We start from the raw sequence: 53,524 nt of genomic DNA, 5'->3' as shown, positions 1-53,524 counted from the left end.
TGTTGCTGCGCGAGGTGCATCACAGGGTCAAAAACAATCTCCAGCTCATCGCCTCTGTGATGAACATGGAAATCCGCAAGGCTGAGGGCGATGAGGCGCGCACCACGCTGCGGCGTATCCTCGACCGGGTTCTTGGCCTCGCAACCGTGCATTCCAGCCTCTACCAAACCTCCCGGCTCTCCATCGTGCATGCTGATCTGCTCCTCAACGCGATCCTGCGCCAAACCCTGTCTACTGCGCTTCCAAAGGAGGCCGGGGTGAGCCCGAAGATGGATATCGAAGGTTTGACGCTGGCTCCCGATCAGGCCGTGCCGGTGGCCCTTCTGACCACGGAAGCGGTGACCAATGCCACCAAGCATATGGGCCACCCCGACGGGCCCGGTACGGCGTGGCTGAAAATCACGCTTGAGGAGCTGGAGCCCGAGCACACGCCCGCCACCGGCGATGAAGATGAAGAGCCATCTGCTCGTGCACGGCTCACGGTTGTCAATTCTGTCGGCGAGCCGCTCAGCAGGGATTACACACCGCCCTCCAGCAACGGGCTCGGAAACCAGCTGATCCGCGCCTTCGCGGCGCAACTTGGCGGCAAGCTTTCGATTGACCCGGGCGAAGAGACCTTTGAGCTGTCGGTGACCTTCCCGATAGACGATCAGCCCGAGGGCACTCCGGTTGCCCCCGTCGCGCCGGGCGAGCGCACCGTTCCACCCAGCTCCGGGCTGGCTGAAGGCCCCAAAGGCGGCACGATATGACGCTGGCGGGCGATCACACGCCCGCACGGCAGGAGGAGCGCCGCACGCAGATGCTCGTCACCGCGCGTGAGGCCTATCCTGCCTTTGAGCGGGCCGTGCTGGCGGCGAGAGAGCGGATCAATCTCAGCTTCCGTATTTTCGATCTGCGCACGCCGCTTCATAGCGAAGAGGGCCGCGCTGTTGGCTCCAGCTGGGCCGACCTCTTGGCCCATGTGCTGCGGCGCGGGGTCAACATTCGCCTCGTGGTGACCGACTTCGATCCGGTTGGCGCGCCTGACCTCCACCGGGGCTCATGGCGGACCATGCGGCAATGCGCCGGTCTGCGAGAGATCGCGGGCGAAGATGGCACCGGCACGCTGGAGGCAATCGCCGCCCGTCATCCGGCGCGAATCGGCAAGGTGCCGGGCGCCGCGCTCTGGCCGATTGCGGCGTGGAAATTGCGGCAGGCGGTGCAAATGCTCAACGGCTTGCCGGGCGGTGAGCGTCGACGCTTTATCACCGAGGCGCCACGGCTGCGCCCCCATCTGAAGGAAGAGGGTGATACGGGCGATGTCATCCGCGCAAACTGGTGGCACGGCTTTCGCATGACGCCCGCAACCCATCACCAGAAGCTCGCGGTCATTGATGGCGAAGTTCTCTACATCGGCGGGCTCGATCTGGATGAGCGGCGCTGGGATACGCCCAAGCATGACCGCCCTGCGCGAAAGACCTGGCATGATATCCAGATGCTGCTCCACGATGCGCAGATCGCCGGTGTCGCTGAGCGTCATCTTGACAACTTTATCTCTCAAACAGCAGGCGAGGGGCCTGATCCCGAAGGGCAACATGCCGGCGGGCAACTCACCTCCGGCAACCTGCGTTTTCTGACAACCATGTCGACGCCCTCCCGCCTCGCGCCCTTCCGGTTCTCTCCCAAAAAGCTCTCCTCTGGCCTCTACGATGCGCATGTCGCCCGCGCTGAAGAGGCCAGAAATCTGATCTATCTCGAAACCCAGTTCTTTCGCGACCGCAAGCTGGCACGCCACCTTGCGCACCGCGCGCGGGAGAACCCGGATCTGAAGCTATTGCTCGTCCTGCCCGCAGCACCGGAAGAGGTTGCCTTTACAAGTGGCGGCACCGACGCCCGCTATGGCGAGTTTCTGCAATCCCGTTGCCTGCGCATCCTGCGCAAGGGCTTCGGCAAACGGTTTTTCGCTCTTTCCCCGGCGCAACGCCGCAAACCGGGCTCCGAGGCGGAAGAAGCCGGTAAAGAGGCTGTTGGCACAGCCGATGGGGCTGGGCGGGAGAACGGCGGTTTGGGGCGGGTCGCCCTGCGCGGTGCGCCGATGATCTATGTGCATGCGAAACTGTCGGTGTTTGACGATACGGCGAGCATTGTATCTTCCGCCAACCTCAATGGCCGTAGCCTGCGCTGGGATACGGAAGCGGGGCTGGAGTTTTCCGGCAGGGATGAGGTCAGCATGATCCGCGAGCGTGTCTTGGCTCATTGGTATCCAGAGGCTGACGGCGCGCACAGGGCAGAGATGCTCGATCCGGCGCGCGCCTTTGAGGCCTGGGTCAGCGCGGCGAAGCGCGATGCCGCGCGGCAGCCTGAAGACCGGGAAGGCTACCTGCTGCCGCATGATCTCCGCCCGGCCCTGCGCTTTGGACGCGCGGTGCCCGGCGTTCCCGAAGAAATGGTGTAAGGGCGGGCGGCTTACTCGTTCGCCGCTACCTTCTGCGCCGCCTCTTCATCAAGCGCCTGTCGCCGCTCTGCGGCCTCCCGCATTTCATCATCGGGTTTCATCAGGTCGGCGACCAGCAGGAGCCAGAGCAGAACCGGGATTGCCACAAACCCACCAAGTGGCCCCCAGATCCACAGGAAGAAGACCAGAGACAGGAAGATGAGCAGAGGGTTCATCTTTAGCGTCCGCCCCACCAGAGATGGGGTGACAAACTGCCCTTCGGTGACGTTCATGCAGAGGTAAACCCCCATCGGCACGACGGACATGATCCCGTCAAAGGCGACGATGCCACCAAGCAGAAGAACCGTCGCAAAAATCGCCGGGCCGAGGTAGGGCACAAAGTTTACCGCAAAGGCCGCCAGCCCCCAGAGGATAGGCGAGGCCATGCCCAGCATCACCATGGCCGCCGTGACGGCAAGGCCCAAGCAGGCGTTGATCAGCGTAATCGTGATGAAGTAACGCGATACCATGTGCTCTGCCGCAACCAGCGATGCTTTGTAGCGCTCTTGCGCTTCACGGTTGCGACCGCCAAGTGCCTTCGCGGCCCATGCGTAGATGCTGTCTCGCGTGAACAGGAAGAAGAACAGAACGCCGGTGAAGATCATCACCTGCGCGGCGATGGTGGGCGCAAGGGCAATTGCATCCATGGCCGAGGGGAGGGCGACCGAGCCTTCGCCTTCTCCGTTGTCCCCATTTTCGCCCTCAGGGTTGATCGCGTCCTTCACGTCCTCCGTCATCTCGTTGAGGCCGCGCAAGGCATCCTGAAACTGACGCAGGGTTTCCTGCAACTCGCTCCAGACCATTGGCAGCTTGTCGAGGGCCCGCCAGAGGACGGGTTCGAGCAACAGCGCCAGCATGGTGAGGGAAACAAGAGCGAAGGCCAGCACGGTGCCGGCAGCAGCGGCGCGTGGAAGGCCCAAACTCAAGAACACTCCGATCGCCGGAGAAAGGATGACCCCGGTGATGAGCGCCAGCACCGTAGGGGCCAGAAAATAGGCGCCGGCCTTCAGCGAGGCGGTCGTAAGGATCGCGGCGATGATGAACAGGGGGACGGATATCGAGCGGCTGGCGAGCACTTGGGGCATCTCCTCGGGGGCAAGGGCAGGAGGCGTGGGGGGGTGTTGGGGTGGAAACAAAAATCCCCCGAGACCGGTCGATCCGGCCCCGGGGGGCACTCGTCATTCAGCAGAAGCGCCCCCTAGCAGGAGGCGCTTCCATTGTGTTCAGGTCAACCGTCTTCGTACTCGGGGAAGCTTTTCAGCTGTTCCTCGGAGGTGTTGACGTAGGCGCGCAGATCATCGCCATCCGACTGCTTCTGCAGCGAAATGCCTTTGAAGCTGATCGCAACGGGCTTCTCGCCAATGCCGAGGAAACCGCCCACGTCGATCACCGCATCGGTGACGACACCATCGGACGAAATCAGGATCTCGGAGATCTCGCCAACGCGGTTGTCGTTCGGGTCGTAAACAGCCAGACCAGTCAACTCATCGGAAGACATTTCAGTGACCATCACTTCAGCGTAACCGTCACGGGTGAAGCCGGTCATGTCGCCGCTTTCGGAAGCATCAGCCATTTCGGCTTCGGCTTCGTTACCGGCAGCTTTCATAGTGTCGCCTGCCTCAGCCATTTCGGCTTCGGCTTCTTCGCCAGCAGCTTCCAAGGTTTCGCCTGCCTCAGCCATTTCGGCTTCGGCTTCTTCGCCAGCGGCTTCCATGGTGTCGCCCGCTTCAGCCATTTCGGCTTCAGCTTCCTCACCGGTCTGCTCCATGGCAGTTTCGGCTTCGGCCAGCTCTTCGGTCATGCCAGTGTCGGCGGCGTTGTCGCCAGCATCGGTCATTTCGACCTCTTCACCGGGGGTCTCTTCGAGCGGTTCAGCCACGGTGCCGTCTTCGGCGGCAGCTTGGTCCGTCTCAGCGGGTTCGCTAAACTCGAAGGCAGGTGCTTGATCAAGCGCTTCACGGCTGGACGACACGGTCACGAAATAGTCGCCCGGCGAGTCGCTGTCGGCCACAAGGTCGAGCGAGTCCATGGTCAGAGCCACGGGCTTTTCGCCGATGCCGAGGAAGCCGCCCACGTCAACGATGACGCCTTCGACTTCGCCGCTGCGGGCGAGGATCACGTCGCTGACTTCGCCGATGTCTTCCCACTCGGCCTCAGCTTCAGCAACACCTTCTTCGCCGTATTCCATCTCATCGGACATTGCGTAGACGCGCTTGCCGATAAAGTCGCTTGCCATCACGTCCTGCTGGTCTGCGGACTGGATGAAGCCACCGTCGGCCATCACTTCGGCGCCGGCTTCGGGCGCGGTTGTGTCTTCCGACGCCGTGGCGTCCTGCGCGAAGGCAGGCATGCACAGCGACGCGGTCAGCGCGGTTGTTGCAAGAATGCGTTTCATTTTAGTCTCTCCGGATTTCTGGTTTCAGAAATTGCGGCATTGCGCCGCTTGTGGAGAGAGAACCGGGGAATGTGATGTTTGTTCCTGAGATTTATGTTCTGCGGTGAAGGAACTAAATTGCATGTGGCGCGTTAGAGGCGCCTGTTTGGAATTGAACTATTCGGCGGTTATTCGCTGAGAGCCAATATTGGGGGCTGAAATAAAAAAGGGGCGCCAGCCGGGCGCCCCTTCTTTGTTGTCGTGTGCTGTGCGGTTACGGTGTGCGTCCGCGCATCGCCCGGGCAACCATGGCCACCACGAAGAGGATGAGGAACACGAAGAACAGCACCTGCGCGATACCAGCGCTGGCGCTGGCGATCCCGCCAAAGCCAAACAGTGCTGCGACGAGTGCGATAACGAGGAAGGTAAGAGCCCAACCAAGCATTTTTCTTTCCTTTCATTTCATCAATATTGCCGAAAGATCATTTCCGGCTCTTGCATCGACAACAGCGGTAGAGAGTGTCTGGTTCCGGAAATTGTTTTCACATCTTTCTCGGAACCATTCGTCCTTCGGTCGGTTGAATTGTCGAATGACACATCGGAAATACGAAGGAGACGTCACATGGCACAGGCCAAGACGACTGAAAACAGCAGCGCAACCAAAGCCGAAGACGAAGTGTCGGCGCAGATTGCGGCACTGAAATCCGACATCGCAAGCCTCACCAGCGCGGTGGCTGACCTCGGCCGCGCCAAGGGTTCGGAGTTTCAGGCCTACGCCAAGGGCAAAGCAAATGACGCACGGGCGAAGGCGCAGGAGGGTGCGGATTACATGAAGCACAATGCCGAATTCGCCTATGGCAAGGCCAATGACTTCGTGGTGGAGCGCCCTGCCACGGCGATCGGCATCGCGGCTGCCGTCGGATTCCTTGTGGGTCACATCTCGGCCCGTAAATAACATGCTGGCGCGTATTCAAATGAGCCTGGCGCATGCTGTGCGCCGGCTGGCTTTCTCGGCGGGCGCGAGCCTTTGCTTTCTGGTCGGCGCCGCCTTCCTGACCGTTGCAGGCTGGATTTATCTGGCCGAAACGACTTCGACGCAGACCGCCGCCCTCATCGTAGGCGCGGTCTGGTTCGCGGTTGGCTTCATTTTGCTTGGCTTGTCCCGCGTTAAGCCTGTGCATGCCGTGGCCCCCCCGCCTGCCGCCGCTGCTCCGGGTCCGCTCGGGTTGGCCGAGGCCTTCCTGTTTGGCTTGCAGGCCGGGCGGGGCACGTCGAAGGGCGGGTAAGCCATGGCGACGGACTGCGAACATTGCCCGCTGCGCAAGAAGCCCATCTTCAAACAGCTGTCTGCGCGTGAGCTTCGGTTCATGTCCGATTTCAAATCGGGCGAGCTCACGGTTGAGCCGGGCACACCCATCCTCATGGAAGGCTCCAACAGCCCCCAGCTCTATACCGCCCTGCGTGGCAAGGGTCTGCGCTACAAACTGTTGGAAAACGGTGATCGGCAGGTGGTGAACTTTGTCTTCCCCGGTGACTTCCTCGGGCTGCAAGCCGCCATCATGGGTGAAATGGGCCATTCGGTTGAGGCGACCACGGCGATGACGCTTTGCGTGTTTGACCGCAATGCGCTGTGGGACTTTTTCCGCTCGCACCCCGAGCGCGCCTTTGATGTCACCTGGATCGCCGCAGAAGAAGAGCACTTTTTGGGCGAGGCCCTGCTCAGTGTGGGCCAGCGCAATGCCGTAGAAGCGATTGCCTGGGCCTTGGTGAAGCTGCACCAGCGCGGCGAGGCCCTTGGCATCACCCGCAATGGAGAGATGGCACTGCTCTATCGCCAGCAGGATCTGGCGGATGCGCTTGGCCTGTCGCTCGTGCACACCAACAAGAGCCTTGCCAAGTTGAGAGACAGGCAGCTTGCCACCTGGCGCAATGGTCGGCTTGCCTTGCACGATCTGGACAAGCTCCGCGAGATGGCGGGGATGGAAAAAGAAGAAACGCGCGTTCGCCCGCTGATGTAGGCGGTGTTAGCGCCCGGCGGCGAGCGCTGCCGAAATCGCTTCGCTCAGAACAGCGCGCTCGCCGATGTGATTGGACAGAACCAAGATCAGCCGGGCGTTAAGCGCCGCGCTTGCGTCTTCCGACAGACCTTCATGAGCTTGCAGCAACTCGGCGTAAAAGCCGTCTGGATCGGGGATGTTGGGCTCTGTGTTCAGCATCGAGTCACTCCATTGCCAAGGCGCGGTGAAGGGCAAGCGACACCGCCGCTGGGTCGGGCGAGGCCCAGCGGGCGGCGACGTGTTGGTCTGGCCGGATGAGGTACACGGCCTCTTTGGCCCTTCCAAGGTAACGCTCTGCCAAGCAGCCCGTTGGGTCATCTTCCCGGCTGATGGAAAGGCGCGCCACCTGCGCGGGCAGGTCGCCGGGCAAGTCCGGGCCGGTGCCGTTTATCGCGAGCAGCGTGAAGCCGCCGCCCAGTTGAGGCAGTAGAAACCCGTCGCGGAGGGGCGCATCGGGGCAGGGCGCGCCGGGGCGTGTGCGCTCGGGGCCGCCCGGCAGGGCATCTGGGCTGTTGAGCGGGCCATCGTCATAGGTGCAGGGCAACGAGAGGCGGCCCGAGTTAACCAGCGGACGGGCAAAAGCGTGGTGCTCCGCAAGGTCTAGCACGGCGTTGCGGAACATGTGGCTAACCGGTGATTTCGGCGTGATGAAATCGGTGGAGCGGGTGGAGTTGAGGATGTTTTCATCCGCGCCATACCGGCGTTCGGCGCAGTAGCTGTCGAGCAGGGCTTCGGGTGCTTCACCGCGCAGCACCATGCCCAGCTTCCAGCCGAGGTTATCAACGTCTTGCATGCCGGAATTGGCACCACGCGCACCGAAGGGGCTGACTTGGTGCGCGGAGTCCCCTGCAAAGAGCACGCGACCGTGGCGAAACTTCTGCATCCGGCGGCACTGGAAGGTGTAGATCGACGTCCAGACGATATCATAGGCCACATCCGGGCTGAGCATGGCGTCGAGGCGGCGGCGCACGTTCTCTTCTTTCAACTCTTCCTTGCGGTCCACATCCCAGCCGATCTGGAAGTCCACGCGCCATTCGCCATCGGGCTGTTTGTGCAGCAGGGTGGAAGCACCCGCCCCGTGCGAAGGCTCGAAGGAAAACCAGCGCTCGGTGGGGAAGGGGGCCTGCATGGTGATGTCGGCAATGAGGAAACTGTCCTGAAACACCCGGCCCTCAAAGTCGAGCCCCATCATCTTGCGGGTTGGTGAGCCCGCTCCATCGCAGGCGACCACATAGTCGGCCTCGATCTGATAGGGGCCTTCGGGGGTGGCGATATCCAGCGTGACGTGGCTGTCATGAGGGGTGATCCCCTCCAGCCGGTTTCTGCCCCGCAGGTCGATCTGCGCACCGTCAGCGTTGGCCTCACGCACTCGCTCCACGAGGAAGCGCTCGAAGTAGGGTTGCTGAAGGTTGATGAAGGCCGGAAACTTGTGGCCTTCCTCGGGCAGGAGGTTGAACTCAAACACCTTTCGGTCTTCGTGGAACACCTTGCCGAGATTCCAGACCACGCCTTTTTCCAGCGCCTTCTCCCCCAGCCCGTAACGATCTGCGATTTCAAGCGACCGTTTGGAAAAGCAAATGGCGCGGGAGCCTTGGCCAACGCCCTCGTGATCATCAAGCAGCACCACCGGCAAGCCCTGAAGCCCGAGGTCCAGCGCCGTTGCCACGCCGATCGGTCCGCCGCCAATGACGACCACCGGATGGCGTACCGGTGCGGGGGCATCCTGATCGGCGGAGCGCGCGTAGGGATAAAGCTTGAAGGCAAGCTGGTAGCGATCTTGGATCATCGGGTTTCCTCCCCTCGGGCCGTCAGCCTTGCAGCGCGGCCCACATTTCCTTGTCGCGCTCGGCGGTCCAGATGCGCGGCGTGTCGATGCCTTGGGCCTCGTCAAAGGCGCGGGCGACGTTGAAGGGCAGGCAGTGTTCGTAGATCGCGTAATCCGCAAACTTGGGGTCGCAGGCGGCGCGGATAGCGTCCCACGCCTCCTTCAAGGTGCCGCCGCGCGCGGCGACCTTGGCCGCCGGAGCGTAGGTGGAGGCGACGAAATCGCGGGTGTTCTCGATGGCGGCGTTGACCATCTTGGAGCCGATGAGCGCGTCGCCCCGGCCCGGTGCGATGGCGTCAAGGTCGAAGGCCTTGATGGCGTCCAGTGTCTTGCCCCAGTCGGCGAAGTGGCCGTCGCCGCAGTAGCAGGCGGAGTGATATTCAACGATGTCGCCGGTGAACATGACGTTCTGGTCGGGCACGTGGATGACGATATCTCCCGCCGTGTGGGCGCGGCCAAGCTGCATGAGGTCGACGCGGCGGTTGCCGAGGAAAACGCTCATCTTGCCGGTGAAGGTCGTGGTGGGCCATGTCAGGCCGGGGATGCTCTCGTGCCCTTCAAAGAGGCGTGGGAAGCGGTCGAACTCGCTATCCCAATCCTCCTGCCCGCGCTCTGCCACCATGGCGCGGGCGGTATCGGACATGATGATCTGCTCGGCCCCGAAGGCAGATGCGCCCAGCACGCGAACGGCGTGGTAATGGGTGAGCACCACGTGGCTGATCGGCTTGTCGGTGACGCTTCGGACGCAGTCGATCACCTTGTTCGCCAGCCGGGGTGTGGCCTGCGCCTCGACGATCATCACGCTGTCATCGCCAATGATGACGCCCGAGTTCGGGTCTCCCTCGGCGGTGAAGGCATAGAGGCCCTCGCCAACTTCGGTGAAGCTGATCTTCTTTTCGGTCATGTCTCCGGCAGAGGCGAAGGCTTTTGCCATGGTGCGTTTCCTTTGTCGTCTTGCCGGAGATTTCGTGCCTCCGGCGGGGATATTTTCAGCAAGAAAATGAGGTGGTTGGGCGATGGACCGTTGCGGCGAGATGTGCTTTGCTCGGGTCATGAAACGAGTGCATTACGGGTATTGGGTGGCGCTGGCCGTCACGGTGGCCATGGCGGCGGTGCTGCTGTGGTGGGGGCGCGAGCCGATTTGCAAATGCGGCTATGTGAAGTTTTGGCATGGCGCGGTGGTCTCGAGCGAGAATTCGCAGCATATCACCGACTGGTACACGCCGAGCCATATCATCCACGGACTGCTGTTTTACGGGTTGCTCTGGCTGGTGGCGTGGAAGTTGCCGTTGGGCTGGCGCTTTGCGATTGCCACGGCGATCGAGGCGGGCTGGGAGCTTTTGGAGAACACCGACAAGGTGATCGAGCATTACCGCAGCGTGACGATCTCGCTCGATTACTACGGCGACTCGGTGCTGAACTCGGTTAGCGACATTGCGGCTATGTGGCTGGGCTTCCTGCTGGCCCGCAAGCTGCCGGTTTGGGCCAGCGTTTTGCTGGCGCTGGCGTTTGAGGCCTTCACCACATGGATGATCCGCGACGGGCTGGCGCTGAACGTGCTCATGCTGCTCTACCCGTTCGAAGCGGTGAAGGCCTGGCAGGGGGCGGGTTAGGGCCACTTGACGGCCCCGAGGATTTTGCCGGTGCAGGTGCCAAACCCGATGCGATAGCCGTCGCCCTCGGCATGGCCTTCCAGCGTGAGCGTGTCGCCGTCTTCGATGAAGGTGCGGGTTTCGCCCGTGTCCAGCGTCAAAGGCTCCTTGCCGCCCCATGTGACTTCCAGAAGCGAGCCGTAGCTGGATTTGTCAGCCCCGGAGATGGTGCCGGAGCCGAGCAGGTCACCCGCCGTCATGGCGCAGCCAGAGGTACTGTGATGCGCCAGTTGCTGGGCGGCGGAGTAGTACATCTCGTTGTAGTTGGTGTTGGAGAAGGTTGTGGCCGATGCCGCGCCTTCAGGTTGGATCGCCGCCGAAAGCTTGATGTCGAAAAGGCCGGGACGCGGCTCTTCGAGGTAGGGCAGAAGGGGCCTTTCGCGCTCCGGGGTGGAACAGCGGAAAGGCTCCAGCGCGGCGGTTGTCACGATCCAGGGGCTGATCGAGGTGGCGAAGGCCTTGGCCTGAAACGGGCCGAGGGGTTGATATTCCCATGCCTGCACATCGCGGGCGGACCAGTCGTTGAGCAACACGTAGCCGAAGATCATCTGCTCCGCCTCCGCCACGCTCACAGGCTGGCCCATCTCGGAGGAGGTGCCCACGATGGCGCCCATTTCCAGCTCGATGTCGAGCCGCTTGCAGGGGCCGAAGCTTGGCATCTCGGCGTCCGGCGCTTTGGTCTGGCCGTTGGGCCGGTGGATCGGCGTGCCGGAGACGACCACGGTGGAGGCGCGGCCGTTGTAGCCGATGGGGATATGCAACCAATTGGGCGGCAATGCATTTTCTGCTCCGCGGAACATGGTGCCAACGTTGGTGGCGTGCTGCTTGCCGGCGTAGAAATCGGTGTATTCCGAAACGAGGAAAGGCATGTGCAGCTCGGCCTCCTCCATCGGCACGAGCAGGGGCTGCACCACGCTGGCCTTGGGGGAGCCATCTGCCAGCAGCTCGGTGAGGGTGCTGCGCAGCTCGCCCCAGGCCTGCGGGCCAAGTTCCATCACCTCGTTCCAGAAGGGCACGTCGAACACGGGCACATCGGCCAGCGTAACCAGGCCAGCCTCCTCGGCAGCGGCCATGTCGAGGATCATGTCGCCTATGGCCACGCCGCAGCGCGGGTCTTCCTCACCGGTGGAGAAAACGCCGTAGGGCAGGTTGTTGAGGGGGAAGGGGTGGCCTTCGGCGTTGGCCGAAGCGACCCAGGATTTGATCAGGGGCATTGCGTTTCCTTGCTGCATGGTGAGTTGGCACCCACCCTACGTCATTTCTTTCCGGGGGTTCCGTCGAACTTCTTTTCCAGCGTTTCCCAGCAGTCGATGTAGTTGTCCTGCAGCGGTGCCTCATTGGCAGCGAAGCTTGTGAGGTGCTGGGGGAAGCGGGTTTCGAACATGAAGCTCATAGTGTTGTCGAGCTTGTGCGGTTTCAGCTCGGCGTTGGAGGCACCCTCGAAGGCGTCACGGTCCGGCCCGTGGGGGAGCATCATGTTGTGCAGGCTCATCCCGCCGGGGACGAAGCCCTGTGGTTTGGCATCATACTGGCCGTAGATGTTGCCCATCAGTTCGGACATGATGTTTTTGTGATACCACGGCGGGCGGAAGGTATTTTCGGCCACCATCCAGCGCTCGCGAAAGAGGACGAAGTCGATATTCGCGGTGCCGGGCACGCCCGAGGGGGCTGTGAGGACGGTGAAGATTGACGGGTCGGGGTGATCGAAGAGGATCGCGCCGACGGGGCAGTAGGTGCTGAGGTCGTATTTGTAAGGCGCGTAGTTGCCGTGCCATGCGACAACGTCGAGCGGGCTTTGGGCGATTTTTGTTTCATGAAACTGGCCGCACCATTTGATGGTGAGGGTGGAGGGCACTTCACGGTCTTCATACGCCGCGACGGGGGCCTTGAAATCGCGCGGGTTGGCGAGGCAGTTGGCGCCGATGGGGCCGCGGCCGGGCAGCTCGAACTTCTGTCCGTAATTCTCGCAAACGAAGCCGCGCGCGGGGCCTTCGAGCACTTCGACACGGTAGACGAGGCCGCGTGGGATGATTGCGATCTCTTGCGGTGCAAGGTCGATGATGCCGAGCTCGGTGGCGAAACGTAGTTTGCCCTCTTGCGGAACGACCAGCAACTCACTGTCGGCGCTGTAGAAATACGCATCTTCCATGGAGGCGGTGACGAGGTAGATGTGGCTCGCCATGCCGACCTGGGTGTTCACGTCGCCTGCCGTGGTCATCGTGCGCATGCCGGTCAGCCAGGTAAGGGGCTGGTCGGAATGAGGCACCGGATCCCAACGGTACTGGCCGAGGGAGGTGACATTGTCGACCACGTTGGGGGCGGAGACCCAGTAGGGCAGGTCGATCCGCTCGTAGCGGTGGGAGTGCTTCACCGAGGGCCTGATCCGGTAAGTCCATGTGCGCTCGGGCGGATCTGCGGTGAAGGCGGTGCCGGAGAGCTGCTCGCCGTAGAGGCCGTAGTTACACTTTTGCGGGCTGTTCATGCCTTGGGGAAGCGCGCCGGGGAGGGCCTCGGTTTCGAAGTCATTGGCGAAACCGGGCATGTAGCCGGGGGTGGTGCCGATGTGGCTCGGGGCCTGGGTGAGGCCTGCGGGCTTCGATTGATCGTTCATGGCGCGTCCTCCTGTGGGGGTGTGATAATAGTTGAAAATGTAACTAACAAGGGGCATCACAGGAGAATGAGCTTTGATCTGACAGACTTCCTCCCCTATCTGCTGAACCAGGCCGCCGAGGCTGCGAGCCTTGATTTTCAACGGGAATACAAGGCCCGCTACGGGATGCTGCGCACCGAATGGCGGGTGCTCTTTCACCTCGGACGCTATGGCGACATGAGCGCGCGCGACATCGTGGAGCGGGCGATGATTCACAAGACGAAGGTGAGTCGCGCCGTGGCGGCGCTGGAAGAGCGGCGGTTTTTGACCCGGCGTGAGGTGGAAGAGGATCGGCGGCGGGAGGTGCTCTCGTTGACGGCTCAGGGGCGCGAGGCGTTTACGGAGTTGACCAGCTTGGCGGAGGCGCATGATGCGGCGCTGCTGGAAGGGGTCTCGGCGGAGGATGCGGCGGTGGTCCGGCGGGTGCTGCGGCAGGTTGCCGGGCTGTAGGGCAGGAGTTGGTTCGCTCTACTGTTGGCGGCTGTGCGCCTTCGCGTATTTGGAAAGCTTTTCAGCCACTTCCGGCGCGGGCGGGGCGGAGCGGCGGGTTTCCATATCGATATGCAGCAGGAGCTGGGTGCAGGAGGCAGAGAGCGTTTCGCCTACATACATCTCGTGGTGCATGCGCAGCTTCTTGCCCTCGGCCATGAGGATCGTTGTGCGCACCTCGCAGGCCGCGCCAGCATGCACCTCGGCCAGATATTTAATGTGATTGTCGACGGTAAACCAGCTTGCCCCCTGCGAACCGGGGCTGTCGGGGCCCATGCCGATGGCCACGAGGATCGTATCGCCCGCGTCTGACCAGAGCTGGCCATAGCGGCTTTCGTTCATGTGGCCGTTGTAATCCGTCCAGTCCACAGGGATCGTCCGGCGCAGCGTTACCAGAGGCTCGGGGCCGGGAGGCGGCGGCGGGGGCGTTAGCGATTTATCGTGGGTGTTCAGCACCTTGCCTGCCGCGCTGCCCTGTTGCTTGAGGGCGCGGAGAAGGGCGACAAGGTTGTTGTCACGCTGGGTGGTGAGCTCTGCGGTGGTGAGGTGGCCTGATTGCGCATCGGATTGCGTGGCGATCTTTTGCACCAGCGCGTCATCGAGGTCTGGCACGTCGGTCAGATGGCTCCAGGGCCATTTCAGCGCCGGGCCGAATTGGGCGAGGAATTGGGCAAAGCCGCCGTCACCGCCAGCGAGGCGGTAGGTTTCGAACAGGCCCATCTGTGCCCAACGCGGGCCGAAACCCATGCGGATGGCTTCGTCGATCTGCTCGGTGGTGGCCACGCCGTCTTTGACCAGCCAGAGCGCCTCGCGCCAGACAGATTCCAGCAGGCGGTCTGCGATGTGGCCGTCGATTTCTGATGCAATCTCAAGTGGATACATGCCGATTCTGTGGAGCGTTGCGGCGGCTTTGGCGGTGTTTTGGCCGACGAGTTCGACCAGTGGGAGCAGATAGACCGGGTTGAAGGGATGGGCCACGATAATGCGCCCCTTCCCACCATTCAGGGCGGTGGGGGTGAAGCCGGAGGTGGAGGAGGCGCAGACCGCATTTTGCGGTGCGTTCTTTAGCGCTTCGGCCCAGATTTCATGTTTGAGATCAAGGCGTTCCGGCGCGCTCTCTTGCACCCAATCCGCGCCTTCGACGGCCTTCGCAAGCGGTGCCATCACAAGGCTGCCCTCGGGCGGCAGGGCGACCTCGCTGAGCATTGGCAGGCTGCGGCGGGCGGCTTCGAGCGTGGCGGTCAGCCGGGCCTCGGCTCCGGGGGCCGGGTCGTGGACGGCCACGTCCCAGCCTGCCAGCAAAAACCGTGCCGCCCATCCGGCACCGATAGCACCGGCGCCGAGGATTGCGGCCTTCAGCGGCATCGCACCCGCTCGACCATGTAGCCCTCATCCCACCAGAACAGGTGGTCGTCCGCAGAGAGCATGAGCAGCACATCGCGCTCGTAACTTTCACCCTCGCCCATGCAACTCATCGTCACCGACCAGGCGGAGCCGGAAGGATGCGGCTCGGCCACAACGATATCGCAGCCATTCTCGTAACCGGCAAACTCTGTGTCGGCGAGATAGATCGGCGCCTCGGGCACTTCGCCTTGCGTATTGGCGCACCAGGCCGGATCGGCAGCCCAGAACCCGGCCCAGGGCGGAATTTCTGCCGCGGCGGGCGTGGCGAGACAGGCAAGGGCGATGCAAAGGCGCTTCATGGGTAATATCTCCGAAACAGTTTAAATTGGGTTTAAATGGGTGGTCGCTTCACCAGACCGAGACTATCGCGCATCTCTTGCGCCGTCATCACCCGCGCACCGAGGCTTTCAACAATGGTCACGGCGCGCTCCACCAGCTGGGCGTTGGTGGCGAGTTCTCCACGGGAAATCATGAGGTTATCTTCCAGCCCTACACGGGCATGGCCGCCTGCAAGCACCGCAGCGGCCACATAGGGCATTTGATCGCGGCCCAGCGAGAAGGCCGAAAACGTCCACCCATTGGGGATGCCCGCGAGCATGGCGTTGAGGGTGGCCAGATCATTCGGGGCGCCCCAAGGCACGCCCATGCAGAGTTGCACCAGCGCGGGGGAGGCTATGACGCCCTCGTCGACCAACTGGCGGGCGAGCCAGAGGTGGCCAGTGTCGAAGGCCTCAATCTCGGGTTTCACGCCGAAGGCCATCATGGCGCGGGCCATGGTGCGGAGCATGCCGGGCGTGTTGGCCATGACATAATCGTTCTCGGCGAAGTTCATGGTGCCGCAATCCAGCGTGCAGATCTCGGGCAGGCAATCGGCCACATGGGCGACGCGCTCTTCGGCGGAGAGGACGACGGATTGTTGTGAAATCGGAAGGGGTTGCGAGGGCGGGCCAAAGAAAAGGTCTCCCCCGAAACCGCAGGTGAGGTTGATCACAAGGTCGGGTTCGAGGTCGCGGATGCGCTCCACGGTTTCGCGGAAGAGGGCGAGATCGTGGGAGGGCGCGCCGGTTTCGGGGTCGCGCACGTGGACGTGGACGCAGGCGGCCCCGGCGAGCGCCGCATTGCGGGCCGCCTCCGCAATTTGCTTTGGCGAGCGGGGGACGTGGGGGGAGCGGTCTTGCGTGCCACCCGCGCCGGTGAGGGCGCAGGTGATGAAGACCTCGCGGGACATGGTGAGCGGCATCGGCTGGTCCTCCCTTGGAGGAAGGTTAGGGCCGATGCCGCCGTGGCGCAATCACTTCAGGCAGGCGGCGTAAGTTGCTGCGATCTCTTGCAGAAGCGTGCTGTAGTGGTCCGGGCCGGGGGCAATGTCGCGGCCGAGCGGATCGAGCCCATGGGCGGTGAGGGCGGTGCCCTCGGTGAGGGTGGCGACGGTGGCGGAAGAGGTATCTGGCTCGGTGATGAGGCAGGTTATGCCCTCTTCGGCGGCGAGGCGAACCTCTTCCATCGCGCGGGGGCCGGCTGCATTGCCGTCGACGCCCGAGAGGGCGTGGGCGGGTGCGAGGTGAAAGCGGCTTTCGAAGTAGGCGAAGGCGCGGTGGGTGGCGAGGTATTCGCGGCCCTCATAGGGGGCGAGGGTGGCGGCTATCTCGGTGGTTTGCGCGGCGAGCTGCTCAGCGGCGCGGGTGGCGTTGGCGCTGTAAGCCTCTGCGTTTTCAGGGTCTTTCTCGGAGAGGGCCTTGGCGATCAGCGGCAGCCATGCTTGCGCATTGACCGGGTCGAGCCAGACGTGCGGGTCTTCGGGGCCGTGATCGTGCCCGTCATGCGCGCCTTCGGCGTGGTCTTCGTGGTCGTCATGGGCCTCGTGATTGTGCTCGGCGTGGTTCTCATGGTCGTGGTCGTCATGGGCCTCGTGATCGTGCTCGGCGTGATCCTCATGGTTGTGGTCGTCATGGGCCTCGTGATCGTGGTCGTCATGGGCCTCATGGTCATGCTCGGCGTGATCCTCATGATCGTGGTCGTCATGCGCCTCATGCTCTTCCTCGCCGTTATGGAGGTGGGCTTCGGCATTGGCGCTGTCGATGATGAGCGTTTCTGGCTGCTCCATCAGAGCGATGATGCGGGCGTTTTCGCCAAGGGTTTCGAAGGGCTTCTCAAGGCCGGGCGACATGGCGGGGCCGACCCAGAAGATCAGGTCGGCCTCTTGGGCGGCACCAGCTTGGGACGGGCGCAGGGAGAGGTCGTGGCCTGAGGTGGCGCGGTCCAGCAGGAGGGTGGGGGTGCCGACACCGTCCATCACCTGAGCGACGAGGGAGTGGACCGGCGGGAGGTCGACCAGCACCTTGGGTTCGGCAAGGGCGGGGGTGACGGCGAGGAGGGCGAGGAGGGATGGGGAAAGGCGCATTAGAGTCTCCGATGTGAGTCGGAGAGGGTGTAAAAGTGATGTTATAACATTGCAAGTGCTTGCAGGTGGGTTAACGGCGCGGCAGAGTGAAGGCCGCGCCGTAACCCGTTGTTATTTTACCCCTCCAGCACGACGAGGGCGTGACGCTTCTTGCCGGCGGAGAGCTTGACCGGTGCAGACAGCGCGGCGGCGTCAAGCATCAGGCCCGCGTCGGTGAGCGGTGCATCGTCGATCCGAGCGCCATTGTCGGCGATCAGGCGCTTGGCTTCCTTGCCCGATTTTGCCAACCCGGCGCGGGTGATCAGCTGCACCACCGAGATACCTTCGGCCACATCCGCCGCCGTGAGGGTGAGGGTGGGCAGATCATCGCCCACGCCGCCCTTTTCGAAAACCTCACGCGCCGTCGCCTCTGCCGCTGCCGCAGCCTCGGCGCCGTGGCAGAGGGTTGTGACCTCATTTGCGAGCCGGATCTTGGCGTCGTTGATCTCGGAGCCTTCTAGCGCACCGAGCCTTTCGCATTCGTCAATGGGCAGCTCCGTGTAGAGCTTGAGGAAGCGGCCGACGTCGGCATCGGTTGTGTTGCGCCAGAACTGCCAGAACTCGTAGGGCGCGCACATTTCGGCGTTGAGCCAGATGGCGCCATCGGCCGATTTGCCCATCTTCTTGCCGTCCGAGGTGGTCAGCAGGGGCGAGGTGAGGCCGAAGATCTGCTGGTCGATCACCCGGCGGGTGAGGTCGATGCCGTTGACGATGTTGCCCCATTGATCGGAGCCGCCGAACTGGACGAGGCAACCGTAGCGGCGGTTGAGCTCGAGGAAGTCGTAGGCTTGCAGGATCATGTAGTTGAATTCGAGGAAGCTGAGCGACTGCTCGCGGTCGAGACGGGATTTGACGCTATCGAAGGAGAGCATCCGGTTGACCGAGAAGTGGCGGCCGATATCTCGCAGGAATTCCAGGTAGTTGAGCCCATCGAGCCATTCGGCATTGTTGAGCATCAGGGCCGGGGTTTCGGCCTCGTAGTCGAGGTATTTTGCAAACACCTGCTTGATGCCGGCGATGTTGTCATCAATCTGCTCGGGCGTCAGCAGCGGGCGCTCGTCGGCGCGGAAAGACGGGTCTCCCACCTTGGTGGTGCCGCCGCCCATCAGGGTGATCGGCTGGTGGCCGGTTTTTTGCAGCCAGCGCAGCATCATGATCTGGATGAGCGAGCCGACGTGGAGCGATTTGGCCGTGGCATCAAAGCCGATATAGCCCGGGACCACGCCTTTGATCAGTGCTTCGTCAAGGCCTTGATAGTCGGTGCAATCCGCCAGGAAGCCTCGCTCTATCATTACGGCCATGAAGTCCGATTTGGGGTGGTAGGTCATCGCTGTTTTCCATGCTTGCGAAGGGTTGTGAGACCCCCTCATACTGGCAGGCAGGCAAGAGGGGAAGGCCATGTTGAAAAAGGGCCATGTGCGGGCGCTGGGAGCGATGAGCGGCACCTCGCTGGACGGGGTGGATGCGGCGGTGATTGAAACCGACGGGGAGCAGATTTTTGGCTTTGGGCCAAGCGCTTACCGGGAGTACTCGGGGCCGGAACAGGCGGCGATACGTGCCGCGTTGGGGCGCTGGCCGGGCGAGGCCGGGGTGGCCGAGGCGGCGGAGGTGGTGGAAACCGCCCATGGGGTGTTGCTGGAAGAGCTGCTGGAGGGCGTTGATATTGTTGGCTTTCATGGCCAGACCCTCGCCCATGATCCGCACGGCCGTGGCACCCATCAGGCGGGTGACGGGCGGGTGCTGGCGGAGGCGCTGGGGCGGCCATTGGTTTGGGATTTTCGCAGCAGTGACGTGGATATGGGCGGGCAGGGCGCACCTTTGGCCCCGGCCTATCACTACGCTCTGGCCAAGTGGATCGGCGCCGAGAAACCGCTTGTTTTTCTGAACCTTGGCGGGGTTGGCAATGTCACGTGGATCGACCCGGGGCGGGGGCCGGAGGCGATGGTGGCCTTTGATACCGGGCCTGCAAACGCGCCGCTCAACGATCTTGTCAGCCGCAGGCTGGGGCAGCCCTTTGACGAGGGCGGCGAACTGGCGGCGCGGGGCGCTGTGGAGGAGGGCATTCTGGGCCGGTTTGCGGCGCATCGTTACTTCTACAAGGTGCCGCCCAAGAGCCTCGACCGGGATGATTTTTCTGATGTTTTACAGGAGGTTGAGGGGCTTTCGGATGCTGATGCGGCGGCCACGCTGACGGCTGTGGCTGCGGCGGGTGTGGCGCGGGGGGCGGAGCATTTTCCGGCCCCGCCGGAGCGCGTGCTGGTGACGGGCGGCGGGCGGAACAACCCGGTGATGATGGCGATGATCGCGCAGGGCCTTGGCTGCCCTGTTCTGCCGGTGGAAAAGGTTGGCCTCGACGGAGATATGCTGGAAGCTCAAGCCTTTGCCTACCTTGCGGTGCGCGTCGCCAAGGGCCTGCCGACCTCATGGCCGGGCACCACGGGCGTGCGAGCGGCGGTGGGCGGTGGCGTGGTGACGGAGCCGGGCGGAGGCTTTGCATAAATGCCGGTATGGCGGGCTTTTCGGCGGCGTTAACCCGGAAAAGCAACAGGCCACAACTTATGCACAAGTGATGCACATTCCATACCTATGCTTATTTTCCTCTACGCCCGGGGTTAACGCCCCGCGCGGTGGCGCATGACGGCATTCGTCACGTGACCCAAGGCGAAGCTGCGGGGTAGCTCTCATGGCCAAGGTGACGGGCCTTGGACATGAGAGGAGAAGACGATGAGACTTTTGGCAACCATTCTGGCGGTTCTGACCGCCTCGGCGATGCTGGCGAGCACAGGCCATGCCGCCCCGATTGCGAGCGCAAAGAGCCACGGCTATCGCGGGCAGGACGCGGTGAAATACCAGCGTTTGGTTGGCAGCTACGCCAAGCGCGATTGCCGGGCGCTGGCGAAGGAATATGGCAAGGCGGCGAAGATTGCGGGCAAGGCGAGCAAGGGCCGGGGCCTGCAAGTGGCTGGTGCCCTGCTTGGGCGCGGCAAGAAGGCCGGGATTGCGGCGGAGATCGGCGGCAACGTGGTGAAGGATGCGGCCCTGCGGCGGGATGCGGCCCGCTCGGTTTACAAGGCAAAAGGATGTCGCTGAGTGGTCACCGGAGGCTGCGAAGGTAGCTCCGTGTGAATGCGGCATAGCCCGGGCTCACTTGCTGGAGGTGAGCCCGGGTTTTTTCGTGCAGTTTGGGCAGGGCGTGGAAGGGCACGGCGGGGAAGGCGTGATGCTCGGCATGGTAGGGCATGTTCCACGCGAGGAAGCGGATGGCGCGGGTGGTGCGCGTGGTGCGGGTATTGGCCAGCATGTTGGCGACGGGCGGGCAGAGGCCATGCTCGGCCAGCAGGTAGAGCCGGAGTGCGGGCTGGCCGAGCAGCAGCGGCAGCAGCCAGAGGCTTAGCAGGTAGCTGGGCGGAATAGTGAGCAGCGCGGTGAGCCAGATGGCGATATGGGCGCGGGCCTCCCAGATGACAGCGCGGCGTTGTCGGGGCGGCACGTAGGGCGCGGGGCGCGCGGCGGCGTTGCGCAGGAGCGCCGCGAGGTTGCCACGCCAGAAGCCCCAGCCGGTGAGGTAGAGCGCGAGCGCCGCGCGGGTGCCCGGGCGAGGGTGGCCTGCGATCTCGGGGTCGCGCGTGGGATCGCCGGTGTGGCGGTGGTGGGCGAGATGGAAGAACCGGAACCAGCGGAAGGGGAGGATCAGAAGCAGCCCGCAGGCGGTGCCCACCGCCTCGTTGAACCAGCCTCCGGTGAAGGGGGTGGCGTGGGTGCATTCATGCTCCAGCGTGAAGAGAAAGGTCATCACCACGCCGAGGGGCAGCATCATCAGCCACCAGAGCGGAAGGCCGAGGGCAACATAGCTGCCGGTGGCGAGGATGAGCGTGATATGGGCCGCAAGGCGGGCGAGGCCGGGGCCGGGCCGCCGGCGAGTGAGCGCGGCGCGGGTGTCAGGCGGAAGGCTGGCGAGCAGGGCCTTGTGATCCATCCCGGCGGCTCAGCTCTCGGGGATGTCAAAGCCCGCAGGCGCGAGGGTGAAGCCCTCGAAGGTGAAGCCCGGTGAGACGGTGCAGCCGACGAGCGCCCAGCCATCGGGGCCAGCCTCGGCGGCTTGCCAGTGATGCTTGGGCACGATGATCTGGGGGCTCTGCGTGGCGAGGTCTGGCCCGAGGCTGTGGCGGGTGGCGGGGCCTGTCTCGGTTGCGGCAAGGCGGAGAGTGAGGGGGGCACCGGCGTAGAAGTGCCAGATTTCGGTGGCATCGACCCGGTGCCAGTGGCTGCGCTCGCCGGGCTTGAGCAGGAAGTAGATGCAGGTGCCCGAGGGGCGGCCCGAGGCCGGGCTTTCGACCCAGGTTTGGCGGTAGTGGCCGCCTTCGGGGTGGGGCGAAAGGGCGAGGTGGTCGATGATCTCTTGTGCGTCCATGCGGGCAGGCTAGCCTTGGGGGCAGGCAAGGGAAAGGCACGGCATGGGCGAGCGGGTTGTGATTGTGGGCGCGGGGCTGATCGGGGCGAGCTGCGCCTTTCGGCTGGCGCAGGGCGGGGCGGATGTGGTGGTGGTGGAGGCTGCCGGGCCGGGGGGCGAGGCGACATCGGCCAGTTTTGGCTGGATCAACGCGAGTTTTTATCATGACGCGCATCACTTCAGGCTGCGTCGGGAGGCGATGGAGGCGTGGCACCGGCTGGAGGGCGAACTTGGGCGCTTGGTGGATTGGTGCGGCTGCCTGACTTGGGAGGGGGCCGATATTGGCGCGCTGGAGCGGTTTGGCTACCCGGTGGAAGTGTGGTCGGCTGCGGATCTGCGCGAGGAGGTGCCGGGGCTGGCGGAGGTGCCGGAGCGGGCGTGGTTTATGCCCACGGAGGGGGTGGTGGAGGCTACGGCGGTGGCGCGGCGGCTGTTGGAGGCTTCCGGGGCGCGGGTGGTGAGCGGGTGCAGGGTGCAGCGCGTGGAGGTGGCGGGCGGCCGGGTGACAGGCGTGGCGGTGGAGGGCGGCGAGATTGCGGCGGACCGGGTGCTGGTGTGCGCCGGTGTTGGCGCGGCGGGGCTGGTTGAGCCGTTGGGGGTGGCGCTGCCGATGCTGACGCGGCCAGCAGTGGTGTTGCGCACCACGCCTGTGGAGGCCCGGTTTGCGCCGGTGCTGGTGCCCGGGGGCATGGAAATCCGCCAGAATGCGGAGGGCTGCCTGATTGCGCCGACATCGCCCAACCATCAAGCCGACCAGACGGAGGCCTTGGGGCAGACCGCAGAGGCGCTGGCCGAGGCCACGCTGGGGCGGCTGGGGCAGATGTTTCCGGACTTGAAGCTGGAGATGGCGGAGGCGCGGCTGGCGTGGCGTCCGGTGCCCGGCGATGGCTTGCCGGTGGTGGGCGCGGCAGGGCCGGAGGGCCTGTGGCTGGCGGTGATGCATTCGGGCGTGACGCTGGGCGCGCTGATGGGCGAGTTGGTGGCGGCGGAGATGGGCGGCGCGGCGCAGGAGGTGCTGGCACCCTATCGGCCCGCGCGATTTGGGTGATCCGATCCGGCCTGCTGTGCGTTGATAGGGGCAACAGACAGGAGGATGCGATGCAAAAGCCGTCAGAAGGTGACCGGGTGGAATGGGATTGGGGCCGTGGCACCGGCGAGGGCCGGGTGCGCGAGGTGCATGAAGGGACCGTGGAGCGCAAGCTGAAGGGCTCGTGGATCAAGCGGAAGGGCACGGCGGAGAACCCGGCGCTGTTTATCGAGACCGATAAGGGCGCCGGGGTGCTGAAGCTGGCGAGTGAAGTGCGGGTGATGTGACCGCGACAGGGGCTCAGGGCAGGCTGACAGTGCCGAGCAGGGCTTCACCGGCCAGCGCCTCGGGGGTGACGCCGCCCCAGTAGCCCTGCCGAAGCGCCTCATAGGCGCGTTGGGCCTCGTCGCGGGAGGGAACGGCCTCGCGGTTTTCTCCGAAGAGGGCCATGTTGATCTGGGCGGCGAGGAGCCCGTTTTGCGCGGTGACCTCGATGGCGTGGCTCTCGGTCAGGATGAGACGTTGGGCGATGGTGGGCCGCTCAGTGACGAGATCGCGCCGGAAGCAGGTGAGGATTGGCCCCGCGTGGGTGCCATGGTGCGGCGGCGGGCAGTAGCGGGCTTGCAGGGCGCTTGGCGGCAGGTCGGGCCGGTCGCCGGCAAGCTGGGGCGTGAAGCGGGTGACGAGGCTGGCGTTGCCCAGCGGCGTGGCGAGGTCGAAGAGCTCGACGGTCAGCGTTTCGGCCGGTTTGCAGGAAAAATGGTAGGGGAAGGCGGCTTCGGCGGCGCAATCGGGGTTGTCGGTGCTGAAGAAGATGGCATCGGCGCGGGCGATGCGGGAGAGTTCGGCAAAGTCGCCCTTGAGCGAGAGGGTTTCCCAGATTGGGCGAGTGGTGAAGGTGAAGCCCTGCTCGGTGGTGCCGGTTCGGGCGAAGCCCTCGGGCAGGGTGAGCTTTGCGCGACCGTCAAAGAGGGGCTCGGCGGCGGCCTGGGTGGCGAGGAGGGAGAGGGCGGCGAGAAGGCGCATGGGCGAGCCTTGGACAAGGGTTGGCCCAGCCTAGGGCGGGGAGGCGGGCCGGGGAAGGTGGCAAGTGCTAGTGGGTTTGTGCTGTTGTTTGAGGTGGTGGGTTTTTCTGGGCGGTTTATCTGGCAGCGGGCTATGGTGCGATGGGTGCGATGGGTGCGATGGGGGCTTTGTGGACTTTGCCGCCATTGAGTGAACGGCGGCTTTCTGACTGCGCCATCTCTCGCGCATGGCCTGGAAGGCGCGGAACTAGTCGAGCGGGTGCAGCGGCGCGCGCTGGACGTGTTCGGCCAAGCTGTCCTCTTCGGCGAGGCCATCGGTGCGCACAATGCATGGACCAGCGCGGTCTTGTTCATGCGCTTCTGTTTCACGAGCAGCTCCAGCGCCCTGAACCGCCGCCCGCCGGCGGGGATCGTGTACATGCCGGTCTCGGCGCCGCTGTCGTCCAGCACGGGCCGCACGGTGACGGAACTGAGCAGCGTCCGCCGCGCAATGTCCTCGGCCAGTTCCTCGATCGACACGCCTGCCTTGACGTGGCGCACGTTCGACTGGCTGAGCATCAGCTTGTTGAAGGGAATGTCGCGCGAGGCGCTGAGGGTGATTTTCTGTTGCTTGGTCATCAGGATTACTCCGCGACGGGCCAGCCGGGAGCCTCTCTCCCGACCTCCAAACCCGTCACGGAAAACCCGGCACCCCTCTAACTCTGACATATCAGACAGGAATTGGGAGATAGCACGGACCTCCTAGCCCTTGATCATCTTCGTCAATGCAGTCCAGATCTTTTGAGCAGACCTGATCGGGATTTCACCAACCGAAAGCCACCTCCGCTATGCTTTGTATCTGGGAACATGAGGTTCCGCGTGGACGTCCTCAGGCAATAATCCCAGTAATAATACGCGCCCCCTCGCACGACCCTACGAATATGGGGTCCGGCAAGAATGTCTTCGCGGCCATCGTTTGGGTCATATGGATACGAATAGTCAGGTTTTGCTCCCCCCTCGCCCCACAAACTTGCGGTCCAATCCCAAGTGTTTCCGGCCATGTCCCATACGCCAAACGGGCTGTCACCCATAGGAGAATAGTTGCCGCTAGCTACAGCCTTGCCAATCGCGAGTTCCCTGTAATTGCAGACATTCTCATTGAATGTGTTTCCCCATGGGTAAATGCGTCCGTGAACTCCTCGTGCCGCTTTCTCCCACTCCGCTTCAGTTGGCAAACGAAATTCCCAATCAATCGGCAGCCAACCTTGAAGATGGGCAATGCCGTTCAACCAAATGCAAAATTCTATCGCGTCATACCATGAAACATTCGTCACTGGAGTTACGTCATCGCCATCCTCGCTACGCTCCAAGACCTCAAGTTTTCCGATATCGTGGAGAAATTCGCGGTAAAACTGTACGCTCACCGGCGCTCGCTGGATCAAAAACTCGTTGAGATAGACCGAGTGTTTTGGTTGTTCTTCTGGCAGACTGAAGGGATCGTCCTCAACCCGAGATCCCATCAGAAAACTGCCACTCGCCACCTCTTTCAGTGGCCCCATAAGCTCCTCAAGACCAGGAATTGGTCGTCCGGAACCCATTGGCGCTCTTATTCGTGTTTGACGTACCGACTTTAAGGCGCGCTGCGCAGCGATGCGGACATTCTCCTCTGGGTCACAGGATGAGAAATACTCGAGAAGGAATCTTGCATCTTCAGCATGGCGCATCTGGCCCGCTAAATAGCGAAGCGCTTGGATGCCATCTTCTCGCGAGCCTTTGTCATCCGACGCAAAATTTTCTGGGTCCTCACGCCAAAGAACAAACGTTTGTTGGAACGATGTGATCCAATCAAACTGCCCACCGTTTTTCTGCACCATACTTGGATGATGACTTTGATCACGCGTAAGAAATTGAGTCACATCTGCCGCCCGATATCTAGGAACTAAGCGGTTAAGCGTTACGAAATCGTCAAAAAACGTTCTCGCCCCTGAATAAGCCTGACGTATCACCACATTCTCTTGAGCCGAAGACCAAACCTCACCAAGATTGTCACGTTCAGAGAAGTTGTCGCAAAATACAAAAAAACGCTTCCCCGACAACATTAACCTTTCAAGATCAACGAATGTTGATAGCCGACCATCCTTGCTTTGGTGCTGCCTCAAGAAGTAGCTGGACTGAAATTTCTCGACCGCCCCCAGATAGAAATAGAAGGTATAATCAGCCTGTTGCGAACCAAGCAACCTGTATAGGCGTGCCGGAGATTGAACCTTTTTCCCAGAAAGATCAAGAAAGTAAATGTCATCAAACTTGAGGGACTCGTTTGTCTGGTCCAGCCTATTGATCCACACCTGTAGACGTTCTAGGACTCCTAGATATCTCGCCTTGTTACCAATCTCCGAGATTTCTGGAGCATTTATGGCAACGCACACCCTCATTTCGTATACTTGCGCCCAATGCTTATAAACCAGTCTTGCGGCCAGCCAAAATAGCCCGGCCCCTTTAGGGACAAATCAGCAACGGTATTGGCAAGGAAGATTGTCAAAAGCCAACCCAACTCAGCAGTGACAAATAACGGAGAAAACTCAGCGGGCCATTCCAAGGGATTGTAGCCGATCTCAAGGCCAACAATCTGGCTGCGCACATAGATTGCAATAAGCGTAGCGATGGTGATTATGTTTGCAACTTTTATCCCGACCTTCTCATCGTCGGAAATGTTGTTCGGCCGGCCATCAAAAGCTCTAAATATCAGGGAAACGGCGCTGCGAAGCAGCCACCATGCTATCTCCAAAGAAAAAAGTATCGTTGCCAAGAACAGCATATAAGACGGGTGAGTCACAAAAAACGATAGGTAAGCAATAAGGACAGCAGAAATAAATATGTTCAGCATATCAATCACGAAAAGAACAAGATTTTCAGGATTGTAGCTTTTAATGAAAAGCCGGTCTCCTAAAAAGAATCTGAATATCAGAATGAGACCAATCGCAAATGATGCCGCTCCTTCGTAGGTGATATTTGGCAATATCTGCGAGGGATTGGCCGTGAAAAAGGCTGAGTGGGATACAGCCAATTCCCTTACCGCATTCCCAATAGCAAGCACCATCAAGAATCCGTGCAAGGTCTGGATATTCTCTCTTACCTCGTCTTTTAACTCAAGCGATCGGCGTTCAATTTCTTCTTTCGTTGGTTCCCTTTTTACCGGGAGCCTGTCTTGTTCGTGGTGGCTCATCGGCACCCCTGCACACTACTTCTCACAGTACCATGCTGTTCGAGTACTTCTTGCATATCAAGCAAAAATCCAGTGCGGCCTTCGTTTCTAGTGAGAATCCTGGGAACCGATCAACGCCAATTTCCTAAAGAGCTTCCAACAACGCCTTCGCCTTCCCCTCCATCACCAGCCGCGCATCGTGCTGTGGCTTCGAGCGGGCAACTGCGGTGATCCCTTGCACGAAGTCGAAGACGCTCTCTGGCGGGCGGCCTTCCTCAGCCAGCACCGTCTCGACGATCCGCCCCGTCTCCGCTTTCGAGAATCCGCGCTTGCGCAGGAAGTCCTGACGGTCCTCGTCCGAGCGCGCGACGATCTTCTCGCGTGCCGCGCGGATGCCGTCGATGAAAGGCGTGGGCGAGGACTCTGCGAAGCGGCTGAGCGCCGGGGCGGTCTCGTGGGCGAAGCGGGAGGCGGCGTATTTCGAGTGCCGGATGGTGATCTCCTGGAAGTCCTCGACGCCCCAGAGGTTGCGGTTCTGGCAGACCGCGCGCAGGTAGAAGCTGGCGATCCCGAGCGTCTTGGCACCGACCTCGGAATTCCAGCAATAGAAGCCCCGGAAGTAGGGGTTGGGCGAACCGTCGGCCAGCAGCCCCAACACGAGGGGGTTCAGATCGTCAACGAGGAACAGGAACACGTCTCGGTCCGAGGCGTAGAGCGTCGTCGTCTCTTTCACCACGGCCTCTTTCCAGTACGGTAGCGTCTGGTGCCGCCTGCTTTGCTGTCATTGGTAGGTCGAAGGTTTTGCTAATATCAGCACTCGGGGATCTGTGAAGAGATCGCCTTCTTGCTGTCGAAAGATGTCGCTCCGCTTGAGACGCGGGCGCCGGCGCGGGGGCTCAGGCTTTGGCGGTTTGGCCGGGGGCGAGCATCAGGGTGCGGAAGATCTCGGGCGGGATGTCGCGTGCGATGGAGACTTCGGCGACGCTGTCGCGGCGCCCTGCGTGGCCGCGCTTGCGGCGGTTTTCGGCGAAGGCGTCCCAGCCCTCGGACACCGGCACGAACAGCCAGTCGCCGCGCACCGAGGCGCGGCGGGTGGCGGAGCCGGAGTTGATGGGGGAAAGGTCGATATCGGGGGCGAAGGCATCGAAGAAGCGTCGGCTGTCGAGCCGGACTTCGACGATCCCGGCCTCGGCCTTCAGGCTGTCGGCAAAGCTGCTGCCGCCGTCGGTGGGCCAGAAGAACAGGCGGGAGTTCAGCACGTCGGACCAGCTTTCAAGCGTGTGGCGGTCGAGGAAGGTTTCGGCCTGTTTGGCCCCGGCGATCAGCGGGCGCTGATGGTTGAGTTTGATGACGCGGTTGTCGAGCTGGATTTCGGTGCGCTCTTTGCGCAGGCGCAGGCTGCGCGGATCAATCCCGGCGCGGCGTGCGATCTCGGCGGCGCGGATGAGCCCGCCCGCGTTGATGCCCGGCACGTTGGAGCGCATCGTGAGATGCACCAATTGCGGGCCGACATGCTCGACGAACTCTTCGCGGTCCATTGCTTGCTATCTCACGTCCCATTGATTTTGATTAGGCCTACAAAATGCCTTGCGCTGCGTAAACTGCCTGCCTGTGCAGTTTTTTCAGGGTGTGGCGCAGCGGTGACCGAAGCCGGGACGCGGGCTTCGGGGTCAGGTGACGTTGTGGGGGTGTGAAAGGGGCGTGGTGGGGGCTTTTCAGCCCCCGCGCCTGTTAGCCCTTCAAGACCGAGCGGCCTGCGTAGACGGCCACTTCGCCCAGCTCTTCCTCGATGCGGATGAGTTGGTTGTATTTGGCCAGCCGGTCGGAGCGGGCGAGGCTGCCGGTTTTGATCTGGCCGCAGTTGGTGGCAACGGCGAGGTCGGCAATCGTCGCGTCTTCGGTTTCGCCCGAGCGGTGCGACATGACGTTGGTGTAGCGCGCGCGGTGGGCCATATCGACGGCCTTGAGCGTTTCGGTCAGGGTGCCGATCTGGTTGACCTTCACAAGCATGGAGTTGGCCACGCCCTTTTCGATCCCGTCCGCGAGGCGGGTGGGGTTGGTGACGAAGAGGTCGTCGCCCACGAGTTGCACCTTGTCACCGATCTTGTCGGTCAGGATCTTCCAGCCTTCCCAGTCATCCTCCGACATGCCGTCTTCGATGGAGATGATCGGGTAGTCGGCGGCGAGTTTGGCGAGGTAGTCGGCGTTTTCTTCGGAGGAGAGCGAGACGCCTTCGCCTTTCATCTCGTATTTGCCGTCCTTGTAATACTCGGTCGCGGCGCAATCGAGGGCGAGGTAGATATCTTCGCCCGGTTTGTAGCCGGCTTTCTCAATGGATTTCAGGATGAAATCGAGCGCGTCGCGGGTGGAGGCGAGCTCTGGCGCGAAGCCGCCTTCATCACCGAGGCCGGTGGACATGCCAGCGGCGGAAAGCTCGCCCTTGAGGGTGTGGAACACCTCCGAGCCCATGCGCACCGCTTCGGCGATGGTGGGGGCCGAGAGCGGCATGATCATGAATTCCTGGATGTCGATCGGGTTATCGGCGTGTTCGCCGCCGTTGATGATGTTCATCATCGGCACCGGCAGGGTGCGGGCCGAGGTGCCGCCGACGTAGCGGTAGAGCGGCTGGCCGGTATATTCGGCGGCGGCCTTTGCCACGGCGAGGGAGACGCCGAGGATGGCGTTGGCCCCGAGGCGGCCCTTGTTGTGGGTGCCGTCGAGTTCGATCATCGCGCTGTCGATGCCGACCTGCTCGGTGACTTCAAAGCCGACCAGGGCTTCGGCGATTTCGCCGTTCACCGCCGCAACGGCCTCGCGCACGCCCTTGCCCTTGTAGCGGGACTTGTCGCCATCGCGCTTTTCGACCGCCTCATGCGCCCCGGTCGAGGCGCCCGAGGGCACGGCAGCGCGGCCAAGGGTGCCGTCTTCGAGCGTGACATCGACCTCGACCGTGGGGTTGCCCCGGCTATCGAGAATCTCGCGGGCGTGGATGTCGATGATGATGCTCATTGGCGGGGCTCCCTTGGGACAATTGCTTTTGATTACGTCATAGCAGCGCGGGGGGAGGGCGCAAGGGTGTCAGGGCACGGCAGGCGGGGCAGCGGCGCGGCGGGCGGCAAGCTGGCGCTCACGCAGGAAGGCGTAGAGCCCGGCGGCGATGATGAGGAGCGAGCCGGCAATCGTCCAGCCATCGGGGCGCTCGGCAAAGAAGGTGACGCCGATGAGGGTGGCGAAGAGCAGGCGGGAATAGCGGAAGGGGGCGATGGTGGCCAGTTCGCCCGTGCGGGTGGCCGCCGTGAGGGCGAGGTAGCCTGCGAGGGTGAAGAGGACGCCGAGCGGCGCCCAGAACAGGCCATCGGATGTGAGGGGCGAAAAGCCGGGGCCTATCAGCAGGGCGGCGGTGGCGGCGAGCGGCACCAGCGAGAAGCCCCAGGCCGCCAGCGTCAGCGAGGGGATGGCGCGCGGCGCGGCGCGGGTGGTGAGATCGCGTGCCGAGAGGGCCACGGCGGCGGCAACCGCGATGAGGGCGTTCGGGTCGAACCCCTGCAGGCCGGGGCGGACGATCATCAACATTCCGACCAGCCCGGCGACCACTGCCGCCCAGCGACGCCAGCCGACGCGCTCGCCAAAGAACAACGCCGCGCCGAGGGTGACGAGGATCGGGTTCATTTGCATGAGGGCGGAGACGGTGGTGAGGGGCACCAGCGAGATGGCAAAGGTGATGGTGATTGCCGCCACGCCTTCTGACAGGCTGCGCCCCACGACCGCCGGGTGGAAGAAGGTGCGGGAGAACAGCGGCTCGCGGCGGACGAGGGCCACGGCGGAAAAGATCAGCGCCGTTGCGCCGCCCAGCAGCAGGATGACCTGCGGCGCGGGCATATGCTCGGCCATGAGCTTGACGACGGTATCGGTGCAGGCCAGCCCGAGCATGGCTAGCACCATCAGCGCGATGCCCTTGATATTCTCTGTCATCCGCGCGTCTCCCGGCCCTGTTCGGGGCAGAGCTACAGTGGCGGGCGGGGATTTACGAGGGGGTCAGCTGGCTGTTTTGTCGTCGTCGTCGTGGCGGCGGGGATCGAAAATGCCGAAGTCGCCCGAATGCTCGGAGCCGTTCGCCTGATCGAAGAACCCCTCGGCCGACAAGCCCCGGCGCAAGAGCTCGCGCACGGCGGCGGAGCGGCTCGGCATGCGCAGCTTGAAGCGCCAGTCATCGAGGGCGCGCGTTTCCTCTTCGGTCAGCATGATCTGCAACCGTTCGGTCCGCTTGGTGTTGTCTTTCTCCATCAGGATCACCTCCTGCAGCACGCCCAGTGGCGGGCGGGGCTTGGATGGCCAACATGCGCGGGGCGCTGCGGTTCCCTCATTATGTGAGAATACACAATATGAGTAAGTTACTCAATTGCCATAAAATGCGCGACATGCGTGGCTTTAGTATAATAAGCTACTGTTTTTATTTAGGAAAATTTACATTCGGTCTCCGATGTGCCATAGTGGACGCAGGAGGCCGATATGAGCATGCACAACCAGAACGGATCATTCGAAGACGGGCTGCGCCGCGTTGCGGTGTTGTCGGCGGATCCTGTGCTGTTCATGGATCTGCAGATGATGTTGCAGGAGGCGGGCTTCGACGTTGTCGAGGTGGATACCTTCGAGAGTTTCGCGACATCCGATGCGCCTGTGTCTTCGGCGATCGTTGATGTGGGCGAGGAGCCGGAGGCGGCTTTGAAGGCGCTGATGCGGTTGTCTTCAGAGGAAATTCCGCATGTGGTGCTCAGCTACGAGGCGCAGGATGTGCCGCTGGCCCTTGCGGGCTCGATGCTGCGGGGCACGCTCTACAAGCCGGTTTGCGTGGATGAGCTGTTGCCGCTGCTGGGCCAGAGCCTGCCCGGTTAGCGCGGCTTGCGGCGCACGCCGTAAAGCTCCAGCCGGTGGCCTTTGAGCTCGTAGCCGAGCCGGGCGGCGATTCTTTCTTGCAGGGCTTCGATCTCGGGATCGACGAATTCGATCACCTCGCCGGTTTTCATGTCGATCAGGTGATCGTGATGGTCGCGCTCGGCGTCCTCGTAACGGGCGCGCCCGTCGCCAAACTCCAGCTTCTCAAGCAGCCCGGCCTCTTCGAAGAGCTTCACCGTGCGATAGACCGTGGCGAGCGAGATCTTCGGGTCGACCGCGGAGGCGCGTGCGTAAAGCTCTTCGACGTCCGGGTGATCGGAGGCGGCATCGAGCACCTCGGCGATCACCCTGCGTTGACCGGTGATGCGAAGGCCCTTGGCCGCGGAGCGCTTGATCAGGGTTTGGGTCGTCATGAAGGCCTCCGGCTGGTGCCAAGGGTTTAGCCGGGAGGGGCAAGGATTTCCAGCGGCAGTGGCGCTTCAGAACGCGAGGGTGCCCTGCATGACGGGCACGGCAGCGCCGGAGATGGTCACGGCGCTGGCCGTTGTGGAAATGCGGATGCGCGAGGGCCGTCCCATATCGTCACCCTGGTGGATGGTGGCCGAGAGTGGCCCGTGCTGCGCGGTGAGAAATGCGGCAAGGGCGGCGGCGGCGGAGCCGGTGGCCGGGTCTTCGGGGATGTTGTCGAGCGGGGCGAACATGCGGGCGTGAATGGTGTCGCCATCGCGGAGATAGGCATATTGCGCGAAATCGAGGCCGGAGGGGTGGGCGGCGTGGCCTGCACGGAAGGCTTCGATGTTCGGCGCGGCGCGAGAGAGCGCCTCGCGGGAGGTCAGCTCGGTGAGGGTGAAGGGGAGGCCGACAGAGGCCATCACCGGCGGCGCGGCGATGTCACTTTCGGGGAGCGAGAGGGCGGCGGCCACCAGAGCGGGCGCGGGGTGGGCGAGGGTTTCGAGCGCGACCTCGGTGGTGAAGCGGGCTTCGGTGGGGGTGGCATGGGCGCGGATCGGGCCGACGCCGAGTTCCAGCACCATCTCGGGGCCGTGGCCTGCGCGGGCGAGGGCAATGGCGGTGCCGATGGTGGGGTGCCCGGCGAAGGGGATTTCCATGGTGGGGGTGAAAATGCGGACGCGGGCGGTGTGGGCCGGGTCTTCGGGCGGGTAGACGAAGGTGGTTTCGGAGTAGTTGAACTCGGCGGCGATCTTCTGGAGGGCGGCTTCGGGGAGGTGGCGCGCGTCGGGGATGACGGCGAGCGGGTTGCCGGTGAAGGGGGTTTTGGTGAAGACGTCGAGGGTGAGGTAGGGGGTCATATGCGCTTCTTCGAGGTGCACCGGTGCGGGCTGGGTTTGCTGGATGACCGCGCCGGGCCTACCGGGTGAGGCGGGTCCGATCGCAGGCTCTGAAGCTGTCGATAAATTCGAGGCCTTCATCGGGAAAGGAACTGACGTCAAAACTTGCGGCATCCCAGATAGCGCAGATTTCGACGTGAACGTTCGGCGAACTGGTGGACAGGAGCTTTCGGGGAAAGTCGAAGCCGATGCTGCAGCTGATGCTTTCGCCGGATGACAAGGTAACGACCTCGGGCATGTCGGATCGGGACTCAGTGCGCCGAAAGGATTGGGAGAGTCCACCAGCGGAGTAAGTCAGGATCATGCTGCGCATGACAGCCCTGGCCGGAAGGCGGATGGGAGAAGTTCCGACGCTGCGAAAGGTAAGCGTCATATGGGGGCGGTCGGGATCGTAGGCAGCTGATTCTGGTTCGATGCTGTGGACACCGACGACATCGGGGACGTCCAAGGTGGCTTCCGAGCCGACGACGACCCAGTGTTCGTCGTAAATTGTCCCGCAGCCCGCGAGCGTTAGGAGACACCAGAGTGTGGAGATGATCCGGCACTTAGGGGAACGGGTCATGCGGGAGGCTCCATGCAAAGCCCATGAGCAAGTGCACGATACACAGACTTGCTCAAGCACGGCTGGTGGGCTGCACCCACCCTACCGCTCCCGCCTTGCCATGAAGGCGAGGCGTTCAAACAGATGCACGTCCTGCTCGTTTTTCAGCAGGGCGCCGTGGAGTTTGGGCAGGGCGTTGGCGCCGTCGCGTTTCAGGTCTTCGGGGGTGAGGTCTTCGGCGAGGAGGAGTTTGAGCCAGTCGAGGACTTCCGAGGTGCTGGGCTTCTTCTTCAGGCCGGGCTGGTCCCGGATTTCGTAGAATTGCGTCAGCGCGGTGGTGAGCAACTCGCTCTTGATGCCGGGGTGGTGGACCTCGACGATCTGTTTCAGCGTGTCCATCTCGGGGAACTTGATGAAGTGGAAGAAGCAGCGGCGCAGGAAGGCGTCGGGCAGCTCTTTCTCGTTGTTGGAGGTGATGATGACGATGGGACGGTTGACGGCCCGGATCGTTTCGCCGGTTTCGTAGACGTGGAATTCCATCCGGTCGAGCTCCTGCAACAGGTCGTTGGGGAACTCGATATCGGCCTTGTCGATCTCGTCGATCAGCAGCACCACGCGGCCCTCGGCGGAGAAGGCCTCCCAGAGTTTGCCGGGTTTGATGTAATTCTTCACATCATGCACCCGCTCGTCGCCAAGCTGGCTGTCGCGCAGGCGCGAAACGGCGTCATATTCATAGAGGCCCTGCTGGGCGCGGGTGGTGGATTTGATGTGCCATTCGATCATGGGAAGGCCAAGCGCCGCCGACACCTGCCGGGCCAGTTCGGTTTTACCGGTTCCGGGCTCGCCCTTGACCAAAAGAGGCCGCTCCAGCGCCACGGCGGCGTTGACGGCGACGGTCAGATCTTCGGTTGCGACGTAGCTTTCAGTGCCTTCAAATCTCATGAATTTCCTCAATCTTCTGCTGTCAGCCCTATTGTGATCACAGCATGTTCAATTCCACCCTGACGGCATTAAAAGACAGTGACAAGGGGGGCTTGCGGGTGTAGATGACCCCCAATGGAGCGCGCGATGCATACGACTCGTGAGAATGAGAAGAAAGCACAGCCCGAGGGAGCACGGATGAAGCAGGAAGTTTTTCTGGACGATGATTATCGCCCGGCCGAAGATGAACCCTTCATGAATGACCGTCAGGTCGAATACTTCCGGCGCAAGCTGATTAAGTGGCGGGAAGATCTGCTGTCAGACAGCCGCGACACGATCGAAGCGCTGCAGGATGGCACACGGAATATCCCCGACATTGCCGATCGCGCGAGCGAAGAGACCGACCGCGCGCTGGAGCTGCGCACCCGGGACCGGCAGCGCAAGCTGGTGGCCAAGATCGACTCGGCGCTGCGGCGGATCGAGAACGGCGAATACGGCTACTGCGAGGCGACCGGTGAGCCGATCAGCCTCAAGCGGCTGGATGCCCGCCCGATTGCCACGCTGAGCCTTGAGGCGCAGGAGCGCCATGAGCGCCGCGAGAAAGTGCATCGGGACGATTGATCCGGTGACGGATGCGAGAAGGAGCGCCCGGGGGCCAACGGCCCGCCCGGGCGTTTTGCTGTTATGAGCCTTATTGGACTGGATGCCTTGGTGCTGGGCGGCGGGATTGCCGGGCTGGCCGCTGCGCGCGCGCTGGCCTTGCGCGGGGCGAAGGTGCGCCTGTTGGAGCAGGCGGCGGCGTTGGAAGAGGTGGGCGCGGGCATTCAGGTGAGCCCGAATGCGGGGCGGGTGATTGAGGCGCTGGGTCTGGCGCCCGAGTTTGCCGAGGTCAGCGATGAGAGCCGGGGCGTGCGGATGCGCGAGGCGGCTGGCGGGCGCGAGGTGGCTTTTGTGCCCTACGCGGGCCGGGGGCGGTTTGCCAATGTGCACCGGGCGGACTTGCTGGCGGTGCTGGAGCGGGGCGCGCGGGACGCGGGCGTGGAGATCAGGCTCGGCTGCCGCGTGGACGAGGTGCGCCCGGGCGGTGCGGTGGTGCTGGAGAGCGGCGAGGCGCTGGAGGCCGGGCTGGTGGTGGGTGCGGATGGGCTGCACTCGGTCGCGCGGCGCGCGATTCTGGGGCCGCAAGAGCCTGCTTTCACGCATCAATTGGCGTGGCGCGCGCTGGTGGAGGCCGAGGCGCCGCTGCCGCCTGAGGCGCAGCTCTTTCTCGCGCCGGGGCGGCATCTGGTGGCCTATCCGCTGCGGGGTGGGCGGCTGGTGAACATCGTGGCCTGCGAGGAGCAGGCGGAGTGGGCCGAGGAAGGCTGGCAGGTGGCGGGCGATCCTGCGGGGTTCCGCGCTGCTTTCGCCGGGTTTGGCGGGCCGGTGCCGGGATGGCTGGACCGGGTGGAGAAGGTGCGGCGCTGGGGGCTGTTTCGGCACGGGGTGGCGGCGCGGTGGCATCGGGAGCGGCTGGTGATTATGGGCGACGCGGCCCATCCGACGCTGCCGTATCTCGCGCAGGGCGCGGCGATGGGGCTGGAGGATGCCTGGGTACTGGCGGCGGAGCTTGCCGGGGCGGAGAGCCTTGAGGCCGGGTTGGCCGCGTTTCAGGCGGCACGGGCCGCGCGGTGCCGCAGGATCGTGGACGCGGCGACGGCGAATGCGCGGAACTACCATTTGCCGAAAGGGCCGAAACGGTGGGTGGCCCATCGGGCGCTTGGAGCGGCGAGCCGGTTTGCGCCCGGGGTGCTGCCGGGCAAGTTCGACTGGCTTTGGGGCGAGGACGTGACCGCTGGTTGATGGCGGGGTGACGTGCGCGCCTTCAGCGCGACACCCCACCCGCCGTCCCTTTGGGTCTTCAGAAGAGATCGGTGAGGGGGAGGCCTGCAAGGAGGGGCGCGGGGTGTGCTGTTTCGTCGGTCGCGGTGACTTCAGCGAGCGCGGTGGTGAGGCCTTCGGGTGTGGAGACGTCGGTGGTGGGGGCAGGGATTGCCCGAATTTCGAGGCCGCCTTCGCCCGGCTCCTCGATCACGGTGCCAGACCATTTGCGCGCCGTGCGCGCCGGGACGACGAAGATGTAATAGGCATCCCAGCCCGGCTGCGGATCAAGGGTGAGAAGTTGCAGCCCGTGAGCCTCGAAGATTGGAGCGTAATGGGCCCAGACCACGGGCATTGCGCTCCATTCCTCGGCGTGAATGGCCTCGTCGGCGATGATCTGTGCCGGGTCAGGGCGCTCGGTGACGCCGTGGTGTTCTAGCATGGCGTCGAATTGCGGGCAGGCCTGTTCGCATCCGTCTTTCCAGTCGAAATAGGCGGCGCGGGGGCTGTCCCAGCTGAAAGCCTCGATGAGATACCAGGCAAGGGTGATGGAGCGGGAGCCACCATCTTCGAGCGCAACACCGGTTTCGGCCTCGATGACGCCGGGGGTATCGCCGCTTTCTATGGCGCGGGCCACGCGCAGGGCCGCACTGTCATTGCCGGAGATAAGGCGGGTGAGCTTGACGCGGGGCGGGTCAAGCACGCCCTGACGCCACATGTAGAGCGGCGGCGGGGCGAGGAGCGGCAGGGAGGCGGCAAGGGCGATGAGCGAGAGCGCCCCGCTCGCAGCGGCGCGGTCTGGAATGTCAGACATCCAGATCCACCCAGACAGGCACGTGATCTGAGGGCTTCTCACGGCCGCGCATGTCTTTCTCGATCCAGCAGTCGCGGAGGGTGTCGGCGGCTTGCGGGGTGAGCAGGAAATGGTCGATGCGGATGCCGTCGTTCCTGTCCCACGCGCCGCGCTGGTAATCCCAGAAGGAGTAGTGGCCGGGGCCACGGGTGCGGGCGCGGAAGGCTTCGGTAAAGCCGAGGTTGTTCAGGCTGCGCCACTTGGCGAGGCTTTCGGGGTGGAAGAGCGCATCGCCGACCCAGGCCTCGGGGCGGGCGGCGTCTTGCGGGGTGGGGATGATGTTGTAATCGCCGGCCATGAGGGCGGGCTGCTCATCGGCCATCAAGGCGCGGCCGCGCTCGATCAACCGGTCCATCCACGCCAGCTTGTAGCGGAACTTTTCGCTGTTGCCGTCTTCCACCGGGTTGCCGTTGGGCAGGTAGAGGCCGCAGAGGCGCAGGGCGGTGTGATCGCCGATGACGGTGGCCTCGATCCAGCGGGCCTGCTCGTCACTCTCATCGCCGGGAAGGCCCCGGGTGACATCCTCCAGCGGGAGTTTGGACAGAATCGCAACGCCGTTGAAGCCCTTTTGGCCATGGGTTTCGACCTGATAGCCGAGATCTTCGAAGTGCTCGCGGGGGAAATTTTCATCCACCGATTTGATCTCTTGGAGCAGCGCGACATCGGGGGCGCTTTCGGTCAGCCAATCGGTGACCCCGCCGATGCGGGCTTTTACGCCGTTGATGTTGAAGGTGGCGATTTTCATGGGGCCCTCCGCGCTTGCCGGGCCTTTCTGCCCCAAGGGGCGCGGATGCACAATGCGTGCGGGAACCTCCGGGGGCGCGGAGGGTTGGTTTGGCGAAACGCCCGAGTGGCGGCCCCTGAATTTTAGAAGGCAGGTAGAATGTTCGGCACCATCTTTGGCCAGCGGGCCACATCAACCCCACGCATCGAAACCCGCCGCGAGGCGATTGACCGGCTGCTCACCGACCTGAACACGGCGATCGATTTTTTGCCGGAGAAGCCGGTGGTGAAGGTGCATCCGGGCACCGGGCATATTGAGCTGGAGCTGCCCGAGGTTGAAGAGGACCGGACGCGGCATCTGGCGTGAGGGCGGCTCGGCGGGCTGGGCATAGGCTTGGGAGAAGGTGGGCAGATTGCCCACCCTACGCGGGTCCGAGGCCTGTGATTACATCGAAAAGCTGGTGCCGCAGCCGCAGGAGCTTGTGGCGTTGGGGTTTTCGATGATGAAACGCGCGCCGATCAGCTCTTCGGAGAAGTCGATGGTGGCACCTTCGAGGAAGGGCAGGGACACTTCGTCGACCACAACTTTCTGGCCGCCCTCCTCAAGCACGAGGTCGTCGGCGGCGGGTTCATCCAGCGTGATCTCATATTGAAAGCCCGAGCAGCCGCCGCCTTCGACGGCCACGCGCAGGGCCTTTGGGGCCGCGTCGATCTCGGCAAGGCGGGCGTAGGCGCGGGGGGTGACTTTGGGTGGCAAGGTCAGGGTCATCGGGTGCATCGCTTTCCGGTTACGTTTCAAATATATGGGGCGCAGAGGCGGGCGACAAGGCAGGGTCGCTCACGATTGGACGAGAAGGGGCAGGAATGCGCGCCAAATACGCATGTGATCCGGAGGCGAGCCGAGGGCGGCTCTTTCCCGAGGAGGAGAGCCATTTTCGCTCTCCGTTTCAGCGCGACCGCGACAGGATCATCCACGCCAGCGCGTTTCGGCGGCTGAAGCACAAGACGCAGGTGTTTGTGGAGCATGAGGGCGATCACTTTCGCACCCGGCTGACGCATACGCTGGAGGTGGCGCAGGTAGGGCGCACGATTGCGGGCACGCTGGGGCTCAACATCGAGCTGACGGAGGCGGTGGCGCTGGCGCATGACCTTGGCCACACGCCCTTTGGCCACACCGGGGAGGACGCGCTCGCCGAGCTGATGGCGCCGCATGGCGGGTTTGACCACAATGCGCAGGCGATCCGCATCGTTACCTCGCTGGAGCGGCATTATGCGGAGTTCGACGGGATCAACCTGACATGGGAGAGCCTTGAGGGCATTGCCAAGCATAACGGGCCGGTGGAGGGCGATCTGCCGTACGGGCTGGCGGAATATGCCAAGTTGCAGGACTTGGAGCTGCACACCCATGCCAGCGCCGAGGCGCAGGTGGCGGCGCTGTCAGATGACATTGCCTATAACAACCACGACCTGATGGATGGGTTGCGCGCGGGGCTGTTCACCGATGCCGACCTTGAAGAACTGGCACTGACGGCGGACAGCTACCGGCAGGTAGACCAGATTTATCCGGGACTTGAGTTCAAGCGGCGGCGCTATGAGGCGCTGCGGCGGGTGTTTGGCGTGATGGTGGAAGATGTGATTGCCGTCAGCCAGGCGCGGTTGGAAGACGCGCAGCCAAAGTCGGCCCAGGAGGTGCGCGAGTTGGGCTATCCGGTGGTGGATTTCTCCGATGACCTGAAGGGGCGGATTACCGAGGTGCGCGAGTTTCTGTTTCACCGGATGTATCGCGCCCCGGCGGTGGTGGAGATGCGCAGCAAGGTGACGAAGGTGGTGGAAGAGCTGTTTCCGCTCTTCATGTCACGACCCGAGTTGCTGCCCGATGAGTGGCAGAAGGATGTGGGGGAGGCGCAAGGCAAGACGGCGCTGGCGCGGATCGTGGCCGATTACATCGCCGGGATGACCGACCGCTTTGCCCTTCAGCAGCATGAAAAGCTGCTGGGGTGACACGAATTTTCGTACGAAAATTCGGGCGCGCGGTGTGGTGCCTTTCAGGCCGGGGTGCGAGTGCCGCGAAGCCAGAGCCAGGCAGCGCATAGCGCCGTGAGGGGCACGGCGGTGGTGACCGCGACCCAACCGAGGAAGATGGCGAGCGCTGCGCCTGCGCTCACGGCGCCGGAGCGCAGCATGTCGAACACAGCCGACGGGCCGAAGGGCCCGTAGCCCAGGGCATTGGTCAGCGCAGGCAGAAGTGCCGCGAGGCACAGGAGAGTGGCGGCGGTGCCATTCACTCGGCGGTTAGGCTGGGCGAAGAGCAGGCTGGCCAGTGCGCCGAGGCAAAGCAGCAGTGGCAGCGGGCCGAGTAGGTGGTTGGCGGGCGCGGAGGCGAAGAGCGCCTCGGCCAGAGCCGGGAAGCGCTGCGCGGGATCGCTTATCATCAGCGCGGCCCCGGACAGCGGCAGGCGAGCAACCATCCACGGCAGGGCCCAGAGGGTGGCGAGGGCGATGAGCCAGGGGCGGGAGGCCTCGGGCAGCAGGGCTTGGCGGTGCAGGGTAACGGCGAGCAGCAAAAGCAGCGCCAACAGCGCTGCGCCGGTGGGCAGGGGGGAGAGGCCCGCGGTGTGGGCAACATCAGCCAGCACCAGCAGGGCGAGGGCGGCGAGCGCCGCGAGTCGCGCGCCGCGTTGGGGCAGGCGCAGGGCCAGCGCGGCGGTCAGCACCAGCGGGCCGGCGATGCCGATGATCGCGCCGAGGGACATGACGGCGATTTGCAGGGCATAGGCATCGCGGGCGACGAGTTCGAACTCGCTGCGGGTGGATAGCCAGATATTGGCCACCGCTATGAGCGCCACGGCCCCCGAGGCCAGATGGGCTCCGATCCGCGCGCCGTTGCCCGAGCCGGGAGCCGGCGCGGCCTGGGGCAGGACGGCGGCGATCAGCAGAGAGAGCAGCGAAATGGCCAGCGTTGCGCCCTGCACGATCCGAAAGGGCAGCCCTTCGAACTGGTAAAGTGGCGGCTGCGGCATGACCATCTCGCGTGGGATGGTGAGGAGCAGCAGGCTCAGCCCGGCAGAGGCGAGGGCGAGGGCGAGGCAGAGCCGCAGGGCGATGTGGCTGGGGGCGAAGTCTGTCATGCGGTGGGTCCGGTTTTTCGACGGGCGCGGAGGGCGGCGATGGCCAGCCAGACGAGGCCGGCGAGGATGAGCAGGAACACGAGGGTGCCGGTGATCTGGGTAATGGTGTTGACGGTCTGGATGGTTTCGGGAGCATCAATGTAAAGCCGTGGCGTAATCTGCATCGAGAGCCAGTAGGCGGGCAGCAGCGTGGCGGAGGAGGTGAGGGCCAGAAGCGTGCCGTGGGTCCAGCCGAAGCGCTGGCTGGCAGCGCGGCCCACGGCATGGGCGAGGCCGAAGAACAGCAGGAACATTAGGAAGATCGTGTGTGCATAAACCGCAGTGGACACGACGTAATAGGTGTCATGGAAGGCCCGGTCGACGGGCTGCCTGGGTCTGAAATCTACGAGGAAGGGTGAGAGCTGCACGAGGCCGGCGAGGCAGCCTGTGGCGAGCCAGGGCAGGCCGGGCGCGCGCCAGGGCGCGGAGAAGAGCGCGAGGCCGAGGATGGCCAGCGTGCCGCAGATGAGCGGCGCCAAGGGAGAGAGCGGGGCCGTGAGGCTGGCGGCGAGAGTGAGGCCGGCGATGGCCCATCCCGCCGCCACGCGCCCGGTGGCCCGACCGGCGAGGGCGAAGGCGGCAGCGAGCGGCAGGAGGCCGAAGCCGGCGGAGGTGACGGCGATGAATGCGCGGGAGAACGCGTCTAGTGGGGTGCCCTTTGGGGCATAGAGCGTCCAGCCGGTGGCGGGGCTCGGGGAGGTGCGCAGGTTTTCGATCAGCGGCGTGGTGAGCCAGACCAATGCGGGCAGGGTGAGCACAAGCAAAGTGGCCCCCCAGCGCACCGGGCCGCGCAGCGCGAGCCCCAGCAGCAGCGCGGTGAGCGCCGTCGGCACGCCCCAATGCAGGTAATACTGGCCAAGGTCACTCGTCATGCCTGCCTTCTAGCAAGCGGCACGCCCGGCGCAAGCCGTGCTTGACCCTTGCGGGCGGGGTGGTAGAGACGCGGGCATACGAGAAGGACCGACGAGATGAACCTGTTTGCCGATATTCGTGCGCTGGTGGTGGCCGAGCTTGAGGCCATGATGGCGGAGGGCGCGTTGCCCGAGGGGCTGGAGCTTGCCAATGTGACGGTGGAGCCGCCGCGCGATGCGGCCCATGGCGACATGGCGACCAATGCCGCGATGGTGCTGGCCAAGCCCGCCAAGGCCAACCCGCGCGAGATTGCTGCCAAGCTGGCCGAGCGGCTGGCGAATGATCCGCGCGTGGCGCAGGCGGAGATCGCCGGGCCGGGGTTTATCAACCTTTCGCTTGCGGGTGAGGTTTGGGGCGGTGTGGTGAAGGCTGCGCTGGCCGATCGCTCCTCCTATGGTCGCTCCGATCTGGGCGATGGCAAGCGGGTGAACGTGGAGTTCGTCTCGGCCAACCCGACGGGTCCGATGCATGTGGGGCACACGCGGGGCGCGGTCTTTGGCGATGCGCTGGCGAGCCTGCTGGCCTATGCGGGCTACGAGGTGACGCGGGAATACTACATCAACGATGGCGGCGCGCAGGTGGATGTGCTCGCCCGCTCGGTTTATCTCCGTTACCTCGAAGCACACGGGCAGGAAGTGGCCTTTGAAGATGGCACCTATCCGGGCGATTACCTGATCCCTGTTGGCAAGGCGCTGAAGGACAAGGTCGGCGATGCCTTTGTGGGCAAGGGCGAGCAGTTCTGGCTGGAAGAGGTGCGCGATTTTGCCACCGAGGCGATGATGGGGTTGATCCGCGAAGACCTGAAGGCGCTTGGCGTCGAGATGGATGTGTTTTTCTCCGAGAAGGGTCTTTATGGCACCGGCAAGATCGAGGCCGCGATTGACGACCTGAAGGGCAAGGGCCTGATCTACGAGGGCAAGCTGAAGCCGCCCAAGGGCAAGCTGCCCGACGATTGGGAAGCGCGGGAGCAGACGCTGTTCCGCTCCAGCGAATACGGCGATGATGAGGATCGCCCGGTGCAGAAGGCCGATGGCAACTGGGCATATTTTGCCCCCGACATTGCCTATCACTACGACAAGGTGCAGCGCGGCTTTGACGAGCTGATCGACATCTTCGGCGCCGATCATGGTGGCTACGTCAAGCGGATGAAGGCCGCCGTGGCGGCGCTGAGCGAAAACCGGGTGCCGCTGGACGTGAAGCTGATCCAGCTGGTGAAGCTCTTCAAGGATGGGCAGGAGTTCAAGATGTCGAAGCGGGCGGGCACCTTTGTGACCCTGCGCGACGTGGTGGACGAGGTGGGCGCGGATGTGACCCGCTTTGTGATGCTGACCCGCAAGAACGATGCGCCGCTGGATTTCGACTTTGCCAAGGCTCTGGAGCAGAGCAAGGATAACCCGGTGTTTTACGTGCAATACGCCCATGCCCGCGTGCGTTCGGTGATGCGCAAGGCCGAGGCGGCGGGCTGGAAGCTGGACCCGGTGACCATGCTGGATCAAGACCTCGACACGCTGCACGAGGCCGAGCTGCCGGTGGCGCGCAAGCTGGCCGAATGGCCGCGTCTGGTGGAGATTGCGGCGCGGGGCCACGAGCCGCATCGGATCGCCTTTTATCTCTACGAATTGGCGCAGGCCTTCCACGCGCTGTGGAACCGGGGCAACGACACGCCGGAGCTTCGGTTCTTCCAAGAGGGCAACGAAAGCGCGTCTTTGCCGAAAATCGCCATGGCGAAGGCCGTTTCCGTTGTCATTTCGTCCGGTCTTGGTATCTTGGGTGTAACCCCGGCGGAAGAGATGCGCTGAGCCTTTCAGGCCCGCGCCACTGATCGGGGAGGCAGGCAAGCGAGCCCAGCCCCGAAAAGAGGGCGGGCCGAGAGAGCGAGGCGAGCATGGATCATCGACCCATGAATCAGGTCGTGTGGGAGCCGGAAGGCCCTGCACAGCAGGCCCATGAGCACTATCAGGACGAGATTGACGCCGGGCCCGGACGGGGCGCGGCAGCCGCGAAGGCGGTGAACGTGGCGGGCGCGGCGATGAGCCTTGCGCTGATCGTCGGGTTGGCTGTTTGGGGCTATCGGATCGTGGTGCGTGACGTCACCGGTGTGCCGGTTGTGGCGGCGATCGACGGGCCGATGCGGATTGCGCCGGAAGATCCGGGCGGCGAGGTGGCTGACCACACCGGTCTTGCGGTGAACGATGTGGCCGCAGAGGGCGAGGCAGCAGAGCTGCCCGAAGAGATCACCTTGGCCCCCGGCCCGGCGACGCTCAGCGAGGAAGACCTGCCGCTGGCCGCGATGGTGCAGCGCGAGGTAGAGGCCGCCGAGGTTGCCGTAGAAGAGGCAACCCCCGCCAGCGAGGCCGAGGATGGCGACTTGGTGGAGCCCGAGATTGCGGTGGCTGCCAGCCTGCCTGATGACGTGGACCCCAACGACCCTGTTGCCGTTGCACTGGCGCTGGCCGGGCAGGTGAGCGAGGGCGCAGAGCCGCTTGCAGCCACCGCGCCAGAGGCCGAGCCCGAGGTCGTTGATCCGGAAAAGGCCAAGCTGGCCAAGCTGCCCGGCGTGAAACGCTCGCTGCGTCCGCGCCTGCGCCCGGCGGGCCTGAAGGCCCCCGCGCCGGGTGCGGCGGAGCCGAAGGCCAGCAGCACCACGGTTGTGCCCGAGAGCGCCGAGGTGGCCCGCGCCGATATCGTGCCCGCTGGCACGCGGCTGGTGCAGCTTGGGGCCTTCGAGAGCCCCGAGGAAGCCGCGCGGCTTTGGGCGCGGCTTGCAGGGCAGTTTGACAGCCTGATGGTGGAGAAGAGCCGCCTGATCATGGAGGCCGAGAGCGGCGGGCAGACCTTCTATCGTTTGCGGGCACAGGGCTTTGCCGACCTCAGCGATGCTCGCCGGTTCTGTGCGGCACTGGTGGCTGAGAAGGCCGAGTGCATTCCGGTGGTCGCTCGATGATGGGCGCAGCGGGTCGCCCGGAGACGGGCGCGGTGGGTCGCCCGGAGACGGGCGCAATGGATGGTGCCCGGTGAGCCGACCTGCGCGGCTTTCGCCCTTTATCTTCGGCTGCGATGGGCTTGAGGTGACGCCAGATGAGGCGGCGCTGTTTGGCGATGTGCAGCCCTTCGGATTTATCTTGTTCAAGCGCAACATCGCGCATCCCGAGCAGGTGAAGGCCCTGACGGCGGGCCTGCGCGAGGCGGTGGGCTGGCAGGCGCCGATCTTCATAGATCAGGAGGGCGGCCGGGTGGACCGGATGGGCGCGCCCCATTGGCGTGAATGGCTGCCGCCGCTGGATGAGGTTGCGCGTGTGGGCCCTGATCGGGCGGCGCGGGCGATGGAGCTGCGTTACAGGCTCATTGCCGACGACCTGCGTGCCGTGGGGATTGATGGCAACTGCGCGCCGATGGGCGATATTGCCCATGCCACAACCCACCCGGTGCTGCGCAATCGCTGCTACGGGGAAAGCCTTGAAACGGTTGTGAAATCCGCCCGCGCCGTGGCCGATGGCCTGCTGGCGGGCGGGGTGCTGCCGGTGCTCAAGCATATCCCCGGCCACGGCCGCGCGACGATGGACAGCCATCTTGAGCTGCCCCGCGTTTCCGCCTCCGCCGAAGAGTTGCGCGTCACCGATTTTGCCGCCTTTGAGGCGTTGAACGACCTGCCGCTCGGAATGAGTGCCCATATCGTCTATGAGGCGCTTTCGGAGCGGGCGGCTACGGTGGACCCGGTGATGATTGAGCTGATCCGCGAGGAGATTGGCTTCAAGGGTCTGCTGATGACCGATGATCTCAGCATGGAGGCGCTGGAGGGCACGCTGCCGCAGCGGGCCGAGGCGGCGCTGGCGGCGGGCTGTGACGTGGTGCTCTATTGCAAGGGCGTGTTCAGCGAGCTTACGGCGCTGGCCGGGATTGTCGAAGATATGAACGAAACAAGCCTTTCGCGGGTGGATGCCGCCTTGGAAGCCCGCCGCACGCCTGATAGCATCGAGCGCAGTGCAGTAGAGGCCGAGTATGAGGCCGTGTTGAAAGGGCAGGCGGCAGATGGCTGAAGATGGGGCCACGGGCTTTGGCGATGTATCCGACCGGCTGGCCGCCGAGGCGCTGATCGTTGACGTCGATGGCTTTGAAGGCCCGCTTGACCTGCTGCTGACGCTGGGCCGCACCCAGAAGGTGGACCTGCGCAAGGTTTCTATCCTGCAACTGGCCGAGCAATATCTGGCCTTCGTGGAGAAGGCCAAGGAGCTGCGCATCGAGCTGGCCGCCGATTATCTGGTGATGGCCGCGTGGCTGGCCTTCCTGAAATCCAAGTTGTTGCTGCCGCCGGACCCTTCGGAAGAAGGCCCGAGTGGCGAAGAACTGGCCGCGCATCTGGCGTTCCAGCTGGAGCGGCTTTCGGCCATGCGCGACGTGGCCGCCAAGCTGATGGGGCGCGACCAAATGGGCCGCGATTTCTTTGCCCGGGGCGTTCCCGAGAGCGTGGAGCGGGTGCGGCGTGTGACCTATACCGCCACGCTGATGGACCTGATGAAGGCCTATGCGCGAATTCGGACGAAAGACGAATTTCGCCCCTACATCATGGACCGGGAAAACCTGTTTACGATGGAGCAGGCGCTGGACCGGCTGCGCGGCCTGATCGGCTATGCGGGCGAGTGGACCAACCTGATGACCTACCTGCCGGATGGCTGGGAGAATGACCCGCAGCGCCGCCGCAGCGCCACGGCGGCCACCTTTGCTGCCTCTCTGGAGTTGGTGAAGCACGGGCACCTGACGATCCGGCAGGAAGAGAGCTTTGCGCCGATCCAGATCAAGCTGAGGGAGGCGCCGCGTGGTTGACCTGCCCGATGATCTGGAGCCGGTGGAGGAGAGCCTTTTTGAGGCCCCGCCAATGGGCGAGCAGGAGCGGATGGTGGAGGCGATCCTCTTTGCCAGCGCCGAGCCCGTGACTGTGGCCGAGCTGAACGCGCGGATGCCTCATGGGGCCGAGGCAGCGGTGGCGCTGGAGAACCTGGCCAAGCGCTATGAGGGCCGGGGTGTGGAATTGCGGAAGGTGGGTGAGGCATGGGCCATGCGCACCGCCCCCGATCTTGGCTTTCTGATGCAGAAGGAAACCGTGGAGACGCGCAAGCTGAGCCGCGCCGCCATCGAAACACTGGCCATCGTGGCCTATCACCAGCCCGTCACCCGCGCCGAGATCGAAGAGATCCGGGGCGTCAGCGTGAGCCGGGGCACGGTGGATCAATTGCTGGAGCTGGAGTGGATCCGCTTTGGCCGACGCCGCATGACACCGGGCCGCCCGGTGACCTATGTGGTGACACAGGATTTTCTGGACCACTTCGGCCTAGAATCTGCCCGCGACCTGCCGGGGCTGAAAGAGCTTCGGGCTGCGGGCCTTCTCGACAGTCGCCCGCCGCCGGGCATGGTCGGGTTGGGAGACAGTGACGACGAGGCGGAAGACGAAGAAGATCAAGACGAACTTTTCAAAGAGGATTGAGACATGGGCGATATTTTCTCGCAGATCTGGCGCACGATCGTGATGCAGTTTTCGAACAAGGCGCGCCACGCGATGAACAGCAAGCTGAGCCAGGGCATGAATTCGGCCCAAAACGGGCTGATGGGCAAAGGCAAAAAGGACGACGAGTGAACGCTGGTCGACTGATAAACATGGCGCTGCGGATGCTGATGCGCGCGCAGCGCCAGAAGGCCCGGAAGGGCGGTGCCAAGGCCGGCATGAAGCAAGGCCCCGGGCCGAACAAGGGCACCGGGCGCAAGCTGCGCTCTGCCCTGCGGATCGGGCGGATGTTTGGCCGTTTCTAGGCTGGTGGGCAGATTGCCCACCCGACAGCTTGACCGCCCCCCGGTGGCGCGATAGGGCGTGGCCACCATGGCCCGCGCCCCGCTTCTGCAACTCTCCGACATCTCGCTCACCTTCGGCGGAAACCCCGTTTTTGAAGGCGTGGGCCTGACCGTGCAGCCCGGCGACCGGGTGGCGCTGGTGGGCCGCAATGGCTCGGGCAAATCGACCTTGATGAAGGTAATGGCCGGCCTCGTGGAGGCCGATGCGGGCGAGGTGGTGGCCAGCCCCGGCGTGCGGGTGGGCTACATGGAGCAGGAGCCCACGATGGAGGGCTTTGCCACGCTTGGCGAATTCGCTGTGAGCGGGCTGGACCCGGGCGAGGCCTGGCGCGTGGAAGCGGTGGCCGAGGGGCTTAAGTTTGGCCTCGATACGGCGGTTGAAGCGGCCTCGGGCGGTGAGCGGCGTCGGGCCGCGCTGGCCAAGCTGCTGGCGGAAGCGCCGGAGCTGATGCTGCTGGACGAGCCCACCAACCATCTGGATATCGAGGCGATTGCGTGGCTGGAGCGGGAGCTGAGCAGCACCCGTGCGGGCTATGTGCTGATCTCCCACGACCGTGCCTTTCTGACCGCGCTCACCCGCGCCACGCTTTGGATCGACCGGGGTGTGGTGCGGCGGCAGGAGCAGGGGTTTGCCAGCTTCGAGGCGTGGCGCGACAAGCTCTGGGAAGAGGAAGACACCGCCCGGCACAAGCTGGACCGGAAGATCAAATCAGAGGCGCGATGGGCGGTGGAAGGCATCTCCGCGCGGCGCAAGCGCAACATGGGCCGGGTGCGCGCCCTGCAGGAGCTGCGGGCCGAGCGGGCCGGGCAGATCCGCCGCAAGGGCGTGGCCGCGCTGGAGTTGGAAGAGGGTAACAAGAGCGGCAAGGTGGTGCTGGAAGCGCAAGGGATTGCAAAGCGTTACGGCGAGAAGCTGATCTTGCGGCCCTTCGACATCAAGCTCACCCGTGGCGAGCGCGTGGCCTTCGTTGGCCCCAATGGCGCGGGCAAGACGACGTTGATCAACATGCTGATCGGCAAGACCGCCCCCGATGAGGGGCGTATCAAGATGGGCCATGGCGTTGAGATGGCGGTGTTTGACCAGTCTCGCGCCGCGCTCGACCCCGAGGCCAGCCTTTGGGAGAACCTCGCGGGTGATCCGGCGATGCGGGTGAGCGGGCAGGCCGATCAGGTGATGGTGCGGGGCCAGCCCAAGCATGTGGTGGGTTATCTCAAGGAATTCCTGTTTGACGAGGCGCAGGCCCGCGCCCCGGTGCGCTCGCTGTCGGGTGGCGAGAAGGCGCGGTTGCTGCTTGCTCGGTTGATGGCGCGGGAGAGCAACCTGATGGTGCTCGACGAGCCGACTAACGATCTGGATATCGAAACGCTTGACCTGCTGCAGGAGGTGCTGGGCGACTACCCCGGCACGGTGCTGCTGGTGAGCCACGACCGGGACTTCATCGACCGTGTCGCCACCCGCTCGGTGGTGCTGGAGGGCGAGGGCCGCGCCACCACCTACGCAGGGGGCTGGAGCGATCTTGTGGCGCAGGGCGGTGGCACGTGGCAGCGCTCGACAGGCCCGGCCCGGCAGGCCACCCGCGTGGCCGAAAAGCCCGCCCCGGAAAAGCCGCGCGCCAATGGGCTCAGTTTTACCGAGAAGCACCGGTTGGAGGCGCTGCCCGCCGAGATCGAGCGGCTGGAAGCCGAGATTGCCAAGCTGACAGAGCTGATGAGCGACCCGGAACTCTTCACCCGCGAGCCGGTGAAGTTCAAGAAGGCGACCGAGGCGCTTGCCGAACGGCAGGCAAAGCTCTCCGCCGCCGAAGACGAATGGCTCGCGCTGGAGGAAAAGGCCTCGGTCTGAGCCCCTTTCGGGTGCAGCCCACAGCCGAGAGCCAGAGCGCCACCCCTGTACATTTTCTTGCTGTAAATACTCCCACGGGGGTGTGGGGGTGTGAAACCCCCACTCCGACACTAGCCGCCTACGATCCGCCCCGGCACGGCTTCCACCACCTGGCCGCCAGCGGCGTGGGCGTCTTCCTCGTCATGGGTCACCATCAGCACCGGCAGGCCGCGCGCCCGGGCCCTGTCAAAGACCAGCCCGCGCACCTCGGCGCGGCGGGCGGCATCGAGGCGGGAGAAGGGCTCATCCAGCAGCAGGGCCCCGGGCTCGGCCAGCAGGGTGCGCATCAGCGCCACGCGGGCCTGCTCGCCGCCTGAGAGCGTGGCCGGATCCCGGGGGCCGAAGCCGGGCAGGCCGACATCGCCCAGCGCCTCTTCAATCGCAGCGCGGCGGGCCGTGCGGGGGCCGGGGGGCAGGGCGAAGGCGAGGTTTCCGGCGACGGAGAGGTGCGGAAACAGCAGGCTTTCCTGAAACAGGATGCCGAGGCGGCGGCGCTCGGGTGGCAGGGTTGTGATATCCGCGCCGTCGAGCCTGGCCGTGCCAGCGGCGCTGAGCGGTGGGCTCAGGGTGCCGGTGAGGGCGGCGAGCAGGGCGGATTTGCCCACGCCGGAGGGCCCCATGAGGGTGAGCACCTCGCCCGGTGCGATGTGGGCGGTGAGGCCGAGCAGGCAGGTGTCGCCCAGCATCACCTCCAGCTTGTCGAGCGTCAGGCCATTATCCACCCCGCATCCCCCGTCGATTGGCAAACATCAGCCGCGGCAGTGCCAGCGCGAGGGCGAAGGGCAGCAGCGCGGCGGCGGTTTGGGCCAGCGCATAGGCCCCGATCGCCCGCCGGTCGCCGCCCGAGGTCAGCGCGACGGCTTCGGTTGTCAGCGTGGTCACCCGTCCGCCGCCCAGCAGCAGCGTGGGCAGGTATTGCCCGACGGAGACGGCAAAGCCAACAGCGAAGGCGGTGAGCAGCGGGGCCAGAAGCAGGGGCAGGCGGAGGCGCCAGAAGCGGCGGTTTGGCCCCGCGCCAAGGGTGGCGGCGGCGGTGAATGTGCGGGGATCAATGGCATGGAACGGCCCGGCAAGGGCGATGAGCGTGTAGGGCAGCACGAAGGTGAGATGCGAGAGCACCACTGGCCAGAGCCCTTCGCGCAGGCCGAAGGTGAGCATCAGCACCTGAAGGCCGGGGAGGAAGGCGATTTGCGGGATCAGCAGGGGCAGGTAGAGGATGAGCCGACCGGCGGGGCCCATGCGAAAGACATGCCGCGCCTCGGCTTCGAGGCAGCCGGTGACCAGCACCAGCGCGAGCAGCGCGGCGAGGCTGGCGATGAGCAGGGTGGTGAGTGCGATGGGGGCGAGCATGGGGCCGTGGCGCTGCCATGTGCGCAGCGAGAGCGCATCGGGCAGCGCATCGGGAAAGCCCCAGAACCCCGCGAAAGACCAGATCGCCTGCGACGCGAGGCCCGCGAGCACCGAGAGGGCAACCGCGAGCCCAAGGGCGAGGCCGAGTGCCCGCAGCGCGGCGTTGGGGCCGGGCAGGCGGTGGCCCGACATGGCAAGCGCGGTGCCAGCGCGGGCGGCCAGCGCCTCCGCCCCGCGCCAGAGCGCGAGGGCGCCAAGCACGAGGGCCAGTTGCCAGAGCGCCCCGGCAGCCGCAACGGCGCGCAACGAGAGGTCCGGGTCAGACATCCAGCGAGTGATCTGCACCGAGAGGGTTGGCGGGGTATTGGGCCCGAGGATCATCGCCACATCGACGACCGACATGGAGTAGGCCAGCACCACGTAGACCGGCAGCCGCACCTGCGCGTAGAGCGTCGGAAAGGCGACCAGAAGCCAGCCGATGGCGCGGGGGTAGCCAAGGGTGGTGGCCACGCGGGCGTGGGCGTCTGAACGGGTTTGGCTGCGGGCGGCGAGGAGCATGAGCAGCAGAAAGGGCACCTCTTTGGCCGTCAGCCCGGCGATGAGGGCCAGCCCGGCGCTGTCTTGCACGATCAGCCAGTCGGGCGGGCGGTCCCAGCCGGTGAGCCAGGGCGAGAGGGCGCGGGCGATCCAGCCTGACGGCGCGATCAGGAAGGCCAGCCCGAAGGCTGCGGCGGCATGCGGGACGGAGAGCAGCGGCGAGAGCAGGCGATGCAACAGCGCGAAGGCGCGGGTGCCCTGCCAGCCCGCCGCGATGAGCGCGGTGATGGCCAGCGAGAGCGCGGTGGCGGCAAAGCCGGTGGTGAGAGACAGGCGGGTGGCGGGGCCGATCCCGGGCCAGTCCATGAGCCGGGAGAAGGGCGCGGGGCCACCGGGCGCGGCCATGTATCCCAGCGCAGGCGCGAGGGTAAAGAACAGCCCCAGCCCCACCGGCAGGGTCAGCAGCGCCACGGTGAGCGCGGGCAGGGTGTAGCGGGGCAGGCTCATCGGCGTCAGCCAAGCCGCTCATCGGGCCGGGGCGGCCCTCGACGCCGCTGCGATGAGGACCGGGAGGGCCGAAGAGCGGCTGGTGATGTCACTCGGTGACGCCGTGCTTTTTGACCCACTCCTCGGTGAGCCGGGTTGTCCACGAGGGGTGCGGCTCTGGCTGGGCGGTGCCAAGCTCGGCGGGTGACAGGGTGGCGGGCCCAAGATCGAGCGCGTCGAAGGTAGCGCGGCTTTCTTCGGGGAGCTTGTCCATCGACAGAACCGTGCCATATCCCAGCACCGCCGGGTCTTGCGCCCGCGCCTGCGCCTCTGGCGACATAAGGAAATCGGCCACCACCATCGCCCCGGATTTGGCCGAAGAGTTGTAGGGGATCGCCACGAAGCTCGCATTGCCGAGGGTGCCGCCGTCGAGCACATAGGTGCGGGCAGTGGGCGGCAGTTCGTTGTTGGCGATGGCGGTAGAGGCCTCGCCCGGCGAGAAGGAAATGGCGATATCCACCTCGCCATCCGCGATCAGTTGCAGCTGGCGCGGGCCGGTCTGCGGGTAGGCGCGGCCTTGGCGCCAGAGGTTGGGGGTGAGGTCTTCGATGAAGGTCCAGAGCGCCGCCGTCGCCGCCTCGTAATCGGCCTCCTCGACGGGCTTGGAGAGCGCCGGGTCATCGCCGTTCAGGTCGATCAGCGCTTGCTTGAGGAAGGTGGAGCCGAGAAAATCGGGCGGCTGCGGAAAGGTGAAGCGCCTGGGGTTGGCCTTGGCCCAATCCAGCAGCGCCGGCATGGATTTGGGCGGCTCGGGCACGCGGGCCTCGTCATAGATGAAGACCACCTGCGCCATCGCCCAGGGCGCCTCGTAGCCTTCTACGGGCAGGGTGAAATCTGTTTGCACGTCCTTGTTTTCAACATCGACATATTGCCAGTTCGGCAAGGCTTCCGCGAAGGGGCCAAAGAGCAGATCCTGCCCCTTCATCGAGGCGAAGTTGGGCCCGTTGATCCAGATCATATCAACCGCGCCGCCCTCGTTCTGGCCCGCCTGCTGCTCGGAGAGGACGCGGGAGACGGCATCGGCGGTGTCCGAGAGCTTCACATGTTCGAGCGTGACGCCGTAGTCTTCTTTCACCCGGCTTGCGACCCAGTCGATGAAGGC

General features: G+C 64.3%; 58 protein-coding genes and 2 pseudogenes (2 of these 60 running past the window's edge). 24 read left to right on the top strand and 36 right to left on the bottom strand.

Annotation, left to right across the window (positions count from 1 at the left end; all coding sequences use genetic code 11):
- Together FHY55_RS12365 and FHY55_RS12360 are read left to right on the top strand one after the other, a co-directional pair.
- Positions 1-749: the 3' portion of a sensor histidine kinase gene (locus FHY55_RS12365; protein WP_140014484.1), read on the top strand. The gene continues 1,105 nt to the left of window position 1, outside the view; only the last 749 of its 1,854 coding nucleotides appear in the window; its start codon lies off the left edge, out of view; its stop codon occupies positions 747-749.
- Positions 746-2,434 (top strand): phospholipase D-like domain-containing protein, encoded by a 1,689-nt coding sequence (locus tag FHY55_RS12360; RefSeq protein ID WP_140014483.1) that lies wholly within the window; start codon positions 746-748, stop codon positions 2,432-2,434. The genes FHY55_RS12365 and FHY55_RS12360 overlap by 4 nt, the downstream gene beginning before the upstream one ends.
- 11 nt (positions 2,435-2,445) lie before the next feature.
- On the opposite strand, the gene FHY55_RS12355 is transcribed toward FHY55_RS12360, so the two are convergent.
- The 3 genes from FHY55_RS12355 to FHY55_RS12345 form a co-directional block, all read right to left on the bottom strand.
- The gene (locus FHY55_RS12355) at positions 2,446-3,558 is read right to left on the bottom strand and encodes an AI-2E family transporter (RefSeq protein WP_140014482.1); all 1,113 of its coding nucleotides are present in this window, start codon (positions 3,556-3,558) and stop codon (positions 2,446-2,448) included.
- 143 nt (positions 3,559-3,701) lie between these two features.
- The gene (locus FHY55_RS12350; RefSeq protein ID WP_140014481.1) at positions 3,702-4,868 is read right to left on the bottom strand and encodes a PRC-barrel domain-containing protein; all 1,167 of its coding nucleotides are present in this window, start codon (positions 4,866-4,868) and stop codon (positions 3,702-3,704) included.
- A gap of 253 nt (positions 4,869-5,121) precedes the next feature.
- Positions 5,122-5,292, bottom strand: coding sequence for a DUF1328 domain-containing protein (locus FHY55_RS12345; RefSeq protein WP_140014480.1), 171 nt, complete (start codon positions 5,290-5,292; stop codon positions 5,122-5,124).
- A gap of 177 nt (positions 5,293-5,469) precedes the next feature.
- Here FHY55_RS12345 and FHY55_RS12340 point away from each other — a divergent pair, with 177 nt between their 5' ends.
- Genes FHY55_RS12340 through FHY55_RS12330 form a run of 3 tightly spaced genes read left to right on the top strand, consistent with a single transcriptional unit; the run spans position 5,470 to position 6,865 of the window.
- Positions 5,470-5,802: a YqjD family protein gene (locus FHY55_RS12340; protein WP_140014479.1), complete on the top strand. Its 333-nt coding sequence runs from the start codon at positions 5,470-5,472 to the stop codon at positions 5,800-5,802.
- A gap of 19 nt (positions 5,803-5,821) precedes the next feature.
- Positions 5,822-6,133, top strand: coding sequence for a hypothetical protein (locus FHY55_RS12335; protein WP_140014478.1), 312 nt, complete (start codon positions 5,822-5,824; stop codon positions 6,131-6,133).
- A 3-nt stretch (positions 6,134-6,136) separates the two neighbouring features.
- Positions 6,137-6,865: a Crp/Fnr family transcriptional regulator gene (locus tag FHY55_RS12330; RefSeq protein WP_140014477.1), complete on the top strand. Its 729-nt coding sequence runs from the start codon at positions 6,137-6,139 to the stop codon at positions 6,863-6,865.
- A gap of 6 nt (positions 6,866-6,871) precedes the next feature.
- Here the strand turns inward: FHY55_RS12330 and FHY55_RS12325 are convergent, their stop codons facing one another.
- Genes FHY55_RS12325 through FHY55_RS12315 form a run of 3 tightly spaced genes read right to left on the bottom strand, consistent with a single transcriptional unit; the run spans position 6,872 to position 9,663 of the window.
- Positions 6,872-7,063: a DUF2783 domain-containing protein gene (locus FHY55_RS12325; RefSeq protein WP_140014476.1), complete on the bottom strand. Its 192-nt coding sequence runs from the start codon at positions 7,061-7,063 to the stop codon at positions 6,872-6,874.
- A gap of 4 nt (positions 7,064-7,067) precedes the next feature.
- Positions 7,068-8,690: an FAD-dependent oxidoreductase gene (locus FHY55_RS12320; RefSeq protein ID WP_140014475.1), complete on the bottom strand. Its 1,623-nt coding sequence runs from the start codon at positions 8,688-8,690 to the stop codon at positions 7,068-7,070.
- 22 nt (positions 8,691-8,712) lie between these two features.
- Positions 8,713-9,663: an MBL fold metallo-hydrolase gene (locus tag FHY55_RS12315; protein WP_140014474.1), complete on the bottom strand. Its 951-nt coding sequence runs from the start codon at positions 9,661-9,663 to the stop codon at positions 8,713-8,715.
- Positions 9,664-9,781: 118 nt separating this feature from the next.
- Here FHY55_RS12315 and FHY55_RS12310 point away from each other — a divergent pair, with 118 nt between their 5' ends.
- A complete protein-coding gene (locus FHY55_RS12310; RefSeq protein WP_140014473.1) occupies positions 9,782-10,342 on the top strand; it encodes a DUF2585 domain-containing protein in 561 nt (186 codons plus the stop codon).
- On the opposite strand, the gene fahA is transcribed toward FHY55_RS12310, so the two are convergent.
- Together fahA and hmgA are read right to left on the bottom strand one after the other, a co-directional pair.
- Entirely contained in the window at positions 10,339-11,595 is a 1,257-nt protein-coding gene (gene fahA / locus FHY55_RS12305) for a fumarylacetoacetase (RefSeq protein ID WP_140014472.1), read from the bottom strand. The two genes, FHY55_RS12310 and fahA, sit on opposite strands and share 4 nt — an antisense overlap.
- A 41-nt stretch (positions 11,596-11,636) precedes the next feature.
- Complete coding sequence (gene hmgA / locus FHY55_RS12300; protein WP_140014471.1) at positions 11,637-12,992, bottom strand: homogentisate 1,2-dioxygenase; 1,356 nt, start codon at positions 12,990-12,992, stop codon at positions 11,637-11,639.
- 66 nt (positions 12,993-13,058) lie between these two features.
- On the opposite strand from hmgA, the gene FHY55_RS12295 reads away from it, so the two are divergent.
- Complete coding sequence (locus FHY55_RS12295) at positions 13,059-13,481, top strand: MarR family winged helix-turn-helix transcriptional regulator (RefSeq protein ID WP_140014470.1); 423 nt, start codon at positions 13,059-13,061, stop codon at positions 13,479-13,481.
- An 18-nt stretch (positions 13,482-13,499) separates the two neighbouring features.
- On the opposite strand, the gene FHY55_RS12290 is transcribed toward FHY55_RS12295, so the two are convergent.
- The 5 genes from FHY55_RS12290 to tyrS form a co-directional block, all read right to left on the bottom strand.
- Complete coding sequence (locus tag FHY55_RS12290; protein ID WP_140014469.1) at positions 13,500-14,885, bottom strand: 3-hydroxyacyl-CoA dehydrogenase NAD-binding domain-containing protein; 1,386 nt, start codon at positions 14,883-14,885, stop codon at positions 13,500-13,502.
- Positions 14,876-15,223 (bottom strand): hypothetical protein, encoded by a 348-nt coding sequence (locus FHY55_RS12285; protein ID WP_140014468.1) that lies wholly within the window; start codon positions 15,221-15,223, stop codon positions 14,876-14,878. The genes FHY55_RS12290 and FHY55_RS12285 overlap by 10 nt, the downstream gene beginning before the upstream one ends.
- Positions 15,224-15,255: 32 nt before the next feature.
- A complete protein-coding gene (locus tag FHY55_RS12280) occupies positions 15,256-16,164 on the bottom strand; it encodes a 3-keto-5-aminohexanoate cleavage protein (protein ID WP_140014467.1) in 909 nt (302 codons plus the stop codon).
- Between the two features lie 51 nt (positions 16,165-16,215).
- Positions 16,216-17,325, bottom strand: a complete 1,110-nt coding sequence (locus tag FHY55_RS12275; RefSeq protein ID WP_140014466.1) for a zinc ABC transporter substrate-binding protein — start codon at positions 17,323-17,325, stop codon at positions 16,216-16,218.
- A gap of 116 nt (positions 17,326-17,441) precedes the next feature.
- Complete coding sequence (gene tyrS, locus FHY55_RS12270; protein ID WP_140014465.1) at positions 17,442-18,692, bottom strand: tyrosine--tRNA ligase; 1,251 nt, start codon at positions 18,690-18,692, stop codon at positions 17,442-17,444.
- A gap of 70 nt (positions 18,693-18,762) precedes the next feature.
- Between tyrS and FHY55_RS12265 the strand changes: the two genes are divergently transcribed.
- Positions 18,763-19,863 (top strand): anhydro-N-acetylmuramic acid kinase, encoded by a 1,101-nt coding sequence (locus FHY55_RS12265; protein WP_140014464.1) that lies wholly within the window; start codon positions 18,763-18,765, stop codon positions 19,861-19,863.
- A gap of 225 nt (positions 19,864-20,088) precedes the next feature.
- The gene (locus FHY55_RS12260; protein ID WP_140014463.1) at positions 20,089-20,454 is read left to right on the top strand and encodes a hypothetical protein; all 366 of its coding nucleotides are present in this window, start codon (positions 20,089-20,091) and stop codon (positions 20,452-20,454) included.
- Between the two features lie 4 nt (positions 20,455-20,458).
- Here the strand turns inward: FHY55_RS12260 and FHY55_RS12255 are convergent, their stop codons facing one another.
- Both FHY55_RS12255 and FHY55_RS12250 read right to left on the bottom strand, forming a co-directional pair.
- Entirely contained in the window at positions 20,459-21,340 is an 882-nt protein-coding gene (locus FHY55_RS12255) for a fatty acid desaturase (RefSeq protein ID WP_140014462.1), read from the bottom strand.
- 9 nt (positions 21,341-21,349) lie between these two features.
- Positions 21,350-21,775, bottom strand: a complete 426-nt coding sequence (locus FHY55_RS12250) for a cupin domain-containing protein (RefSeq protein ID WP_140014461.1) — start codon at positions 21,773-21,775, stop codon at positions 21,350-21,352.
- Positions 21,776-21,818: 43 nt separating this feature from the next.
- Here FHY55_RS12250 and FHY55_RS12245 point away from each other — a divergent pair, with 43 nt between their 5' ends.
- Positions 21,819-22,862, top strand: a complete 1,044-nt coding sequence (locus tag FHY55_RS12245) for an FAD-binding oxidoreductase (RefSeq protein ID WP_140014460.1) — start codon at positions 21,819-21,821, stop codon at positions 22,860-22,862.
- A 50-nt stretch (positions 22,863-22,912) separates the two neighbouring features.
- Positions 22,913-23,128, top strand: coding sequence for a DUF2945 domain-containing protein (locus FHY55_RS12240; RefSeq protein ID WP_140014459.1), 216 nt, complete (start codon positions 22,913-22,915; stop codon positions 23,126-23,128).
- 13 nt (positions 23,129-23,141) lie between these two features.
- On the opposite strand, the gene FHY55_RS12235 is transcribed toward FHY55_RS12240, so the two are convergent.
- The 9 genes and pseudogenes from FHY55_RS12235 to FHY55_RS12195 form a co-directional block, all read right to left on the bottom strand.
- Complete coding sequence (locus FHY55_RS12235) at positions 23,142-23,867, bottom strand: hypothetical protein (protein ID WP_140014458.1); 726 nt, start codon at positions 23,865-23,867, stop codon at positions 23,142-23,144.
- Between the two features lie 249 nt (positions 23,868-24,116).
- Positions 24,117-24,487 (bottom strand): annotated as a pseudogene (locus FHY55_RS12230) (ParB/Srx family N-terminal domain-containing protein); the annotation flags it as partial.
- A 140-nt stretch (positions 24,488-24,627) separates the two neighbouring features.
- A complete protein-coding gene (locus FHY55_RS12225) occupies positions 24,628-26,190 on the bottom strand; it encodes an SUMF1/EgtB/PvdO family nonheme iron enzyme (RefSeq protein WP_168222994.1) in 1,563 nt (520 codons plus the stop codon).
- Between the two features lie 83 nt (positions 26,191-26,273).
- On the bottom strand, positions 26,274-27,068 hold the full coding sequence (locus FHY55_RS12220) for a hypothetical protein (protein WP_140014456.1): 795 nt from the start codon (positions 27,066-27,068) through the stop codon (positions 26,274-26,276).
- 124 nt (positions 27,069-27,192) lie between these two features.
- Positions 27,193-27,783: pseudogene (locus tag FHY55_RS12215) on the bottom strand (DUF932 domain-containing protein); the annotation flags it as partial.
- A gap of 160 nt (positions 27,784-27,943) precedes the next feature.
- Positions 27,944-28,585: a hypothetical protein gene (locus FHY55_RS12210; protein WP_140014455.1), complete on the bottom strand. Its 642-nt coding sequence runs from the start codon at positions 28,583-28,585 to the stop codon at positions 27,944-27,946.
- A gap of 193 nt (positions 28,586-28,778) precedes the next feature.
- Positions 28,779-30,056 carry a phosphopyruvate hydratase gene (gene eno / locus FHY55_RS12205; protein ID WP_140014454.1) on the bottom strand — a complete coding sequence of 426 codons (1,278 nt, stop codon included), beginning with the start codon at positions 30,054-30,056 and terminating at the stop codon, positions 28,779-28,781.
- A gap of 69 nt (positions 30,057-30,125) precedes the next feature.
- A complete protein-coding gene (locus FHY55_RS12200) occupies positions 30,126-31,019 on the bottom strand; it encodes a DMT family transporter (RefSeq protein WP_140014453.1) in 894 nt (297 codons plus the stop codon).
- 63 nt (positions 31,020-31,082) lie between these two features.
- Positions 31,083-31,331: a hypothetical protein gene (locus tag FHY55_RS12195; protein WP_140014452.1), complete on the bottom strand. Its 249-nt coding sequence runs from the start codon at positions 31,329-31,331 to the stop codon at positions 31,083-31,085.
- Between the two features lie 225 nt (positions 31,332-31,556).
- Between FHY55_RS12195 and FHY55_RS12190 the strand changes: the two genes are divergently transcribed.
- Entirely contained in the window at positions 31,557-31,940 is a 384-nt protein-coding gene (locus FHY55_RS12190; RefSeq protein WP_140014451.1) for a hypothetical protein, read from the top strand.
- On the opposite strand, the gene FHY55_RS12185 is transcribed toward FHY55_RS12190, so the two are convergent.
- The 4 genes from FHY55_RS12185 to FHY55_RS12170 form a co-directional block, all read right to left on the bottom strand.
- Complete coding sequence (locus tag FHY55_RS12185) at positions 31,937-32,353, bottom strand: Fur family transcriptional regulator (protein WP_140014450.1); 417 nt, start codon at positions 32,351-32,353, stop codon at positions 31,937-31,939. The two genes, FHY55_RS12190 and FHY55_RS12185, sit on opposite strands and share 4 nt — an antisense overlap.
- 66 nt (positions 32,354-32,419) lie before the next feature.
- A complete protein-coding gene (locus tag FHY55_RS12180) occupies positions 32,420-33,250 on the bottom strand; it encodes a PhzF family phenazine biosynthesis protein (RefSeq protein WP_140014449.1) in 831 nt (276 codons plus the stop codon).
- A gap of 58 nt (positions 33,251-33,308) precedes the next feature.
- Positions 33,309-33,851 (bottom strand): hypothetical protein, encoded by a 543-nt coding sequence (locus FHY55_RS12175; protein WP_140014448.1) that lies wholly within the window; start codon positions 33,849-33,851, stop codon positions 33,309-33,311.
- An 81-nt stretch (positions 33,852-33,932) separates the two neighbouring features.
- Positions 33,933-34,772, bottom strand: a complete 840-nt coding sequence (locus FHY55_RS12170) for a MoxR family ATPase (RefSeq protein WP_140014447.1) — start codon at positions 34,770-34,772, stop codon at positions 33,933-33,935.
- A 177-nt stretch (positions 34,773-34,949) separates the two neighbouring features.
- Here FHY55_RS12170 and dksA point away from each other — a divergent pair, with 177 nt between their 5' ends.
- Together dksA and FHY55_RS12160 are read left to right on the top strand one after the other, a co-directional pair.
- Positions 34,950-35,372, top strand: a complete 423-nt coding sequence (gene dksA, locus FHY55_RS12165) for an RNA polymerase-binding protein DksA (RefSeq protein WP_140014446.1) — start codon at positions 34,950-34,952, stop codon at positions 35,370-35,372.
- Between the two features lie 63 nt (positions 35,373-35,435).
- Positions 35,436-36,593: an FAD-dependent monooxygenase gene (locus FHY55_RS12160; protein WP_140014445.1), complete on the top strand. Its 1,158-nt coding sequence runs from the start codon at positions 35,436-35,438 to the stop codon at positions 36,591-36,593.
- A gap of 58 nt (positions 36,594-36,651) precedes the next feature.
- Here FHY55_RS12160 and FHY55_RS12155 read toward each other — a convergent pair whose 3' ends face one another.
- Positions 36,652-37,425 carry a hypothetical protein gene (locus FHY55_RS12155; RefSeq protein ID WP_140014444.1) on the bottom strand — a complete coding sequence of 258 codons (774 nt, stop codon included), beginning with the start codon at positions 37,423-37,425 and terminating at the stop codon, positions 36,652-36,654.
- Positions 37,418-38,209, bottom strand: a complete 792-nt coding sequence (gene xth, locus FHY55_RS12150; protein ID WP_140014443.1) for an exodeoxyribonuclease III — start codon at positions 38,207-38,209, stop codon at positions 37,418-37,420. Before xth ends, FHY55_RS12155 begins: the two co-directional genes overlap by 8 nt.
- 138 nt (positions 38,210-38,347) lie before the next feature.
- Between xth and FHY55_RS12145 the strand changes: the two genes are divergently transcribed.
- Positions 38,348-38,554 (top strand): hypothetical protein, encoded by a 207-nt coding sequence (locus FHY55_RS12145; RefSeq protein ID WP_140014442.1) that lies wholly within the window; start codon positions 38,348-38,350, stop codon positions 38,552-38,554.
- A 78-nt stretch (positions 38,555-38,632) separates the two neighbouring features.
- Here the strand turns inward: FHY55_RS12145 and FHY55_RS12140 are convergent, their stop codons facing one another.
- Positions 38,633-38,950 carry an iron-sulfur cluster assembly accessory protein gene (locus tag FHY55_RS12140; protein ID WP_140016101.1) on the bottom strand — a complete coding sequence of 106 codons (318 nt, stop codon included), beginning with the start codon at positions 38,948-38,950 and terminating at the stop codon, positions 38,633-38,635.
- Positions 38,951-39,051: 101 nt separating this feature from the next.
- Between FHY55_RS12140 and FHY55_RS12135 the strand changes: the two genes are divergently transcribed.
- A complete protein-coding gene (locus FHY55_RS12135; RefSeq protein WP_140014441.1) occupies positions 39,052-40,188 on the top strand; it encodes a deoxyguanosinetriphosphate triphosphohydrolase in 1,137 nt (378 codons plus the stop codon).
- Between the two features lie 44 nt (positions 40,189-40,232).
- Here the strand turns inward: FHY55_RS12135 and FHY55_RS12130 are convergent, their stop codons facing one another.
- Together FHY55_RS12130 and FHY55_RS12125 are read right to left on the bottom strand one after the other, a co-directional pair.
- Entirely contained in the window at positions 40,233-41,315 is a 1,083-nt protein-coding gene (locus tag FHY55_RS12130; RefSeq protein WP_140014440.1) for a hypothetical protein, read from the bottom strand.
- Entirely contained in the window at positions 41,312-42,226 is a 915-nt protein-coding gene (locus tag FHY55_RS12125) for a hypothetical protein (protein WP_140014439.1), read from the bottom strand. Before FHY55_RS12125 ends, FHY55_RS12130 begins: the two co-directional genes overlap by 4 nt.
- 96 nt (positions 42,227-42,322) lie before the next feature.
- Between FHY55_RS12125 and argS the strand changes: the two genes are divergently transcribed.
- The 8 genes from argS (at position 42,323) to FHY55_RS12095 (ending at position 49,950) form a co-directional block, all read left to right on the top strand.
- The gene (argS, locus tag FHY55_RS12120; RefSeq protein ID WP_140014438.1) at positions 42,323-44,065 is read left to right on the top strand and encodes an arginine--tRNA ligase; all 1,743 of its coding nucleotides are present in this window, start codon (positions 42,323-42,325) and stop codon (positions 44,063-44,065) included.
- Positions 44,066-44,166: 101 nt separating this feature from the next.
- Positions 44,167-45,210 carry an SPOR domain-containing protein gene (locus FHY55_RS12115; protein ID WP_140014437.1) on the top strand — a complete coding sequence of 348 codons (1,044 nt, stop codon included), beginning with the start codon at positions 44,167-44,169 and terminating at the stop codon, positions 45,208-45,210.
- A gap of 70 nt (positions 45,211-45,280) precedes the next feature.
- Positions 45,281-46,303 (top strand): glycoside hydrolase family 3 N-terminal domain-containing protein, encoded by a 1,023-nt coding sequence (locus FHY55_RS12110; RefSeq protein ID WP_254695295.1) that lies wholly within the window; start codon positions 45,281-45,283, stop codon positions 46,301-46,303.
- Positions 46,296-47,087 carry a ScpA family protein gene (locus FHY55_RS12105; RefSeq protein WP_140014435.1) on the top strand — a complete coding sequence of 264 codons (792 nt, stop codon included), beginning with the start codon at positions 46,296-46,298 and terminating at the stop codon, positions 47,085-47,087. The genes FHY55_RS12110 and FHY55_RS12105 overlap by 8 nt, the downstream gene beginning before the upstream one ends.
- A gap of 52 nt (positions 47,088-47,139) precedes the next feature.
- On the top strand, positions 47,140-47,745 hold the full coding sequence (gene scpB / locus FHY55_RS12100; RefSeq protein ID WP_140016100.1) for an SMC-Scp complex subunit ScpB: 606 nt from the start codon (positions 47,140-47,142) through the stop codon (positions 47,743-47,745).
- A gap of 3 nt (positions 47,746-47,748) precedes the next feature.
- Positions 47,749-47,895 carry a hypothetical protein gene (locus FHY55_RS20535; protein WP_168222993.1) on the top strand — a complete coding sequence of 49 codons (147 nt, stop codon included), beginning with the start codon at positions 47,749-47,751 and terminating at the stop codon, positions 47,893-47,895.
- Positions 47,892-48,068: a hypothetical protein gene (locus FHY55_RS20530; RefSeq protein ID WP_168222992.1), complete on the top strand. Its 177-nt coding sequence runs from the start codon at positions 47,892-47,894 to the stop codon at positions 48,066-48,068. The genes FHY55_RS20535 and FHY55_RS20530 overlap by 4 nt, the downstream gene beginning before the upstream one ends.
- 67 nt (positions 48,069-48,135) lie before the next feature.
- Positions 48,136-49,950 carry an ABC-F family ATP-binding cassette domain-containing protein gene (locus FHY55_RS12095; protein WP_140016099.1) on the top strand — a complete coding sequence of 605 codons (1,815 nt, stop codon included), beginning with the start codon at positions 48,136-48,138 and terminating at the stop codon, positions 49,948-49,950.
- Between the two features lie 110 nt (positions 49,951-50,060).
- Here the strand turns inward: FHY55_RS12095 and FHY55_RS12090 are convergent, their stop codons facing one another.
- The 3 genes from FHY55_RS12090 to FHY55_RS12080 form a co-directional block, all read right to left on the bottom strand.
- Complete coding sequence (locus tag FHY55_RS12090) at positions 50,061-50,711, bottom strand: ATP-binding cassette domain-containing protein (protein WP_140014434.1); 651 nt, start codon at positions 50,709-50,711, stop codon at positions 50,061-50,063.
- Entirely contained in the window at positions 50,704-52,383 is a 1,680-nt protein-coding gene (locus FHY55_RS12085) for an ABC transporter permease (protein WP_140014433.1), read from the bottom strand. The genes FHY55_RS12090 and FHY55_RS12085 overlap by 8 nt, the downstream gene beginning before the upstream one ends.
- Before the next feature lie 88 nt (positions 52,384-52,471).
- Positions 52,472-53,524: the 3' portion of an ABC transporter substrate-binding protein gene (locus FHY55_RS12080; RefSeq protein ID WP_140014432.1), read on the bottom strand. It continues 183 nt past the right edge of the window; only the last 1,053 of its 1,236 coding nucleotides appear in the window; its start codon lies beyond the right edge, outside the window; the stop codon is at positions 52,472-52,474.

Source organism: Oceanicola sp. D3 (assembly GCF_006351965.1).
Lineage (GTDB): Bacteria > Pseudomonadota > Alphaproteobacteria > Rhodobacterales > Rhodobacteraceae > Vannielia.
The sequence above is the reverse complement of the archived record's forward strand: the minus strand, read 5'-3'. Positions and strand labels throughout refer to the sequence as shown.

Bases quoted from the DNA above. Each gene is read 5' to 3' on its own strand.
- FHY55_RS12360 (WP_140014483.1), top strand. From the start codon at position 746: ATGACGCTGGCGGGCGATCACACGCCCGCACGGCAGGAGGAGCGCCGC.
- FHY55_RS12355 (WP_140014482.1), bottom strand. From the start codon at position 3,558: ATGCCCCAAGTGCTCGCCAGCCGCTCGATATCCGTCCCCCTGTTCATC.
- FHY55_RS12350 (WP_140014481.1), bottom strand. From the start codon at position 4,868: ATGAAACGCATTCTTGCAACAACCGCGCTGACCGCGTCGCTGTGCATG.
- FHY55_RS12345 (WP_140014480.1), bottom strand. From the start codon at position 5,292: ATGCTTGGTTGGGCTCTTACCTTCCTCGTTATCGCACTCGTCGCAGCA.
- FHY55_RS12340 (WP_140014479.1), top strand. From the start codon at position 5,470: ATGGCACAGGCCAAGACGACTGAAAACAGCAGCGCAACCAAAGCCGAA.
- FHY55_RS12335 (WP_140014478.1), top strand. From the start codon at position 5,822: ATGAGCCTGGCGCATGCTGTGCGCCGGCTGGCTTTCTCGGCGGGCGCG.
- FHY55_RS12330 (WP_140014477.1), top strand. From the start codon at position 6,137: ATGGCGACGGACTGCGAACATTGCCCGCTGCGCAAGAAGCCCATCTTC.
- FHY55_RS12325 (WP_140014476.1), bottom strand. From the start codon at position 7,063: ATGCTGAACACAGAGCCCAACATCCCCGATCCAGACGGCTTTTACGCC.
- FHY55_RS12320 (WP_140014475.1), bottom strand. From the start codon at position 8,690: ATGATCCAAGATCGCTACCAGCTTGCCTTCAAGCTTTATCCCTACGCG.
- FHY55_RS12315 (WP_140014474.1), bottom strand. From the start codon at position 9,663: ATGGCAAAAGCCTTCGCCTCTGCCGGAGACATGACCGAAAAGAAGATC.
- FHY55_RS12310 (WP_140014473.1), top strand. From the start codon at position 9,782: ATGAAACGAGTGCATTACGGGTATTGGGTGGCGCTGGCCGTCACGGTG.
- fahA (WP_140014472.1), bottom strand. From the start codon at position 11,595: ATGCCCCTGATCAAATCCTGGGTCGCTTCGGCCAACGCCGAAGGCCAC.
- hmgA (WP_140014471.1), bottom strand. From the start codon at position 12,992: ATGAACGATCAATCGAAGCCCGCAGGCCTCACCCAGGCCCCGAGCCAC.
- FHY55_RS12295 (WP_140014470.1), top strand. From the start codon at position 13,059: ATGAGCTTTGATCTGACAGACTTCCTCCCCTATCTGCTGAACCAGGCC.
- FHY55_RS12290 (WP_140014469.1), bottom strand. From the start codon at position 14,885: ATGCCGCTGAAGGCCGCAATCCTCGGCGCCGGTGCTATCGGTGCCGGA.
- FHY55_RS12285 (WP_140014468.1), bottom strand. From the start codon at position 15,223: ATGAAGCGCCTTTGCATCGCCCTTGCCTGTCTCGCCACGCCCGCCGCG.
- FHY55_RS12280 (WP_140014467.1), bottom strand. From the start codon at position 16,164: ATGCCGCTCACCATGTCCCGCGAGGTCTTCATCACCTGCGCCCTCACC.
- FHY55_RS12275 (WP_140014466.1), bottom strand. From the start codon at position 17,325: ATGCGCCTTTCCCCATCCCTCCTCGCCCTCCTCGCCGTCACCCCCGCC.
- tyrS (WP_140014465.1), bottom strand. From the start codon at position 18,692: ATGACCTACCACCCCAAATCGGACTTCATGGCCGTAATGATAGAGCGA.
- FHY55_RS12265 (WP_140014464.1), top strand. From the start codon at position 18,763: ATGTTGAAAAAGGGCCATGTGCGGGCGCTGGGAGCGATGAGCGGCACC.
- FHY55_RS12260 (WP_140014463.1), top strand. From the start codon at position 20,089: ATGAGACTTTTGGCAACCATTCTGGCGGTTCTGACCGCCTCGGCGATG.
- FHY55_RS12255 (WP_140014462.1), bottom strand. From the start codon at position 21,340: ATGGATCACAAGGCCCTGCTCGCCAGCCTTCCGCCTGACACCCGCGCC.
- FHY55_RS12250 (WP_140014461.1), bottom strand. From the start codon at position 21,775: ATGGACGCACAAGAGATCATCGACCACCTCGCCCTTTCGCCCCACCCC.
- FHY55_RS12245 (WP_140014460.1), top strand. From the start codon at position 21,819: ATGGGCGAGCGGGTTGTGATTGTGGGCGCGGGGCTGATCGGGGCGAGC.
- FHY55_RS12240 (WP_140014459.1), top strand. From the start codon at position 22,913: ATGCAAAAGCCGTCAGAAGGTGACCGGGTGGAATGGGATTGGGGCCGT.
- FHY55_RS12235 (WP_140014458.1), bottom strand. From the start codon at position 23,867: ATGCGCCTTCTCGCCGCCCTCTCCCTCCTCGCCACCCAGGCCGCCGCC.
- FHY55_RS12220 (WP_140014456.1), bottom strand. From the start codon at position 27,068: ATGAGCCACCACGAACAAGACAGGCTCCCGGTAAAAAGGGAACCAACG.
- FHY55_RS12210 (WP_140014455.1), bottom strand. From the start codon at position 28,585: ATGGACCGCGAAGAGTTCGTCGAGCATGTCGGCCCGCAATTGGTGCAT.
- eno (WP_140014454.1), bottom strand. From the start codon at position 30,056: ATGAGCATCATCATCGACATCCACGCCCGCGAGATTCTCGATAGCCGG.
- FHY55_RS12200 (WP_140014453.1), bottom strand. From the start codon at position 31,019: ATGACAGAGAATATCAAGGGCATCGCGCTGATGGTGCTAGCCATGCTC.
- FHY55_RS12195 (WP_140014452.1), bottom strand. From the start codon at position 31,331: ATGGAGAAAGACAACACCAAGCGGACCGAACGGTTGCAGATCATGCTG.
- FHY55_RS12190 (WP_140014451.1), top strand. From the start codon at position 31,557: ATGAGCATGCACAACCAGAACGGATCATTCGAAGACGGGCTGCGCCGC.
- FHY55_RS12185 (WP_140014450.1), bottom strand. From the start codon at position 32,353: ATGACGACCCAAACCCTGATCAAGCGCTCCGCGGCCAAGGGCCTTCGC.
- FHY55_RS12180 (WP_140014449.1), bottom strand. From the start codon at position 33,250: ATGACCCCCTACCTCACCCTCGACGTCTTCACCAAAACCCCCTTCACC.
- FHY55_RS12175 (WP_140014448.1), bottom strand. From the start codon at position 33,851: ATGACCCGTTCCCCTAAGTGCCGGATCATCTCCACACTCTGGTGTCTC.
- FHY55_RS12170 (WP_140014447.1), bottom strand. From the start codon at position 34,772: ATGAGATTTGAAGGCACTGAAAGCTACGTCGCAACCGAAGATCTGACC.
- dksA (WP_140014446.1), top strand. From the start codon at position 34,950: ATGAAGCAGGAAGTTTTTCTGGACGATGATTATCGCCCGGCCGAAGAT.
- FHY55_RS12160 (WP_140014445.1), top strand. From the start codon at position 35,436: ATGAGCCTTATTGGACTGGATGCCTTGGTGCTGGGCGGCGGGATTGCC.
- FHY55_RS12155 (WP_140014444.1), bottom strand. From the start codon at position 37,425: ATGTCTGACATTCCAGACCGCGCCGCTGCGAGCGGGGCGCTCTCGCTC.
- xth (WP_140014443.1), bottom strand. From the start codon at position 38,209: ATGAAAATCGCCACCTTCAACATCAACGGCGTAAAAGCCCGCATCGGC.
- FHY55_RS12145 (WP_140014442.1), top strand. From the start codon at position 38,348: ATGTTCGGCACCATCTTTGGCCAGCGGGCCACATCAACCCCACGCATC.
- FHY55_RS12135 (WP_140014441.1), top strand. From the start codon at position 39,052: ATGCGCGCCAAATACGCATGTGATCCGGAGGCGAGCCGAGGGCGGCTC.
- FHY55_RS12130 (WP_140014440.1), bottom strand. From the start codon at position 41,315: ATGACAGACTTCGCCCCCAGCCACATCGCCCTGCGGCTCTGCCTCGCC.
- FHY55_RS12125 (WP_140014439.1), bottom strand. From the start codon at position 42,226: ATGACGAGTGACCTTGGCCAGTATTACCTGCATTGGGGCGTGCCGACG.
- argS (WP_140014438.1), top strand. From the start codon at position 42,323: ATGAACCTGTTTGCCGATATTCGTGCGCTGGTGGTGGCCGAGCTTGAG.
- FHY55_RS12115 (WP_140014437.1), top strand. From the start codon at position 44,167: ATGAATCAGGTCGTGTGGGAGCCGGAAGGCCCTGCACAGCAGGCCCAT.
- FHY55_RS12105 (WP_140014435.1), top strand. From the start codon at position 46,296: ATGGCTGAAGATGGGGCCACGGGCTTTGGCGATGTATCCGACCGGCTG.
- scpB (WP_140016100.1), top strand. From the start codon at position 47,140: ATGGGCGAGCAGGAGCGGATGGTGGAGGCGATCCTCTTTGCCAGCGCC.
- FHY55_RS20535 (WP_168222993.1), top strand. From the start codon at position 47,749: ATGGGCGATATTTTCTCGCAGATCTGGCGCACGATCGTGATGCAGTTT.
- FHY55_RS12095 (WP_140016099.1), top strand. From the start codon at position 48,136: ATGGCCCGCGCCCCGCTTCTGCAACTCTCCGACATCTCGCTCACCTTC.
- FHY55_RS12085 (WP_140014433.1), bottom strand. From the start codon at position 52,383: ATGAGCCTGCCCCGCTACACCCTGCCCGCGCTCACCGTGGCGCTGCTG.